Annotated in this window: 52 protein-coding genes and 1 pseudogene; 28 read left to right on the top strand and 25 right to left on the bottom strand. The window is 64.3% G+C overall.

The features are described 5' to 3' along the window. Positions 1-110: 30S ribosomal protein S21 (rpsU, locus tag VGN68_RS14845; protein WP_327477556.1), on the bottom strand; the 110-nt coding region annotated here is incomplete at its 3' end. A gap of 275 nt (positions 111-385) precedes the next feature. Here rpsU and VGN68_RS14840 point away from each other — a divergent pair. From VGN68_RS14840 to VGN68_RS14825, 4 genes are all read left to right on the top strand, one after another. Continuing rightward, the gene (locus tag VGN68_RS14840) at positions 386-1150 is read left to right on the top strand and encodes a class II aldolase/adducin family protein (RefSeq protein WP_327477554.1); all 765 of its coding nucleotides are present in this window, start codon (positions 386-388) and stop codon (positions 1148-1150) included. A gap of 27 nt (positions 1151-1177) precedes the next feature. Continuing rightward, positions 1178-1723, top strand: a complete 546-nt coding sequence (locus tag VGN68_RS14835; RefSeq protein ID WP_293700901.1) for a (2Fe-2S)-binding protein — start codon at positions 1178-1180, stop codon at positions 1721-1723. 135 nt (positions 1724-1858) lie between these two features. Further along, positions 1859-2842: an RcnB family protein gene (locus VGN68_RS14830; RefSeq protein WP_327477553.1), complete on the top strand. Its 984-nt coding sequence runs from the start codon at positions 1859-1861 to the stop codon at positions 2840-2842. A 117-nt stretch (positions 2843-2959) separates the two neighbouring features. Continuing rightward, positions 2960-4231, top strand: coding sequence for a metal-dependent hydrolase family protein (locus tag VGN68_RS14825; protein WP_327477552.1), 1272 nt, complete (start codon positions 2960-2962; stop codon positions 4229-4231). Between the two features lie 96 nt (positions 4232-4327). Here VGN68_RS14825 and VGN68_RS14820 read toward each other — a convergent pair whose 3' ends face one another. Further along, positions 4328-6907 (bottom strand): EAL domain-containing protein, encoded by a 2580-nt coding sequence (locus tag VGN68_RS14820; RefSeq protein ID WP_327477551.1) that lies wholly within the window; start codon positions 6905-6907, stop codon positions 4328-4330. A 354-nt stretch (positions 6908-7261) separates the two neighbouring features. On the opposite strand from VGN68_RS14820, the gene VGN68_RS14815 reads away from it, so the two are divergent. Further along, positions 7262-8146, top strand: a complete 885-nt coding sequence (locus tag VGN68_RS14815; protein ID WP_327477550.1) for a fatty acid desaturase family protein — start codon at positions 7262-7264, stop codon at positions 8144-8146. A gap of 6 nt (positions 8147-8152) precedes the next feature. Here the strand turns inward: VGN68_RS14815 and VGN68_RS14810 are convergent, their stop codons facing one another. The 4 genes from VGN68_RS14810 to VGN68_RS14795 all read right to left on the bottom strand — a co-directional run bounded on the left by VGN68_RS14810 (position 8153) and on the right by VGN68_RS14795 (position 11879). Continuing rightward, positions 8153-8632, bottom strand: coding sequence for an asparaginase domain-containing protein (locus VGN68_RS14810; protein WP_327477549.1), 480 nt, complete (start codon positions 8630-8632; stop codon positions 8153-8155). Continuing rightward, positions 8629-9114, bottom strand: coding sequence for a DUF3291 domain-containing protein (locus VGN68_RS14805; RefSeq protein WP_327477548.1), 486 nt, complete (start codon positions 9112-9114; stop codon positions 8629-8631). The genes VGN68_RS14810 and VGN68_RS14805 overlap by 4 nt, the downstream gene beginning before the upstream one ends. A gap of 109 nt (positions 9115-9223) precedes the next feature. Next, the gene (locus VGN68_RS14800; RefSeq protein WP_414713048.1) at positions 9224-10804 is read right to left on the bottom strand and encodes a lysine--tRNA ligase; all 1581 of its coding nucleotides are present in this window, start codon (positions 10802-10804) and stop codon (positions 9224-9226) included. Positions 10805-10892: 88 nt separating this feature from the next. Continuing rightward, positions 10893-11879 carry an NAD(P)-dependent alcohol dehydrogenase gene (locus VGN68_RS14795; protein ID WP_327477547.1) on the bottom strand — a complete coding sequence of 329 codons (987 nt, stop codon included), beginning with the start codon at positions 11877-11879 and terminating at the stop codon, positions 10893-10895. Positions 11880-12021: 142 nt separating this feature from the next. On the opposite strand from VGN68_RS14795, the gene VGN68_RS14790 reads away from it, so the two are divergent. The 5 genes from VGN68_RS14790 (at position 12022) to VGN68_RS14770 (ending at position 16861) form a co-directional block, all read left to right on the top strand. After that, the gene (locus VGN68_RS14790; protein ID WP_327477546.1) at positions 12022-12390 is read left to right on the top strand and encodes a PilZ domain-containing protein; all 369 of its coding nucleotides are present in this window, start codon (positions 12022-12024) and stop codon (positions 12388-12390) included. Positions 12391-12461: 71 nt separating this feature from the next. Next, a complete protein-coding gene (locus tag VGN68_RS14785) occupies positions 12462-12659 on the top strand; it encodes a GIY-YIG nuclease family protein (protein ID WP_327477545.1) in 198 nt (65 codons plus the stop codon). Between the two features lie 173 nt (positions 12660-12832). Then, complete coding sequence (locus VGN68_RS14780) at positions 12833-15565, top strand: ATP-dependent DNA helicase (RefSeq protein ID WP_327477544.1); 2733 nt, start codon at positions 12833-12835, stop codon at positions 15563-15565. A 58-nt stretch (positions 15566-15623) separates the two neighbouring features. Beyond that, a complete protein-coding gene (locus tag VGN68_RS14775) occupies positions 15624-16175 on the top strand; it encodes a SixA phosphatase family protein (protein ID WP_327477543.1) in 552 nt (183 codons plus the stop codon). Positions 16176-16243: 68 nt separating this feature from the next. After that, on the top strand, positions 16244-16861 hold the full coding sequence (locus VGN68_RS14770; RefSeq protein WP_327477542.1) for a hypothetical protein: 618 nt from the start codon (positions 16244-16246) through the stop codon (positions 16859-16861). Positions 16862-17128: 267 nt separating this feature from the next. Here VGN68_RS14770 and VGN68_RS14765 read toward each other — a convergent pair whose 3' ends face one another. From VGN68_RS14765 to rpmF, 5 genes are all read right to left on the bottom strand, one after another. Then, complete coding sequence (locus VGN68_RS14765; RefSeq protein WP_327477541.1) at positions 17129-17533, bottom strand: MerR family transcriptional regulator; 405 nt, start codon at positions 17531-17533, stop codon at positions 17129-17131. A 14-nt stretch (positions 17534-17547) separates the two neighbouring features. Then, the gene (locus VGN68_RS14760) at positions 17548-17841 is read right to left on the bottom strand and encodes an integration host factor subunit alpha (RefSeq protein WP_188682454.1); all 294 of its coding nucleotides are present in this window, start codon (positions 17839-17841) and stop codon (positions 17548-17550) included. A gap of 198 nt (positions 17842-18039) precedes the next feature. Beyond that, complete coding sequence (locus VGN68_RS14755) at positions 18040-19005, bottom strand: beta-ketoacyl-ACP synthase III (protein WP_327477540.1); 966 nt, start codon at positions 19003-19005, stop codon at positions 18040-18042. After that, positions 19002-20036 carry a phosphate acyltransferase PlsX gene (gene plsX, locus VGN68_RS14750; protein WP_327477539.1) on the bottom strand — a complete coding sequence of 345 codons (1035 nt, stop codon included), beginning with the start codon at positions 20034-20036 and terminating at the stop codon, positions 19002-19004. The genes VGN68_RS14755 and plsX overlap by 4 nt, the downstream gene beginning before the upstream one ends. A 22-nt stretch (positions 20037-20058) precedes the next feature. Continuing rightward, entirely contained in the window at positions 20059-20238 is a 180-nt protein-coding gene (rpmF, locus tag VGN68_RS14745) for a 50S ribosomal protein L32 (protein WP_088439508.1), read from the bottom strand. A gap of 325 nt (positions 20239-20563) precedes the next feature. On the opposite strand from rpmF, the gene VGN68_RS14740 reads away from it, so the two are divergent. After that, positions 20564-21004, top strand: a complete 441-nt coding sequence (locus VGN68_RS14740; RefSeq protein WP_327477538.1) for an MAPEG family protein — start codon at positions 20564-20566, stop codon at positions 21002-21004. Positions 21005-21129: 125 nt separating this feature from the next. Here VGN68_RS14740 and VGN68_RS14735 read toward each other — a convergent pair whose 3' ends face one another. Then, a complete protein-coding gene (locus tag VGN68_RS14735; RefSeq protein WP_327477537.1) occupies positions 21130-21798 on the bottom strand; it encodes an MBL fold metallo-hydrolase in 669 nt (222 codons plus the stop codon). Between the two features lie 84 nt (positions 21799-21882). Here VGN68_RS14735 and VGN68_RS14730 point away from each other — a divergent pair, with 84 nt between their 5' ends. Further along, positions 21883-22188, top strand: coding sequence for a YdeI/OmpD-associated family protein (locus tag VGN68_RS14730; protein ID WP_327477536.1), 306 nt, complete (start codon positions 21883-21885; stop codon positions 22186-22188). 6 nt (positions 22189-22194) lie between these two features. On the opposite strand, the gene VGN68_RS14725 is transcribed toward VGN68_RS14730, so the two are convergent. The 3 genes from VGN68_RS14725 to VGN68_RS14715 are packed head-to-tail and all read right to left on the bottom strand — an operon-like array spanning position 22195 to position 24153. Next, positions 22195-22770: a retropepsin-like aspartic protease gene (locus VGN68_RS14725; protein ID WP_327477535.1), complete on the bottom strand. Its 576-nt coding sequence runs from the start codon at positions 22768-22770 to the stop codon at positions 22195-22197. A gap of 35 nt (positions 22771-22805) precedes the next feature. Continuing rightward, the gene (locus tag VGN68_RS14720; RefSeq protein WP_327477534.1) at positions 22806-23393 is read right to left on the bottom strand and encodes a hypothetical protein; all 588 of its coding nucleotides are present in this window, start codon (positions 23391-23393) and stop codon (positions 22806-22808) included. Positions 23394-23424: 31 nt separating this feature from the next. Then, positions 23425-24153, bottom strand: coding sequence for a folate-binding protein (locus tag VGN68_RS14715; RefSeq protein ID WP_327477533.1), 729 nt, complete (start codon positions 24151-24153; stop codon positions 23425-23427). A gap of 59 nt (positions 24154-24212) precedes the next feature. Here VGN68_RS14715 and pyrC point away from each other — a divergent pair, with 59 nt between their 5' ends. Further along, a complete protein-coding gene (gene pyrC, locus VGN68_RS14710; RefSeq protein ID WP_327477532.1) occupies positions 24213-25235 on the top strand; it encodes a dihydroorotase in 1023 nt (340 codons plus the stop codon). 142 nt (positions 25236-25377) lie between these two features. Here the strand turns inward: pyrC and rarD are convergent, their stop codons facing one another. Further along, on the bottom strand, positions 25378-26295 hold the full coding sequence (gene rarD / locus VGN68_RS14705) for an EamA family transporter RarD (RefSeq protein WP_327477531.1): 918 nt from the start codon (positions 26293-26295) through the stop codon (positions 25378-25380). Between the two features lie 28 nt (positions 26296-26323). Next, positions 26324-26545 carry a hypothetical protein gene (locus tag VGN68_RS14700; protein ID WP_293704331.1) on the bottom strand — a complete coding sequence of 74 codons (222 nt, stop codon included), beginning with the start codon at positions 26543-26545 and terminating at the stop codon, positions 26324-26326. 181 nt (positions 26546-26726) lie between these two features. Here VGN68_RS14700 and VGN68_RS14695 point away from each other — a divergent pair, with 181 nt between their 5' ends. The 4 genes from VGN68_RS14695 (at position 26727) to VGN68_RS14680 (ending at position 29131) form a co-directional block, all read left to right on the top strand. Beyond that, positions 26727-27122, top strand: a complete 396-nt coding sequence (locus VGN68_RS14695; protein ID WP_327477530.1) for a glycine zipper 2TM domain-containing protein — start codon at positions 26727-26729, stop codon at positions 27120-27122. Positions 27123-27303: 181 nt separating this feature from the next. Further along, a complete protein-coding gene (locus VGN68_RS14690) occupies positions 27304-27852 on the top strand; it encodes a GNAT family N-acetyltransferase (RefSeq protein ID WP_327477529.1) in 549 nt (182 codons plus the stop codon). Further along, positions 27852-28292 carry a DUF1330 domain-containing protein gene (locus VGN68_RS14685; protein WP_327477528.1) on the top strand — a complete coding sequence of 147 codons (441 nt, stop codon included), beginning with the start codon at positions 27852-27854 and terminating at the stop codon, positions 28290-28292. Before VGN68_RS14690 ends, VGN68_RS14685 begins: the two co-directional genes overlap by 1 nt. Before the next feature lie 86 nt (positions 28293-28378). Beyond that, a complete protein-coding gene (locus VGN68_RS14680; RefSeq protein WP_327477527.1) occupies positions 28379-29131 on the top strand; it encodes a hypothetical protein in 753 nt (250 codons plus the stop codon). 74 nt (positions 29132-29205) lie between these two features. Here the strand turns inward: VGN68_RS14680 and VGN68_RS14675 are convergent, their stop codons facing one another. After that, positions 29206-29388, bottom strand: coding sequence for a CsbD family protein (locus tag VGN68_RS14675; RefSeq protein ID WP_293700930.1), 183 nt, complete (start codon positions 29386-29388; stop codon positions 29206-29208). Between the two features lie 142 nt (positions 29389-29530). Between VGN68_RS14675 and VGN68_RS14670 the strand changes: the two genes are divergently transcribed. Beyond that, positions 29531-29980 carry a hypothetical protein gene (locus tag VGN68_RS14670; protein ID WP_327477526.1) on the top strand — a complete coding sequence of 150 codons (450 nt, stop codon included), beginning with the start codon at positions 29531-29533 and terminating at the stop codon, positions 29978-29980. A 7-nt stretch (positions 29981-29987) separates the two neighbouring features. On the opposite strand, the gene VGN68_RS14665 is transcribed toward VGN68_RS14670, so the two are convergent. From VGN68_RS14665 to thiS, 3 genes are read right to left on the bottom strand one after another with little or no spacing between them, the layout of a single operon-like run. Further along, positions 29988-30839, bottom strand: coding sequence for an amidohydrolase family protein (locus VGN68_RS14665; RefSeq protein WP_327477525.1), 852 nt, complete (start codon positions 30837-30839; stop codon positions 29988-29990). 4 nt (positions 30840-30843) lie between these two features. Continuing rightward, complete coding sequence (locus VGN68_RS14660) at positions 30844-31614, bottom strand: thiazole synthase (protein WP_088440596.1); 771 nt, start codon at positions 31612-31614, stop codon at positions 30844-30846. Further along, a complete protein-coding gene (thiS, locus tag VGN68_RS14655; RefSeq protein ID WP_327477524.1) occupies positions 31611-31820 on the bottom strand; it encodes a sulfur carrier protein ThiS in 210 nt (69 codons plus the stop codon). The genes VGN68_RS14660 and thiS overlap by 4 nt, the downstream gene beginning before the upstream one ends. 75 nt (positions 31821-31895) lie before the next feature. On the opposite strand from thiS, the gene VGN68_RS14650 reads away from it, so the two are divergent. The 4 genes from VGN68_RS14650 to VGN68_RS14635 all read left to right on the top strand — a co-directional run bounded on the left by VGN68_RS14650 (position 31896) and on the right by VGN68_RS14635 (position 35781). Beyond that, entirely contained in the window at positions 31896-32336 is a 441-nt protein-coding gene (locus VGN68_RS14650; protein WP_327477523.1) for a type II 3-dehydroquinate dehydratase, read from the top strand. Between the two features lie 70 nt (positions 32337-32406). Next, complete coding sequence (accB, locus tag VGN68_RS14645; protein ID WP_327477522.1) at positions 32407-32895, top strand: acetyl-CoA carboxylase biotin carboxyl carrier protein; 489 nt, start codon at positions 32407-32409, stop codon at positions 32893-32895. Between the two features lie 7 nt (positions 32896-32902). Further along, positions 32903-34264 carry an acetyl-CoA carboxylase biotin carboxylase subunit gene (accC, locus tag VGN68_RS14640; RefSeq protein ID WP_327477521.1) on the top strand — a complete coding sequence of 454 codons (1362 nt, stop codon included), beginning with the start codon at positions 32903-32905 and terminating at the stop codon, positions 34262-34264. A gap of 158 nt (positions 34265-34422) precedes the next feature. After that, positions 34423-35781 carry a L,D-transpeptidase family protein gene (locus VGN68_RS14635; RefSeq protein WP_327477520.1) on the top strand — a complete coding sequence of 453 codons (1359 nt, stop codon included), beginning with the start codon at positions 34423-34425 and terminating at the stop codon, positions 35779-35781. Between the two features lie 110 nt (positions 35782-35891). On the opposite strand, the gene VGN68_RS14630 is transcribed toward VGN68_RS14635, so the two are convergent. Beyond that, complete coding sequence (locus VGN68_RS14630) at positions 35892-36623, bottom strand: murein L,D-transpeptidase catalytic domain family protein (RefSeq protein ID WP_327477519.1); 732 nt, start codon at positions 36621-36623, stop codon at positions 35892-35894. 244 nt (positions 36624-36867) lie between these two features. Here VGN68_RS14630 and VGN68_RS14625 point away from each other — a divergent pair, with 244 nt between their 5' ends. From VGN68_RS14625 to VGN68_RS14615, 3 genes are read left to right on the top strand one after another with little or no spacing between them, the layout of a single operon-like run. Further along, positions 36868-39075: a TonB-dependent siderophore receptor gene (locus VGN68_RS14625; RefSeq protein WP_327477518.1), complete on the top strand. Its 2208-nt coding sequence runs from the start codon at positions 36868-36870 to the stop codon at positions 39073-39075. Positions 39076-39126: 51 nt separating this feature from the next. Next, a complete protein-coding gene (locus tag VGN68_RS14620) occupies positions 39127-39807 on the top strand; it encodes a Fe2+-dependent dioxygenase (RefSeq protein WP_327477517.1) in 681 nt (226 codons plus the stop codon). A 33-nt stretch (positions 39808-39840) separates the two neighbouring features. Beyond that, on the top strand, positions 39841-40185 hold the full coding sequence (locus VGN68_RS14615) for an ArsC/Spx/MgsR family protein (protein ID WP_327477516.1): 345 nt from the start codon (positions 39841-39843) through the stop codon (positions 40183-40185). A 111-nt stretch (positions 40186-40296) separates the two neighbouring features. Here the strand turns inward: VGN68_RS14615 and VGN68_RS14610 are convergent, their stop codons facing one another. Then, entirely contained in the window at positions 40297-40521 is a 225-nt protein-coding gene (locus tag VGN68_RS14610) for a hypothetical protein (protein WP_327477515.1), read from the bottom strand. A 167-nt stretch (positions 40522-40688) separates the two neighbouring features. Beyond that, positions 40689-41798, bottom strand: coding sequence for a DNA replication/repair protein RecF (recF, locus tag VGN68_RS14605; protein ID WP_327477514.1), 1110 nt, complete (start codon positions 41796-41798; stop codon positions 40689-40691). A gap of 342 nt (positions 41799-42140) precedes the next feature. Here recF and VGN68_RS14600 point away from each other — a divergent pair, with 342 nt between their 5' ends. The 3 genes from VGN68_RS14600 to VGN68_RS14590 all read left to right on the top strand — a co-directional run bounded on the left by VGN68_RS14600 (position 42141) and on the right by VGN68_RS14590 (position 43174). Continuing rightward, a complete protein-coding gene (locus VGN68_RS14600) occupies positions 42141-42269 on the top strand; it encodes a hypothetical protein (protein ID WP_327477513.1) in 129 nt (42 codons plus the stop codon). A 60-nt stretch (positions 42270-42329) separates the two neighbouring features. Next, entirely contained in the window at positions 42330-42659 is a 330-nt protein-coding gene (locus VGN68_RS14595; protein WP_327477512.1) for a PspC domain-containing protein, read from the top strand. 185 nt (positions 42660-42844) lie between these two features. Continuing rightward, positions 42845-43174, top strand: a complete 330-nt coding sequence (locus VGN68_RS14590; RefSeq protein WP_327477511.1) for a hypothetical protein — start codon at positions 42845-42847, stop codon at positions 43172-43174. A gap of 158 nt (positions 43175-43332) precedes the next feature. On the opposite strand, the pseudogene VGN68_RS14585 reads toward VGN68_RS14590, so the two are convergent. After that, positions 43333-43825, bottom strand: a pseudogene (locus VGN68_RS14585) (DNA-directed RNA polymerase subunit beta'); the annotation flags it as partial.

The following is a 43825-nucleotide window of genomic DNA, read 5'->3' as shown; positions in this document are numbered from 1 at the left end:
TCGTAATGACGGCGCAGCTTCATTTCGCGATACACGCCCTCACGCTGCAGCTTCTTCTTGAGCGCGCGAAGGGCCTGGTCGACATTATTGTCGCGAACGATGATCTGCATGTGCCGTGTCGTCTCCGGTTCGTCCAACGATCAAAGTGGCCCGATGTCCGGTCCGCCAAAAATCGCCGATATAAGGGCAATAAAAGAAGCGCCGCGAACCCGCGACGTTCCGATGGCTGGGCCGATAAGAGGATTCGCGGCGAAATGCAAGCCCCTGCGCGGCAAAAAACCCCTGCCCCGCTGACGAGCGATAGGGCCTCCTTGCGGGATTGTGCCGCCCCCTTGCCTTATGGCATAGGTAGCAGGACGAAACTAACAAGACAAAGGGACAGGCCATGGCGACCCAGCTGAAGCGCAACAGCAAATATAGCGAAGCCGAGTGGACGGCGCGGCAGGAGCTGGCCGCCTGTTACCGGATTTTCGCGATGATGGGCTGGGACGAGATGATCTTCAATCACATCACGGTGAAGGTGCCGGATGAGGAAGGGTCGTTCCTGATCAACCCCTATGGCATGCATTTCGGCGAGGTGAATGCGTCGAGCCTGGTCAAGATCGACATCGACGGCAACAAGGTGGACGAGGATAATCCCTGGCATGTGAACAAGGCGGGTTTTGTCCAGCACAGCCTGTTCCACCGCGTACTGCCGGACGCCCACGCGATCATTCATACGCATACGACCGCCACCGTGGCGGTCTGCTCACTTGAAGGCGGACTGCAACCGGTCAACTTCTATGCCTGCAATTTTCAGGGCCAGCTCGCCTATCATGACTTTGAAGGCGTCACCGTCCGCGAAGAAGAGGGCGAGCGGCTGGTCAAGAACCTGGGTGACAAGCGCATCCTGATGCTGAAAAATCATGGTCCCGTCGTGATGGGCAAGAGCCTGCCCGAAGCGTTCATCAAATACTGGTCGCTGCAACGCGCGTGCGAGCATCAGATGGCGACGCTCAGCATGGGAACACCGATCAAGGTCAGTCCCGAGGTGATCGCCGTCCACCAGCGCGACCTGTATATGGCGTCACCCCCCGGCGGCGCCGGTCGCATGGAATTCGATGCGATGGTCCGCAAGATCGACAAAATCGATTCAAGCTGGCGTGACTAATCACGCGTCGGCGCTAAACGAGCCCGCATGACACGATTCTCGGTCAACGACCGTCCGGTCGAATATCGGATGGAACCCGACACGCCCCTGCTCTGGGCGCTGCGTGACGCGTCGAACCTGACCGGCACCAAATATGGTTGCGGCACCGGCGAATGTGGCGCCTGCACCGTGGACATCGACGGCGAGGCGATCCCCAGTTGCATGGTGACGATCGCCGAGTGCGAGGGCCGGTTTGTCACGACGATCGAAGGTCTGTCGCGCGACCGCAGCCATCCGGTGCAGCAGGCGTGGGTCGCCGAACAAGTGCCGCAATGCGGTTTCTGCCAGTCGGGGATGATCATGGCCGCCGCCGCGCTGCTGCGGACCAACAGCAACCCCAGCGATGCCGAGATCGACGCCGCGATCACCAACATCTGCCGCTGTGGCACTTATCCGCGCATTCGCACCGCGATCCGCCGTGCCGGCCGCGTGCTGCGCGGCGAGGATCGGATTGCCGCGGCGCCGCCCCCCGGCATCCGCCCAGAGGATGCCGCGCGCGCCGTCCCCGCGCTGCGCCTGCCCCCCGGCACCTGAGCCCGTTTCGTTCATTTAGCTGAACCGCAGGCAACAGCGCGGTTCAGCCGCCGATCATCTTGCCGCCGGTAACACACAATTCATCATCCCGGCTGGCCTCTCCAGCAATCGGGACATGAGTTGGAGAATGGCGAGATGAAAAAGATGTTCGGAGGGTTGCTGATCGCAGCGACGATCCTGACCCCCATTGCCCCGGCCGCCGCGCAGGCGTCAGGTGAGCGCATGCAATTGGCGCAGCGCGGCGACGGCAATCGCGGCGACCGCGGACCGCGCGGTCCCGAAGTACGCCGCGGCAATAGCGGCGGCGAAGCGCGCGTCCAGCGTCAGCAGGCGCAGCCACGCGCCGAGCGTGTGCAACGCAGCGAGGTGCGCCAGCAGCGCAGCGAAGCGCGTCAACAACAGCGCGCCAATGATCCCCAGCGCCAGGCGCAACGCCAGCAGCGGGGGGATGATGCGCAACGCCAGGCCCAACGCCAGCAGTGGCAGCAACAGCGCGCGGACGGACAGCGCGAGGTTCGCCAGGGCGGCGCCTATGATCGGAACAACGACGGGCGCCTCGACCGCCGCTGGGACCGCAACCGCAACGGCCAAGTCGATCAGCGTTATGATCGCAACGACAACAATCGCGTCGATCGCCGTTACGACCGTAATCGCGACGGCGACCTTGATCGCCGCTGGGATCGCAACAACAACAACCGCATTGACCAGCGCGACGGACGCTATGACCGCAATCGCGACGGTCAGATCGATCGGCGCTACGACCGCAACAATAACGACCGCGTCGATCGCCGCTACACCGACCGCCGGGGCAATTGGAACCGGTCATGGCGCGACGACCGCCGCTACAACTGGCGCGACTATCGCCAGCAGTACAGCAGCCGCTATCGCCTGCCGGCCTATTATTCGCCGTACCGCAACCATCGCTACACGCGGTTCAGCATCGGTTTCAGCCTGGGGTCGCTGTTTTACAGCAGCCGCTACTGGATCAACGATCCGTGGCAGTATCGCCTGCCCCCGGCCTATGACGGCTATCGCTGGATCCGCTATTATAACGACGCGATCCTCGTCGATACCTACAGCGGCCAGGTTGTGGACGTCATCCATGATTTCTTCTGGTAAGTCCTTTCGATTACCCGAAGACAAACTTGAGGGGTCGGCTTGTCCGGCCCCTCTTTTTATGGGCTTGCCTCCCTCTGCACGGAGCGCCACGGTGGCGCATCAGTCAGGGGAAACAGGATGCGCAAAATCGGACTCGCCGCCGCCGCGACGCTGGCGCTGCTCGGCACAACCGCGAACGCCAAAACCACGGTCATCTATGCCGGCCGCGTGATCACCGACGCCGACAAGCCCGCCCAGGGGCCATCGACCGTCGTTATCACCGACGATCGCATCACCTCGATCACCGCGGGCCGTAACGCCGCTCCTGCCGACGCCGAAATCGTCGATCTGGGTGACAAGACCCTGCTCCCCGGCCTCATCGACCTCCACGTCCATCTGACTGGCGACCCTGGAGGCGATTTCCGCAGCGCGGCGGTCGATCCCGACGAGTGGGGCGTCGTCGTTGGAACGAAAAATGCCGGTATCACGCTGCGTGCCGGGTTCACCACGGTGAGGGAGGCGGGATCGGCGCAATATACCGCCTTTTCGTTGCGCCGTGGCACGGCGGCGGGGTTCATCAGTGGGCCGCGGATCATAGCCGCCGGGCCGGCACTATCGATCATCGGCGGGCATGGCGATGTCACGGGCTTTCGCGAAGACGTCCATGACGTGCTCGACGAAGGTTACACCTGCACCGGCGCGCTCGAATGCGCCGAAAAAGTACGCAAGGCATCGCGCGCCGGGGCCGATATCATCAAGATCACGGCGACCGGCGGCGTGCTGTCGCAGCAGGGCCGCGGGCTGGAGGGGCATTTCACCAGCCCCGAACTGCAAAGCATCGCCGACACCGCCCACTCACTGGGGCTGAAGGTGATGGCGCACGCGCACGGCGCGCGCGGCATCGAAGCCGCCGCGGCGGCGGGGATCGACACGATCGACCATGGCACTTTTGCCGACGATGCCGCGTTGAAAGTGATGAAGGCCAAGGGCACCTACCTGGTCCCAACACTGATGGCATTCGAGGGCATCCGCGAGCGGCTCGGCAAGGGCATCTACACCTCGACGGTCGAGGAAAAGGTCCGCATGACGCTGGGCAGCGTCGGCAAGGCGGTGACTCGCGCCAAGGCGCTGGGCGTGCCGGTCGCTTTTGGTACCGACGCCGGGGTGTTCGACCATGGCCGCAATGGCGGCGAGTTTGCCTTGCTGGTCAAGGCCGGCCTGACCCCGCGCGAAGCACTTGCCAGCGCGACAACGGTCGCGGCCAAGGCGCTGGCGATGGAAAGCGAGATCGGCCGCCTTGCTCCCGGCATGTCGGCGGACATGATCGCGGTTTCGGGCGATCCGCTGGCCGATGTGAGCGTGCTGGAAAAGGTCGATTGGGTCATGGTGCGCGGGGAGGTGGCGGATTGATTGTTTAAGTTCGTCATCCCGGCGAAGGCCGGGATCTCGCCGTTGCGCTGTTCCGAGACGGTGAGATCCCGGCTTTCGCCGGGATGACGGAAGCGTTTAAGCAGCCCGCCGTACCAGCCCTCTAGCGGGCGACACCGTCTTCGGTCCCAGCAACGCATCCATATCAACCGCCTTGGCAAATTTCACCCCGACGCGATTGCCCGCCGACCAGCGCGCCTCGGCGCTGAGCATCTGATCACTGCCGAACTCCAGCGTCAGCGGCGTTCCCGGCGGGACGTTCCACAGCCCTTCAACCAGCGCCCCGCGCGGCGACATATTGCGCACGATGGCGTCATATTGGTACCCGCCGCTTGCCACCTGAATCCTACGGAAAATCGTCAGCCGCGGCTCACGCGCGCTTTTGAACCCGCGCGCCTCGACCCGCCCGCCACCGTCGCGCAGCAGCGCCTGTACCGCGGCCAACTCCATCGGACGTCCATAAATGAATCCTTGGACATGGCTGCATCCCAGCCCGCGGATCAGCGCGAGATCGTCATGCGTCTCGACCCCTTCGGCGGTCGTTTCCATGTTAAGCGCGCTCGCCAGCCCGACGATCGACGAGATGATCGCGGCGTTCATGCTGCTGGGATCGGCAGCGCCGAGGACAAAGCTCTGGTCGATCTTGATCTTGTCGAACGGCGCCTTCTTCAAATAGCCGAGCGCTGAATAGCCGGTGCCGAAATCGTCGAGCGCCAGCCGTACCCCGGTGCGCTTCAATTTCTGGAACATCGCCAGATTTTCGGGGCTCTCGTCGAGGAACACCCCCTCGGTAATCTCCAGCTCCAACTGTTCAGGGCGGATGCCCGCCGCCGACACGGCGCTCAGGATCGTCGCGGGCAGTTTTTCGTTGGCGAACTGGCGCGGTGAGACATTGACCGCGACGCGGTAATCGGCGCCAAGCTGCGCGATCGTCGCGCAGGCGGTGCGGATGATCCATTCACCGATCGGCACGATCAGGTTCGATTCCTCTGCAATCGGAATGAATTTTGACGGGCTGATCAACCCTGCGGTTGCGTGGTGCCAGCGGATCAGCGCCTCGAACCCGGTGATCCTTTCGCTGCGCACATCGACGATCGGTTGATAGAGCAATCGCAACTCGTCCTTCGCCAGCTCATCACGCAGCGCGTCTTCGATCGCTTTGCGCTCGCTCGCCTGGTTGTGCATCGCATCGGCATAGAAACGATAGACGCCGCGGCCAGCGTCCTTGGCCGCATAGAGCGCGAGATCGGCGTTGCGGACCAACGCCGATGCCGACACCCCCGGCCCGTCCGACACGGCAATGCCGATCGACGATCCGACGCGGACCTGCTCGCCCTCGATCGAAAAGGGTTTTGCCAGACTCAGGATGATGGCATTGGCAATTCCCGCCAGCTTTTCGGGCTGGTTCAGTTGCGGCACCACAATCTGGAACTCGTCACCGCCCAATCGTCCAACCTGTCCCTTGTCGCCGACGATCTGGGTCAGCCGCCCCGCGACCTGTTGGAGCAACTGGTCCCCGACCGGATGCCCCAGCGTGTCGTTGACCGCCTTGAATCGATCGAGATCCATCAGGAGCAGCGCACATGGCTGCGGTTGGCCGATATGATTTTTGAGCGCCCGTTCGAGCAAGTCGGTAATGTGCGATCGGTTGGCGAGCCCAGTGAGTGTGTCATACCGCGCCAGCTGGTTGATTTCGCGATCCGACCGTTTTTTGTCGGTCAGGTCGGTGCCGCTGCCGCGGAATCCCTGAAAATTGCCGAGCTCATTGCTGATCGGGTGGCCCGAAATCGACCACCAGCGTTCCTCGCCCACCACCGCGGCCCGCACCGTCAACTCCTTGAACGGCGTGCGCGACGACAGGCTGAAGCCCAAGGTACGCTCTTCATTTTCGTCATTGCCGATGCGTTTGCGGATGATGTCGGTAAACGGCCTGCCAAGCAGGTCGGACGCCGGACGGCCCAGCCGCGCCGCCACCGTTGGCGAGATATAGACAAGTTGGCCATGCCGGTCGGTTTCCCAGAACCAGCCGCGCCCGGCGCGTTCGAAATCGCGCATCAGGTTGAGCGCGCGCTGCTGATCGCTGACTAACCGCCGCTCCGCCCGCGTCGCGCGGCGCTGGTAACGAATATCCTCGCGCATCATCACAATCAGCAGGCCCAGAAACACAAAACCGGCGATCGCAAAGGGCCAGGACGCGATGCCAATCGCGCCGCCAAATGCGGTTGCCCCGGCAAAGGCGAAGAACGCGGGACGCACAATCGCCGCGGCCGACGCCGCGACCAGCAGCGATCCGATCTGGATTGCGGTAAAGGCGTCGAAATGGGAGCTGCCATCGGGAACCGCGATCGCGGCGAACATCGCCGCGGCGTTGAGCAGGGTGCCAAGCGCAATCAATATCATGCACAGCATCGCGACGGGGCGCAGCCGTCGGCTCGGCACCGCGCGCGGTCGTCGCATCGACTGGCCGATAACACTCAACATGACATCGCACGGCAACCCGGCCGCCATCACCAACCATTGCGACGGATGATCCAGAAAACCGGCGATCCCCGGCACAAAGGCAAAGGTCAGAAACGCCAGCACACGACCGATCAGCACATAATGCCAGAGCTGTGCCACGCGCATCAGGCTGGTGAGAAACGCGGGCGAATCGAACAACAATTCATCCGTCGATTGTTCGCCGCCCGTCGGCCGGATAATGCTGCGCCGAACGCCCAATTTTCCGCTTGTCCTGCTCGTCTGGTCCACCCGGTTCAGTGGCCAAATAGAGGTTGCCAAATCCTTACCGCGGCGCGGGCGTTAACCCCGTTCTTGTGCCATTATGGACGCTATTCCGTTTCGCATCGCAACTTGATATAGCAGGTTACGCCCGCCGTCCGTCTCCTCCCGCCCGACCGCTTTTTCGACCGCAGCCAATGGGCGGCGATCACCACCGCGTCGCGCTGGCGCGGCATCTGGCTCGTCGCCCATGCGTGGATCGTCAGCATCGCGCTGGTAGGTGCTGCCGCTTGGTTGCAGAACCCGCTGGCGTGGCTGGTCGCTGTGATCTTTGTCGGCGGGCGCCAGCTCGGCCTCGCGATCCTGATGCACGACGCGGCGCACGGCTTGCTGCATCCGGTGCGCAAGACCAATAATTTCCTCGGCCAGTGGCTGACCGGGGCCGCGGTTGGTTCGGACCTGATCGCCTATCGCACCTATCATCTGCAGCATCACAAATTCACCCAGCAGGCCGAAGACCCCGACCTGGCACTGTCGAAGCCCTTTCCCACCACCCGTGCAAGCCTGGGCCGCAAGATACTGCGCGATCTGACCGGGCAGACCTTTTTCAAACAGCGCATGGCGCAATTCGGCTTCGCGCTTGTCGGGCTGAAAGCGATGCTGCGCGGCGAAACCGCCGAAAAGGGCCGCGCCAGCACCACGGCGGGGACGCCGTTCAACAAACAATCCGACGACGGCATGACGTCCCCGACCGCCGATGTTGCAGGCGCAATGGCGGTGGCGCGCGCGGTCGGGCGGTTCCTGCTGGTGCAGGCGGCGCTGCTCGCCGCCTCGCTCGCGCTCTATGGCTGGACGCCATACCTGCTCTGGCTCGCCGGGCTGGCCACAACGTTCCAGTTGTACTTGCGCATCCGCAACATCGCCGAACATGCCTGCACCACGACGGGCAGCGACGATCCGTTCACCCATGCCCGCACCACGCACGCCGGCTGGCTCGCCCGGGCGACGGTTGCGCCATATTGGGTGAATTATCATGCCGAACATCATCTGTTCATGGGGGTGCCCTGTTACCGGCTGGCGGAAGTCCATGCGATGCTGGGCCGCGCCGGACGCCACGAATCGATGACGATCGCACCGGGTTACGCCGCGGTGCTGCGGCAAGTGACGTTGAAGGGCTGAGCCGCGCTACTGCGCGACGAAACGCGCGCCGGCGCGGTCCTTCTCGGTCGTCGCCGGATCAAAGATCATTCCGTTCATCGCGATATAGACCCCCGGCGGCAAGATCTGCGCCGCCGCCAGCGCAAAGCCGACGTTGAATTCGGCGTCGCTCGCCCGCACCGACGCGGGTTGCATCGCGCCGGTCATCACGATCGTCTTGCCCGCGATTCCGGCCAGCGCACGGCCGGTGACGACCATCGTGTCGGTACCGTGCGTGACCAGGATGTGCGCCGCTTCGCTGCCCTCGACTGCGGCGCGGATCGCGTCGCGGTCGGCATCGTCCAGTTCCAGGCTGTCCTTGCGCATCAGCTGCGTCACCCGGTGCGGAACATGGACATTATTTTCGCGGAGCAAATCCGGGATCGCCGCGGGCCCGATCTGAAATTCGCTCAAGGCGTCGAAATAGACTTTGTCGATCGTCCCGCCGGTGGTGAAAATTTCGATCATGCGCATTCGTCCTGCACCGGTTGCGCCGGTGTGCCATCGGGTGCAGCAAAAGGCTGTTTGAAGGAGAAAGCGGTTGCCGTCGGGCCGTTAGCGGCAAGACTGTCGATCCGCGCGATGCCCTCGGCCACCGTCGGCCGATGCCCGGCCGGAACCCACCACAGCGCCTGGAACACTTCAATGTGATCGAACCACTCCTTGCGCCGCCGCATGATCGCCAGATGTTCGGGTGCGCGATAAACGAACGCAGCGAGCGCATCGACGTCGCGCCATACCGACATATTGGCGATGATGTGCGGATCGTCGGTCACCGGCACGTCGGTGGCGTCATTGCCCTCACCCACCAGCCGCCAGACAAAACCCTCGCTCGCCTCGGCAATCGCGTTCACCGCGTCGAGCGCGTCCATGAAATCGCGGTTGGCGACATGGTCGGCGGGCAAGCGAAACCGCGCGATATTGATCTGCGCCAGTTCATACTCCGCCATGTCATCCTCCCAACAATTCCCGTTCGCATCGAGCGAAGTAGAGATGCCCATCGGTTGTACAGTCTTCAGCGTGTCTCGACTTCGCTCGACACAAACGGATCGAAAAAGCTTACGCCAGTGCCTCGGCGATCAACCGCCGCGTGTTGTCGATCCCGAACAACGCAATAAAGCTGCCCATCCGCGGCCCGGCGCTCGACCCGAGCAGGGTTTCGTACAGCGCCTTGAACCAATCGCGCAGATTTTCAAAGCCATAGGTCTCGTTCTTGCCGATCTCGTACACAATGTTCTGGATGTCGTCGGCGCGCGCGTCGGCGGGCAGCGCTGCGAGCTTCGCGTCGAGTTCGCGCAGCGCAGCACCTTCGCTGCCTTGCGGCTTGCGGCGGTTCAGCGTGGGAGCAACATAATCGCGGTTATACGCCATCGCATTGTCGATCAGCCGGTCGAGCTCGGGATAGCTCGCGGCGTCGGCGCCATCGACATATTGACCAAGATAGCGCCAGATCTGGTCCTTAGACGCATCCGCCCCCATCACCCCGACGAGGTTGAGCAACAGCCCGAAGGTCACCGGTAATTCGGTCGTCGGCACCTCCTGCCCGCGCGCGACATGGACATGATGCACCGGATTGCCGAGCTTCTTGTCGGCATCCTGCGCCGGGTAATTGCCGCGCATCTGCAGATATTCGTCGACCGCCTTCGGGATCACGCCGATATGCAACTGCTTCGCCGCCTTGGGCTCGCGATAGGCGAAGAAGGCCAGGCTCTCCTCGCTGCCATAATCGAGCCATTGCTCAAGGCTGAGACCATTGCCCTTAGACTTAGAGATCTTCTCGCCCTTTTCGTCGAGGAACATCTCGTAAATCAGCCCCTCGGGCTTGCGTCCGCCGAGCGCCTTGGCGATCTTGCCCGACTGCACGCCGCTGTCGGTCAGGTCCTTGCCGTACATCTCGTAATCGACGCCCAATGCGACCCAGCGCATCGCCCAGTCGACCTTCCACTGCAGCTTGGCGCCGCCACCCAGGATGGAATGCGTGATCGTCTCGCCCTGATCCTCGAACGACACCAGCCCGGCATCGGCGTCGACGACGGTCACCGGCACCTGCAATACGACACCCGAGGTCGGGCTGACCGGCAGGATCGGCGAATAGGTCGCGGCGCGCTCGGCGCGCAGCGTCGGCAGCATGATGTCGAGAATGTCCTGATTGTGGCGCAGGACGTTCTTTAGGGCGTCGTCGAACGCGCCCGACTTGTACCGCTCGGTCGAGCTGACGAATTCATATTCAAAGCCAAACCGATCCAGAAACTCGCGCAGCATCGCATTGTTATGATGCGCGAAACTTTCAAACTTCTCGAACGGATCGGGGACGTCGGTCAGTGGCTTGCCGAGATGTTCGGTGAGCATTGCGTGGTTCGGCACATTGTCCGGAACCTTGCGGAGGCCATCCATGTCATCGCTGAAAGCGACGAGCCTGGTCGGTGCGCCCGTCATTTCCTCATAAGCGCGGCGGACCATCGTCGTGCGCAGCACTTCGTTGAAAGTGCCGATATGCGGCAGCCCCGACGGGCCATAACCCGTCTCGAACAACACCGGCGCGCCGTCCGGCTTGCCATCCGGATAGCGTTTGACCAGCTTACGCGCTTCCTCAAAGGGCCAGGCCTTGGACGCGAGGGCGGCAGCACGAAATTCGGTCACAACAATCTTCCGGTACACGGGTGATAGGGGCTTCGCCCTTTCCCGCTTTTGCGCGTTTTTGCAAGCGCGCGATGTCCCGCAACCGGCGCTAGCTCTGCGCTGTCGGGTCAATCAGGATCGCCACCGATCCCCGTTTGCGCCCGGTATCGACATAGGCGTGCGCGGCGGCAATGTCGTCAAAGGCGTAAGTGCAATCGACCACCGGCCGCAGCACGCCGCTTTCGACCAAGGTGGCCAATTGCCCGACATGCTCGGGCCGCTCGGTGGCCGGACCGGCGACGACGCGCCGCCCCTGTCGCCCCGGCGCCCCGATGGTCGCCAGCATGTCGGGCAATCCCGCCGCAATCGCGACAAAACAGCCACGCGGCCGCAGCAGCGGCAGCGCCTGACGCGTCACCATGCTGCCCGTCGTTTCGAAAATGACGTCATAGGCGCCCGGCTGGCCGCGGAAATCGGTAGTGCTGTGGTCGATCACCGCCCCCGCCCCCAGCCCCCGCACCAGATCGGCGTTGCGTCCGCTGCACACCGCGGTCACGACTGCACCGCGGTGGCGCGCCAGTTGGACCAGCGCCGATCCGACCGCGCCCGATGCCCCGACCACCAACACCCGATCGCCCGCGGACACTGCCGCGACATCCAGGAAATGGAGCGCGGTGCTGCCCCCGAAGCACAATGTTGCCGCATCGACAAAGCTGAGGCTGTCGGGCTTGCGCGCCATCGCGCCGGTTTCGGCAACGCAGCGATATTCGGCATGGCACCCCATTTTTCCGCCCGGAAATGCCATTACTGCATCGCCGGGGCGGTAGCGGGTAACGTCGACGCCCACGGCATCGACAATCCCGGCGATCTCGGTTCCCAAAATCGGCTGGCGCGGACCCCGAAAGCCCAAAAACGGCCGTGCGATCAATCCCAGGCCGGTTGGAAAGCGCGCCGCGCGCATCCGGCTGTCGCCCGACGTTACCGACGTGGCGATCACCCGGACCCGGACCTCATCCGCAGCCGGATGAGGCATCGGCACGTTCCGAAATTCCAGCACCTCGGGACCACCGTAGCGCGGGCAGACAACGGCTCTCATCGGCGAATCCTGATTTGGAGAGTGGGGAGGCGCCCTTGTCCATATTTCGGCGCGGCGCACCAGCCGCCGCCATGTACCGGGGCATCGCGGCGGCCATGTATCGTTACCGGAAAATTTACCATCCGGGGTCTAGCATCGCGCCATGGACCATATCCGCATCCCGCAGCCCCGTAGCCAGCCCCGTACCGCCGTCGCGCTCGACGTCACGGTGAACGGCGTCCTCAACCTTGTTGACGGCCAGATCACCGATTTGTCCGAAGGCGGGGCGCGGATCGACGGGGCCAGCATGCCGGCGCGCTCGCGCTGCGAAATTCATTATGGCGGCGAGATTGTTTATGCGGTGGTGATGTGGTCGGAAATCGACCGCATGGGCGTCCGTTTCCCTTATGAACTCACCCACGGCCCGCTCTACAAAGCCCTGACCCGCGCCCGGAACGCGGTCAACATCGACCCGGCGCAAATCTTCCTGAGCAACCGCGCGCCGCTATTCGGGCGCCGCGGGTTGAGCTGAACCAAAACGGACATAAAATCCGTTCGCCCTGAGCTTGTCGAAGGGCTGTTCTTTCTTTTACGCCGATCAGCATGAGCTTCTGGGCGTATATCCTGCACTGCCGCGGCGGCGTTTTCTATACCGGCCACACCGACAATCTGCCGCGCCGCATCGCCGAGCACGAAACGGGCGTCATCGTCGGCTTTACGTCTGACAAATTGCCCGTCCCCTTGTCTGGAGCCAAGAGTTCTCGACGCGGATGGAAGCCTTGGAAGCCGAACGCCGAATAAAGGGCTGGAGCCGCGCCAAGAAGATGGCCCTGATCCGCGGCGATTGGGACAGGATTTCGGAGCTGGCAAAAGGCAAGAACGGTCCTTCGACAAGCTCAGGACGAACGGATAAAAGGTAGCTTCAGGTCGCCATTCGCCTTGCCGCGTTCGCCTTTTGTCCCTACCCTTCATCCATGCCCCCCGCGCCGCCCCCCTTGCCCGCGATCCATGCCAGCCATGTCGGCATTTGGATCGCCGATGCGCAGGGGCGCGTGCAGCGGGTCGGGCGCGGTGAGGCGATTGCGGCGGTCGCGGCGACTCCTCACCTGCTGCTCAATGCGACGCTGACCGGCGATCGGCTCGGCTATCCCGAGCTGTCGGGGCTCGACCTGCTCGAACTCTTCGCCTTCCTTTATCCCGCGCGCTTTGCCGTGCCGACCCCGGCGGGAATCGCCGCGACGATCGGCATCACCCCGCCGAAAGCCGAGGAAGACATCGCTGCATTTCTGCCGCAGGCGACCGCGGCGATGCTCGTGGGGATCGACGACCCGGCCTGGCCCGAACGCGGAGGTGCCTGGCACGGATTGCAAGCCCTCGCCCGCCAGCGCTGGCCATGGGCGCCGCTGGTTCAGCCGCGGCTGACCGTTCCGGATGCCAACGAACGCTGGCTGTTCGCGCGCCTGCCCGAATGGGAGGAGGCCCCGCCGCGCCCCGCGCCGCGCCAGGTTCGCATCAACCCCGACGACGTCACCGCGCGGCTCGACCGCCTGACCGGCGATGGCGCGGAGCGGCGGCCGGGGCAGCAGGATTATGCGCGCGCCACCGCCGCGATCTTCGAACCGCGCGAGCGCAAGGACGCACCGCAGATGCTGGTCGCCGAGGCGGGAACGGGGATCGGCAAAACGCTTGGCTATCTCGCCCCCGCCAAGCAGTGGATCGACCAGTCGGCAGGCAGCGTCTGCATCTCGACCTTTACCAAGGCGCTGCAACGGCAATTGTCGCGCGAGACCGAGCGGCTGTATCCCGACGCCGCGACCCACCGCGAAAAGGTTGTGGTGCGCAAGGGCCGCGAAAACTACCTGTGCCTGCTCAATCTGGAGGACGCCTTGCAAGGCGGCTTTTCGGGCCGCGCCGCGATCCTGGCGCAGCTTGTCGCCCGCTGGGCCGCCTATACCCGCGACGGTGATATGGTCGGCGGCGACCTCCCCGGCTGGCTGCCCGCGCTGTTCCGCCGCAACGGCACCACCGCGCTGACCGACCGGCGCGGCGAGTGCATCTATGCGGGCTGTCCGCATTTCCGCAAATGCTTCATCGAACGCTCGGCACGCGCTGCGACGCAGGCCGACATCGTTATCGCCAACCATGCGCTGACGATGGTGCAGGCGGCACGCCCGCGCGACGGCGGCGCGCCTGCGACGCGACTGATCTTCGACGAAGGCCATCATCTGTGGGATGCCGCCGATTCGATGTTCGCCGCGGCGCTGACGGGCCAAGAAGCCGTCGAGATCCGGCGCTGGGTGCTGGGGCCAGAGGGCAAGTCGCGCGGGCGGCGGCGCGGGCTGGCGGCGCGGCTGGCCGATGTCGCCAGCTATGACGAGGCGGGCGAGCGCGCGATTCAGGCGGCGATTACTGCCGCCGCCGAACTGCCCGGCGACGGCTGGCTCGGGCGCCTGTCCGAGAATGATCCGTGGGGGGCGATCGAGCGGCTGCTCGCCGCGGTGCGCGGACAGGTTTACGCACGCGCCGTCGACACGCGCACCGCCGATGCGGGCTATGGCCTCGAAACCGAGCTGGCCCATCCCGACGCGGCGCTGGTCGCTGCCGCTGCGGCCGCCAGCGACGCGATCGAGGCGCTCCTCCGCCCGCTGCTGGCGCTCGGCAAACGGCTCGACGCGCTGGTCGATGATCCGCCCGACTGGCTCGACGGACAGGCGCGCGCCCGCGTCGATGGCGCGCGCCACAGTCTCGGCACGCGGGTTGATACGCTCGGCGGCTGGCTGTCGCTGCTCGGGCGCGTCGGCGGTCCGGCCAATCCCGATTTTGTCGATTGGCTGGCGATCGACCGTTACGACGGGCGCGAATTCGACACCGGGCTGCACCGCCATTGGCTCGACCCCGCAAGGCCGATCGCCGACATCGTCTATCGGCCGGCGCAGGGCGTGTTGGTGACCTCGGCGACGCTGCGCAGCGGGCATGGCGCACAAGGCTGGACCGAGGCCGACATCCGCACCGGTGCGCGCCACATGGACGGCGGGGTCCAGCATTTCGCGGTCCCCAGCCCGTTCGACTATGCGCGCCAGTCGGAGGTGCTGATCGTCACCGACATCGCGCGCGGCGACCTGCCCGCGCTTGCCGGGGCGTACAGCCGGTTGATCGAGGCGTCGGGTGGCGGCGCGCTGGGCCTGTTCAGCGCGATCCGGCGGCTGCGCATCGTCCACGCCCGGATCGCCGACCGCCTCGCGCGCGCGGGCCTCCCGCTCTATGCCCAGCATGTCGATCCGCTTGACACCGGGACGCTCGTCGACATCTTCCGCGCCGACCCGCACGCCTCGCTGCTCGGCACCGATGCGCTGCGCGACGGGGTCGATGTCCCCGGCGAATCGCTGCGACAGGTGATCATGGAGGGCGTGCCTTGGCCGCGACCGACGATTCTCCACGCGGCGCGGCGCGCGGCGCAGGGCGGCAGCGCCTATGACGATATGGTCATCCGCGGCCGCATCGGGCAGGCGTTTGGCCGCCTGATCCGCCGCGCCGATGATTTCGGCCAGTTCGTCATGCTCTCGCCCAGCTTTCCTTCGCGGCTGCTCAGCGCCTTTCCCGAAGGCACCCCGATCCGCCGCCTGCCGCTCGACGAAGCGGTCAATCATGTCGCGGCAGCGAATGTCGAAAGGCGAAAAACCGCCTTTCCAGCCTTTTCACGGTCATAAGTTTGCGGCACAAGGCGGCTCGAACGACGGCATAAGCGCGAACGCGCGGGGGAAGATTTTGAAGACTTTGACGATCCTGCGCCACGCCAAATCGGGTTGGGATGTCCAGGTCGAGCGCGATTTCGACCGCCCGATCAACAAGCGCGGCCAGCGCGGCGCCGAAATCATCGGGCAATGGCTCAAGCGCCAGAAGCTGACGATCGACCGCATCATCGCCTCGCCCGCGGTGCGCGTGACCGAAACCCTCGACATCTTCCAGCCCGCCGCGGACCTCGACACGCTTGAGCCGCATTGGGACCGCCGCATCTATCTGGCTTCGGCCGCGACGCTGATCGACGTGATCCGCGACACCGGCCGCGATGCCGAACATCTGCTGATTTCGGGTCATAATCCGGGGCTGGAGGATCTAATCCTGATGCTTGTGCCCGACACGAGCGGCGACGAGCTGCGCGGCGAGGTCGAGGAAAAGCTGCCGACGTCGGCGCTGGCCCGGCTCGAACTCGACATCGCCGACTGGCACGACCTCGACACCGGCATGGCCCGCTTCGCCGCCTTCATCCGCCCCCGCGACCTGGACCCGACGCTGGCACCTGCGATGGATCATGATTAGGCCGACGCTTTGGGAGACGAATGACGTGCTTCGCAACCCTACTGCGAGCTTGGATTGGAGGGACGCGTATGCGGGGAATTCGACTGACGGCAGTGGTCGCCTTTGTAACAATGGGAGTCAGCGTCCCTGCCGCCGCGCAATTTGCTGCTCCCAATCCTGATGTGTTCGCAGGCGCTGAAGATCAGCAGCGGGCACGGCTGCTCGATCAACCTTGCACCGATGCCGATGAGGGGCACGGATGCTATCGCTACGATGGCCGATTAATACGGGAAGCCCCCTGTACATATCACATTGAAACTGGAGTGATCGCGTCGAAACCTACCGATCAATGCTATAAGATGGAGGCTCCCCGTAATTATCGAGGCGTTTGGGTGGACGAGTTCGAGGGCCAAGCGTTCATACCCGAGGGTACGAAAGCACCCGAGTGGCCACGCGACGATCTAAAGTCACCCGAATGGGACAAGGAAGCGGATCGGGCCATTGCTGCCCGGATCTGGCTTGATGTCGAACGTGTCGACCTGAATGAAGAGAGGCGGCGAAGCGGGCGTAAGTTTTTCATCGAGTTCATCGGCCGCAAAACGATGTATCGCGGCAACTATGGCCATTTTGGCATGTCAGGTCACGAGATCATCGTCGATCGCGTGATTTCCCTTCGGGAATGTCCCGAAACAGGGGCTTGCAGTTGAAAGCTGCCTGACAGCCCCAACCCAAACGCTCCTCTCCGCTCAAAAAGAAAACGCTTTCCTACATTATTCCGCTGTGCCAGCCTTTGTCTCAGCTCTTTCAAGATGTGCGTTGGAAGCGTTCGCTGTCCGGCATACCGGTTCGGCCAGGTACAGATCGCCATCCGTCCGCCGAGCGCGACAAATCTGGGGCTGCAATAGGCTGAACTTTCCTGAACTTTGGAATGTTCAAGAAGCTCATGCACCAACCGCATCGCGGAACTCGTCGCTCTAACCGAGCGCGGCCGCCAATCGCTGGCGCAGCGCGACGAGCGCCGCGACCGGTACACTATGCGCCTGTCCGATGGCGCCATTCCCGGTAGCGGGCTGAGCGCGGGTTTCAATTGCGGGTGCCTCAACGCCCTTCGCCCCCATCTCCGACAACGCCTTGCGCGCGCCCTCGACCGTGAACCCCTGCACATGCAGCAGATGATGGATCCGCTCGGCCAGCGCGACATCCTCGGCGCGGTAATAGCGGCGGCGACCTGAGCGCTGGAGCGGCTTCAGTTGCGGAAAGCGCGTTTCCCAATAGCGCAGGACGTGCGTCGGCACCCCGATCCGATCGGCCAGCTCGCCGATCGCGAGCATGGCGCCGGACGCCTTGCCGTTCTCATCCGGCACGTCAAACTCCACCATGGCCGACGCCGGGATTATTTACCGGCAACGCGCGCACGCATCGTCTGGCTGGCGCGAAAGGTCATCACGCGGCGCGGCAGGATCGGCACTTCGATGCCGGTCTTGGGATTGCGCCCGACCCGCTGCGCCTTGTCGCGCAGGACAAAAGTGCCGAAGCCCGAAATTTTGACATTCTGCCCGCCTGCCAGCGCGTCGGACATATGGTCGAGAATCGATTCGACGATCGTCGCCGATTCGTTGCGCGACAAACCGATCTGCTGGTTGATCCGCGTTGCGATATCGGCTCGCGTAAGCGTCCCTGCGGTCATGATGGTCCCTCCCCTCAAAAAGCAAATATGGTCGAACCGGTCCCGGACAGCCCCCACCGTCACGAGTCCCGTGCCCCTATGTAACAAAAGCGAATTAATCCGCCAAACTGAAACGGATGGAGCGAAGAGTTAATGCGGTGAAGCCTGTGTGGCCGCTAGCGGGCCAAGCCCACCCCCTAAAGGAGAAGAGCTATGATCCTAAAACCGCAGGACCGCCGCGCCCCAGGTAAAGCCGCCGCCCATCGCCTCGAGCACCACCAGATCGCCGCGCTTGATGCGCCCGTCGCGCACCGCGAGGTCGAGCGCGAGCGGCACCGACGCCGCCGAGGTGTTGGCATGTTGATCGACGGTCAGCACGACGCGCTCGGCGGGCAGGCCCAGCTTTTTGGCGGTCGCGTCGATGATCCGCTTGTTCGCCTGATGCGGCACGACCCAGTCGATCTGGTCGGGCGACAAGCCGACATCGGCCATCACTTCGCCGAGCACCGACGCCAGATTGGTGACGGCATGACGAAACACTTCGCGGCCCTGCATACGGACATGGCCGACAGTGCCCGTGGTCGACGGGCCGCCGTCGACATAGAGCATGCCCGCATATTTGCCCTCGGCGTGCAGCCGGGTCGCGAGAATGCCCTGATCGTCGTCGACGTCCTTTGCCGACAGCACCACTGCCCCCGCGCCGTCGCCGAACAACACGCAGGTCGTGCGATCTTCCCAGTCGAGGATGCGGCTGAAGGTTTCCGATCCGATCACCAGCGCATGCTTGGCGGCACCGGTGCGCAGCATCGCGTCGGCGACCGACACCGCATAGAGAAAGCCCGAGCAGACCGCGGCGACGTCAAAGGCGATGCAATCGGGGGCGCCGATCAGCGCCTGCACCTTGGTCGCGCTGGCCGGGAATGTATTGTCGGGGGTCGCGGTGGCGAGGATGATTAGTCCGATGTCCGACGGTTCGAGCCCGGCCGCCGCCATTGCCTGTTGCGCCGCCGCGGCGCCCAGCGTCGCGGTCGTCTCGTCGGGCTCGGCAATATGGCGAAAGCGGATGCCGGTGCGCTCGACGATCCATTCGTCGCTGGTGTCGACGCGTTCCGCCAGTTCGGCGTTCGACACGCGGTTGCGCGGCAGCGCCGACCCCGTGCCCGCCAGAATCGCGCGCAAGGTCATGCGGCGTTGCCGCTGCGGAAATTCGCCAGATCGTCCGTCACCTGGCGCGTAATGTCCTTTTCGATCAGCTCGGCGCACAGGTGGACGCAATTGGCGACCCCCTTCGCATCAGCGCTGCCATGGCTTTTGAGGACGACGCCGTTGAGGCCTAGGAACACCGCGCCATTATGGTTGTTGGGGTCGAGATGATGGCGGAGCAGCTCGGTCGCGGGCCGCGAGATCAGAAAGCCGATCTTCGAGCGCGTCGAGCTGGTAAAGGCGCGGCGCAGCAGATCGGTCACGAAACGCGCCGTCCCCTCGATCGTCTTGAGCGCGATATTGCCCGAGAATCCGTCATGGACGATCACATCGACATCGCCGCGCGACAATTTGTCGCCCTCGATGAAGCCGGTGAACTCCATCGGCAGCCCCTTCGCGTCGCGCAGCATCGCCGCAGCATCGCGAATCTCGTCAGTGCCCTTCAGCTCTTCGGTGCCGATGTTGAGCAGCGCGACGCGCGGGCGCGGGAGCCCCATCGCGGTGCGCGCATAGGCCGCGCCCATCACCGCAAATTGGGTGAGGTTGGTTGCGTCGCATTCGGTGTTGGCACCCAGGTCAAGCATGACGACATCGTTGTCGCCCAGCGTCGGCAGCAGCGCCGCGAGCGCAGGCCGGTCGATCCCCGGCATCGTGCGCAGCGCCAGCTTGGCCATCGCCATCAGCGCGCCGGTGTTGCCCGCCGACACGGCGCCGCCCGCGTCGCCGCGCTTCACCGCGTCGATCGCCAGCCCCATCGAGGTGCTTTTCGCCTTACGGATCGCCTGGCTCGGCTTGTCCTCGCCCGTCACCACGCCGTCGGTGTGGATGATGTCCGACGCCGCGCGCAGATTGGGGTGGTTTTCGAGCGCCGCCTTGATCTGCACCTCGTCGCCGACGAGGATGAAGCGCAGGCCGTCATGCTTGTGGCGCGCCATGGCGGCGCCGGCGAGCATCATGCGCACGCCGACGTCACCGCCCATCGCATCAATCGCGATTCGCGGTGTCAGTGCCATGTATTTGCGCTCCGGCTAGGGGTCAGGCGCCGACCGACACCACTTCGCGGCCATTATAATGGCCACAGGCGCTGCACAGATTGTGCGGGCGCTTCAGTTCGCCGCAATTGGGGCATTCCTGAAAGGCTTCAACCTTCAGGCTGTCGTGGCTGCGACGCATACCGCGCTTCGAGGGCGAGGTTTTTCGCTTGGGAACGGCCATTTTATTTCCTGCATTCTCAATAGTGTGTCACGAATCGGCTACCCGGATTTGTCATCGCCGTTACCGGAAATGACTGGCCCGCCCGCCGTGCGAAACGCTGTTCCTGCCGCGTATTGGCCTGAAAATCGTCCGCCGAAGGGTGCCTCAACGCCAGAAGGTGTCGGGTGCCGGATCGGGCGGGGCTATAGCGTTTTTGCCCGCAAAGGCAAGCCCTGTGGATGACAATGCGCAGGCAAGAAGCGTTGCCCTTGCCGATCGTCCAGCGCGATGCCACACAACGGCGAGCGCCGGGCGACAACAGCCGCGGCCGAAATGGGGGACGCATATGATAATCTTGCCGATCAGCCTGACGATTGCTGCCGGAGCGGCGCTGCTCAACCTCTGGCTGTCGATCCGCGTCGGCCGGGTGCGGACCAAGGAAAAGGTTTTCATCGGCGATGGCGGCAACGAACTGGTGACGCGGCGGATGCGGGCCCACAGCAATTTTGTCGAAAACACCGCCTTTGTGCTGATCCTGCTCGCGCTTGTCGAGCTCGGCTTGGGGTCGTCGATGTGGCTGTGGGGCGTCGGCGCGCTGTATCTGGTCGGGCGCATCCTGCACGCGGTCGGCATGGACGGCATGATGTGGGGGCGCATGGCCGGGACAATCATCACCATGCTGACGCAGCTTGGTCTGGCGCTCGGGGCGCTGGCGATCGTCTATCTGACACCGGTGAGTGTCACGACGACAGAGATCCAGGAAACGACGGTGGTGGCACCGAAATGATCCTCATCCCTCCCGCTTGCGGGAGGGGCAGCGAGACTTGCGAGCTTGCTCGTTAGTCGCAGCGGGGTGGGCCATTGCGACGTCGCTGCCCACCCCCAGCCCCTCCCGCAAGCGGGAGGGGAGACTTAGGCCGCCCCCAACGCCATATCGCCCACAAACGGGTTCGTCCGCCGCTCGTGCGCAAAATTGCTGTGCGCGCCATGTCCGGGCAGAAAGGTCGTATCGCCGCCGAGTGGCCACAATTTCTGCGTAATCGAATCGAGCAACTGCTGGTGATTGCCGCGCGGAAAGTCGGTGCGGCCGATCGACCCTTGAAAAATCACGTCGCCAACAATCGCTAGTTTCGACGGCGCATGGTGGAACACGACATGCCCCGGCGTGTGACCGGGACAATGGATGACGTCTATAATCAGATTGCCGACGGTGACCGTGTCGCCGTCGACCAGCCAGCGATCGGGCTCGAACACCTCGCCGACCATCCCGAACCGCGCGCCATCCTCGGCAAACTGCTCGATCCAGAAGCGGTCGTCCTCATGTGGTCCCTCGATTGGCACGCCCAGCTCCTTCGCCAGCATCCCCGCTTGCCCGCAATGGTCCATATGGCCGTGGGTCACCAAGATCTTCTCGACCTCGACCCCGGTCTGGCGCACCGCATCCTTCAGCTTGGGCAGGTCGCCACCGGGATCGACAAAGGCCGCCTTGTTGGTTTCAGTGCACCACAAAAGGGTACAATTCTGCTGAAAGGCGGTGACCGGCACGATCGCCGCGCGCATCGGGGGGTTGGGAGCGTTCATGCCGGTGATGTGGGGAAATCGAACCGAAATGGCAAGCGGCGGCAGATTTGACCCGCCGACCCGGCCCGTTTATTCCTTCGCGCCATGACAGACGCCTTTCTCCATGGCACCGTGCACGTCGCAGGCGACGATATGCAGGCGGCTCTGATGTCCGATGCGGCGGCGTTGGCGCTGTGGCAAAGCTTGACCCCCCTCGGCCGCAACGAGTTCATCTGCTGGGTCGACGACGCCAAGCAAGCGAAAACGCGCGAGCGCCGGATCGAGCGGACGCGCGAGGAATTGCACGAGGGGAAAAAGCGCCCCTGTTGCTGGGCGGGGTGCATCCACCGCACCGACAAGCCGCCGAGCCGCTGGCAGCAGGCGGTTCTGATCGACAAGAAAGCGAAGTAGCGCGCCTCAGCGCAGCGTCATCGTGTCGCCTTCGACATTCACCGCGGCGAGCCGCGACAAATAGCTTTGCCCGAGCAACGATACGCCCATGTCGGCGTCGACCACCGCGGCTTCGACGCGCCGGACTTCCAGCCCGTCGATGTCGACGCTGTCGAGCATCACGGTGCGCATCGGGACGTCGCCGCCGGCAGTGCGCGCCGTGCCCGTGATCGGCAGGCGGTCAACGTCGATGCCGATCGCTTCGGCATCGCGGCGGGTCAGCGCGACAATCGACGCGCCGCTGTCGACCATCACGCGAATGTTGGTGCCGTCGATGTCGGCATCGGCGTAAAAATGCGAATCGCCTGCGCGGCTGAGCAAAGCCTCGCCCGACGAGACCGACGCGCCGGACTGCGCGGCGGCCTCAGCCGCCGCCGCCGACTGGTCCTGGCGCAGCTTGTGCGTTGTCCAATTGTCGTGATTGCCCGCAATCGCGGCGGTCGTTTCGACAGCATCGTCGGCCGCCGAACGGCTGGCGACTCCCGCCATGCCGATCGAAACCGCCGCAATGATTGCCGCCAGACCAAGAAAACGCCCCAACATGGTGCCGCTTGTCGCAGCTTAGGGTTGGGGATTGGTTAAGCGGCGGGCTGTTCGATGAACGCCCGCCAAGTCGGCGTATCGCCGCGAATGCTGTAGGCGATCCGCGCGCAGGCATAGGGACGACCCGCCCGATTGTCCGCATCGGCGGCCGTCGTGGGCCATTGGCCGGTGGCACCATCCGCCGACCAGCATACCAGCGCCTCAGCCTCCTGCCCGGCTTCAATCGCGGCGCGCTCGGCGGCGTTCATCGACGCGGGTGCACTCCAGCCCAATATCGCGCGATGGGTAGAGCCCTTTGCGACCAAAGCGAGGCGGAACGGACTGTTGCTGCCCCGCAGCAATTCCGCCACCCGCGCGCGATCCCCGGCAGACAGCCATTGTCCGCCCAGCAGCGGCGCCCAGCGCGCCTCATCGCCCGACCGTAACGCCGCCGCCAGATCGTCGGCGGCTGCGGCAAAGCGCGGCGTCCATGCCGAGTCGGCAGCAAGCGGGACGAGCCGCGCCGGCGGTGCAGGCGCTTCGGTCTCGACCGCCAGCAGCGAAGCGGGCGCGCCTGCCTCTATGGCAAGGGCGGGCGTGGCAATGGCGGCGACCAGCGCCGAAGAAATCAGGAGAGCGCGCATGGCCGGACCATAGCAGACATCGCCGCGCCTGTCAGGCGTCCGACGGCACCAGTGCACTGCGCATCCAAGGCGGTGCATGAACAGCGTCGGTGCTCTCGACCCGGCGATGCTCGACCGACCAGCCAAGCTGGGGATAGGCGATCACCTGGCGCTTTTCATCGGCCTCGGCGATCGGCACGACGACCAGCCGCCGATTGACCTTTTGCCGCCAGTTCATGCGCGCCGTATTCTCCTGCCCCACGTAACAGCCCTTGGTAAAGCTGACCCCGTTGAGTTCGGCAGCATTGCATTCGAGCCACAGGGTCGTGCCATCACCCAGCTCGGCGCGCCCTTCGGTGACCCCGAGCGCCAGCCGGTGCGCGCGCCAGGCGTCATCCGCGCCCACATCGCCTTCCGCCGGAGCCAGCCAGCGCCAGCCAAGTTCGGGCAGCCGTGGATCGACCACCCCGACATCTCCCCCCGGTGCCCAATGGACGCACAGATCGGGCTCGCGCTCGATCGTAATCGCGCGGCGGAGGCGGTATAGCGTCAACCGTTTGGCCAGATCGCCCGCGGAATCGCGCTCGCAATCGATCAGGATGTCGTCGCCATCCGCCCAGAGCAGAAAATCGAACAACGCCTTGCCCTGCGCGCTGAGCAGGGCCGCCCACACCGGCAGGTCGCCCGCAGTGTCGTTGGTGACCAGACCTTGCAGAAAGCCGCGGACATCGTCCCCCGACAGACGGATGAGCGCGCGGTTGATCAGGGTGGTATTGGCCATGGCGATAATCTAGGGACGCGGCAGCCAAAACCAAGCACCCATTTCTTCGCGAGACCCGCATGACCTACCGCCTGACGATCCGCCGCCCCGACGACTGGCACGTGCATCTGCGCGACGGGGCGATGCTGACCCATGTCGCGCGCTACACCGCGCGCCAGTTTGCCCGCGCGATCGTCATGCCCAATTTGTCACCACCGGTGACCACCGCCGAGGAAGGCCGCGCTTACCGCGACCGGATTAACGCCGCGGTACCCGCCGAACTCGATTTCACCCCGCTGATCGTTGCCTATCTGACCGACGCCACCGACGCCGACGAGATTGCACGCGGCCATGCCGAGGGTGTCTTTACCGCCGCCAAGCTCTATCCCGCCCACGCCACCACCGGCAGCGCGCATGGCGTGACCGACGTCGCAAAGATCATGGGTGTGCTCGAACGGATGCAGGACATCGGCATGCCGCTGCTGATCCATGGCGAAGTTACCGATCATGACGTCGATATCTTTGACCGCGAGGCGGTGTTCATCGAGCGCACCCTGGAACCGCTCGTCCGCGCCCTGCCCGACCTCAAGATCGTGTTCGAACATATCACGACGGCGGAGGCGGCGCAGTTCGTCGCGGGCGCGCCCGCCAATGTCGCGGCGACAATCACCCCGCAGCACTTGCATATCAACCGCAATGCGATGCTGGTCGGCGGCATCCGCCCCCACGCCTACTGCCTGCCCGTCGCCAAGCGCGAGCATCACCGGCTGGCAGTGCGCGCGGCCGCGACGTCGGGCTCACCCAAATTCTTCCTCGGCACCGACAGCGCGCCACACGCCGTTCACACCAAAGAAGCGTCGTGCGGCTGCGCGGGCATCTTCAACGCCCCGTTCGCGCTGGAAAGTTACATCACCGCGTTCGATCAGGATGGCGCGCTCGACCATTTCGAAGGCTTTGCCAGCGAACATGGGCCGCGCTTTTACGGCCTGCCACTCAATGATGGCACGGTCACGCTGGAGCGGGGCGAAACAGTGGTTCCCGAGACGATCGGCGATGTCGTTCCGTTCCATGCCGGTGAGACTCTGGGTTGGCGCATCGTCTAACGATCCTCCCTGTGGCGCAGCAATGGGGAGGTGGCAGCGCGTAGCGCTGACGGAGTGGCCATGGCGCGACGTCGCTGCCCCTCCACCATCGCCTGCGGCGACGGTCCCCCTCCCCATCGCTGCGCGACAGGGAGGATCAAACTCAGGCCACCGCGACCATCCGCTCGGCGCGCATCTTGCGCCACATATCAAAGCTGAACACCGCAATGCTGATCCAGATCAGCAGGAAGCAAAACAGCTGCGCCGGCTTGAGCGGCTCGCCAAACACGAACAGCCCGAGCAGGAAAACGATGCTGGGCGCCAGATACTGGACAAACCCCAGCGCCGCATAGCTCATCCGCCGCGCCGCGGTCGCGAACAGCAACAGCGGCACCGCGGTCACCACCCCTGCCGCTGCGAGCAGCCAGCTGATTTCGACATCCGACCCAAAGCCGCGCCCATCGCCGATCCACAAATAATAACCCGCCGCGGCCGCCGACAGCGGCAACAGCAAAGTCGTTTCGATCGCCAGCCCCGGCAGCGACCCAACCGGCACGACCTTACGGATCAGCCCATAAGTGCCGAAACTGAGCGCCAGCGTCAGGCTGATCCACAAGGTGTCGAGCGCGCCCGCGAGCAGGATCGCAACGCCGATCGCCGCGATGACTACCGCCGCCCCCTGCAACCGCGACAATCGCTCGCCCAGAAAGATCATGCCCAGCAGCACATTGACCAGCGGGTTGAGATAATAGCCCAGGCTCGCCGCGAGCACATGGTCGGTAAATACCGCATGGATATAGACCAGCCAGTTGAGCGCGATCAGCAGCGAACTGGCGAGCAACAGCCGCAGCACGCGCCAATCCTTCAGCGCCGCCAGATATTCGCCGATCTGGCGCCGGAACGCCATGATCACGAAGCAAAGTGGCAGCGACCAGACGATGCGCTGCGCCAGCACTTCGACCGACGGCACCGTCTCCAGCAGCTTGAAAAACAGCGGAACAAAACCCCAGATTGCATAAGCACCCAGCGCATAGGGCAAGCCGCGCTGCGGGCTCGCCGCGGGGGCGGTGGGCTGGTTCATAAACGGAGCTCTGCCTTTCGGCCGCAGATCAGATAATGCCGCCGCCCAGCATCAGGCGAATGACGCCTATGACGATCACAACGATGTTCAAATTGCGCCCGCTGGTACTGCTCGACATCGCGCCGAGCGCCAACCCGACGACAGCAAAGGGAACGATGACCCAATTGGCCCATCCGAGTAGAGGGATGAAAGCAAAAACGGCCAAAACCAGGGCAATGGCGCCGATGACGAGCGAGGCGATGTTTAGCATCTGGCCGTTGTCGCACGCCGCCCCCGCCGCCGCAAGAGCCTTTCGGTTCATCGTCGATAACACTCGCTTCGTCTTGTTGCCCCGCGTTCATGCAACGGGTTCCGGGGCTGGCTCGTTTTCCTTGTCGAAGCGCCCAGTATCGTCGTCCGGTACAAGGCGCGAAACCAGGAAAGGATTTACGATGCGCAATTTGAACAAAGGCCTCATGGGCGCGTTGGCCGCCGCCAGCGTCGCGCTGACCGCCCCGGCCTATGCCGGCATCAGCGCCCCGACGAAGGCCGAAGGCTTTCACCAGTTGGAGTTGGACCAGTCGAGCAGTTTCTACGACCGCGACAAGCGCCGCTATCGCGATCAGCGCGTCCATGCCAACACCCGCGTTTGGCGTGACCGCAACGGCCGGTATCGCTGCAAGAAGGACAATGGCACGACCGGCCTGCTCATCGGCGGCGCCGTTGGTGGCTTGGCCGGCAACGAAATCGCCGGCCGCGGCGACAAGCTGCTTGGCACCGTGATCGGCGCTGGCGCTGGCGCCCTGCTTGGCCGCGAGATTGACCGCGACAAATATCGCTGCCGCTAAGCGATAGAGCTACCGTCTCGATTGCGGGTCCGAGACCCCTCCGCCCGCAAACGTAGATGGAAGAGGGCGTCGACCTGGTCGTCGGCGCCCTCGACCGCGTGCGCGATCCCCGCACGCTTGCCCCTTGCCCGGCCCGGCCGCTTGCCGCAAAAGCCTCTCCTGCTTCCGGGAGAGGATCATCATGTTAAACGGCCCGCTGCTCGTTACTGAGCGTCTCATCCTGCGCCCGCCCGCGACCGAGGATTTCGACGCCTTCGCCGAAATGTGCGCCGAGCCCGACACCATGCAATTTATTGGCGGCACCTGCCCGCGCGCCGCGGCGTGGCGTATCTGGTGTACGCTGGCCGGGGCGTGGCACATCCGCGGCTTTTCGATGTTCTCGGTCATCGAGCGCGAAAGCGGCGAATGGGTGGGCCGCCTTGGCCCGTGGGAGCCCGACGGCTGGCCGGCCCCGGAAATCGGCTATGGTGTCCGTGCCAAATTTGCCGGCAAGGGCTATGCCTTTGAAGGCTGCGTCGCCGCTTGCGATTTTGCCGTCGAATTTCTGAAATGGCCCGAACTGATGCACAGCATCGATCCCGCCAACACGCGCTCGCAAGCCTTGGCGGCCCGGCTGGGCGCGACGAACAGCGGCCCCACCCGCCTGCCCGCACCGTTCGAGGATGCGCCCGTCGACGCCTGGACGCAGAGCGCCGATGCCTGGCGGGTGAAGCGCAAGGAGTTCCTCTGATGGCCGACCAGCATATCGACCCCGAACGCGTGCAATTCGACGCGTTCAAGGCGCTGCCGCGCGACACAGTGATCCACATGCTCAACCTCGTCCGCTTCAAGGCCGCAGCGACCTATCCTGCTGATCATCCGCTGGCCGCGGACGCGCTGACGGGCGCCGAAGCCTATGCCCATTATGGCGCCGACAGCGGCCCGGTGTTCCACCGCGTCGGCGGCCGCATCGTCTGGCGCGGCACGATGGAAGCGATGGTGATCGGCCCCGATGCCGAGCATTGGGACGCGATGTTCATCGCCGAATATCCGACCAGCGCCGCCTTCATGGAAATGGTGACCGACCCGGTCTATCGGCAGGCCGTGATCCACCGCCAGGCGGCGGTCGAAACCTCGCGGCTGATCCGCTGCAACCCAAAAGCGTCTCGCTCCGGCACAGGTTTCGGCTAACAAACTGTTACCCGTTAACGCATTTTCTTTGCGCCTTTTTAACCAGGATCGGGCAATCCGGGTCAAAGATTAAGGGAGTGTTAGCGATGATGTTGCGCGGAAAATGGCTGGTTACCGGCCTGCTGATGGCGGCGGCACCGCTCGCCGGGTGCCGGGACAATCCCGAAGCAAAGTCCGAACTCGCCCCGCTCGACGACGGGCTGACCAATGCCGACCCCGCGGTCAAGGGCGCGCTTGAAGACAAGATCATGGTCGACCCCAAGCTCGCGGGACAGGCGAACCAGAATGCCGTCGGTCCGGGCAATCGCCCCGTCGATGGCGGCGTTCCCGGCGTCGCGGGCGGCAAGGCCGCGACGGTCGCCGAAGCCGCTGCTGCGCTCAAGGCGGGCAAGCTGCTTGCCGCGCCCAGGGCGCTTCCGATGGAAGCGGATTGTGATGGCTGCGAAGCCAAACCGCGCCCCGTCACGATCGGCGCGCTCGCGCGCGACCAACAAAAGGGCGGCGGCTGCGACGCCAAGCTGACCTATGGCAACGCCTGGGCCGATCGCCTGCCCGCGGCATTCAAGGTCTATCCGCGCGCCACGCTGCGCGAAGCCGCGGGCGTTGCAGGCGGCAAGTGCAACATCCGCGTCGTCAATTTCCAGACCGCCGCGTCGATCCAGGGCGTGTTCGATTATTATCACACGATGGCGATCCGCGCTGGCTACACCAGCGACCACCGCGTCAACGGCAACGAACATATGCTGGGCGGCACCAAGGGCGACCTCGCCTATGTCATCATGGCGCGCCGCGACGGCGGCATGACCGACGTCGATCTGGTCGCCTCGGGCGGAAAGTAGGCCATCTTGCGATCGCGCAACAAAAAGGCCCCGGTTTCCCGGGGCCTTTTCTTTTAGCAAAAAGGACGGTCGCGTCAGACTTTGTCGCCGAGCGCGCCCTTGACCTTGCCCTTCAAATTCTGGGCTTCGCCTTTGCGCTCCTGCGCAATGCCTTCGCCGGTCAGGCGATCGTTGTCGGTCGCCTTGCCGATCGCCTGCTTGGTGTTGCCGATCGCTTCGTTGGCGAGGCCCTTTGCCTTGTCGGTGAGTTCACCCATGGAAAATCTCCTTGCTCTTGGCCGAGGCAATAGCACCTCTTGCCTGACCAACGAGCCGCCGCGCCAGATGTTCCCGGCGCCCGGCAAATCGCTGCGAAAAAAGGGTAATTGACCTGCCCCGCAAATGAGATTGCATGGCGCCATGATATTTTCGCGCCCTGCCCTGATCGCCGCGACCGCACTGCTGCTTGCCCCCGCGACTCTCGCCCAGCCCGCCCCGAACAGGGTCGCCGCGCAACCCCAACTGCGCGGTCTGACAGCCGAAGAAGCGGCGGCGCTGATCGCAAAAGTCGCCGATGCGCAAGCGAAGTTAAAGAGCGGTGAGCCGGTCGTTTTCGAGTTGCTATCCGGCGCGCCCGCATTTTATCCGATGACGCGCACGGCTCCCCGCGACGCATTTCTCCGCCTGCCGCTCGCCAAGACGTTCAGCGTCGAGCGCGAAGCGACCGATAACAAGCTGTGGCAGCCCTATCGCTTGATCGTGCTGCCCGATGGCCCCGGCAAATTGCTGTGGGATCTCGAAGTGGTGCTGGGCATCAATGGCCAGATCGAACGCATCGAAATGCTCTACCGCCCGCCCGCGCCCTTCTGATTTGAGCCTAAGGCTTCAATCCCATCAGATCGCGCGCATTCTCATAACGAATTTTCGCCTTTTCGGCGGGGGTGATGTCGAGCCTGTCCAGCGCATCGAGTGTCTGTTTCAGCGAGAATTGCGGGTGGTCCGACCCGATTAATATGCGATCGATCCCGACATTGCGCATCGTCCAGATAAACTCTTCCTCGATCGGCGCGTCGGCGACGAGCGTCACCGTCGCCGAAATGTCGAAATAGATATTGTTACCGAACAACCCTTCCGCCGTGCGCGCCATTTTCAGGATGTTCCAGAAGCGGAAGTTCAACCCGCCCATATGCGCAAACACGAACTTCGTCTTTGGCGCCCCTAGCGCGAGGTTGAACAGCTTTTCGCTGTCGCCGCCGGGGACGATATTCGCATTGTCGATGACGACCGCGATGCCAAGATCGCCGGCGCGCCGGACCAGCGCCAGCACACGTGGGTCAGCGGGATCGAACTTCTGCGTATGCGGTTGGATCTTCAGCAGCTTCACACCAAGTCCGGCAACACGCTGCAACTCGTCCAGCGCCGCGGCGCCGTCGTAGGGATGGGCCGTCGCGATCGGCACCATGGTCGGGTGCTTCGCCGCCAGCGCAAGCAGCGCATCGTTGCGGGCGCGGATGTCGTCGGGGTTGCCTGCGAGCGCTTGGTTCGGCCCGCCGAACCACATGCCACCGAAAGCCGCAACCGTCAGTCCAGCGGCCTTCACCTGCGCCTCATAGTCCGCGATCGACTTTTCGCCATTCCACAGATGGACATGGCTATCGATCGGCGCCTGCGCGGTCGCGATATGGGGAACGGCCAGCAGGACGGCGGCCAGCAACGGCGCGATTTTCATGGCGCTAGATCAGCCCGGCCAGCGGGCTCGACGGGTCGGCATATTTGCGCAGCCCCATGCGGCCCGACAGATAGGCATCGCGCCCCGCCTCGACCGCCAGCTTCATTGCGCGCGCCATGCGGATCGGATCCTTCGCCTCGGCGATCGCGGTGTTCATCAGCACGCCGTCGCAGCCGAGTTCCATTGCCACCGCGGCATCGCTCGCCGTGCCCACACCCGCGTCGACCAGCACCGGCACCGAGGCGCCCTCGACGATCAAGCGGATCGTGACGCGGTTCTGGATTCCCAGCCCCGACCCGATCGGCGCGCCCAGCGGCATCACCGCAACGGCGCCTGCATCCTCCAACTGCTTTGCGGCGATCGGATCATCGACGCAATAGACCATGGGCAGGAAACCTTCCTTGGCCAGCACCTCGGTCGCTTCCAGCGTCTCGCGCATATTGGGGTACAGCGTCTTCGCCTCACCCAGCACCTCCAGCTTCACCAGATCCCAGCCCCCCGCCTCGCGCGCCAGCCGCAGCGTGCGGATCGCATCGTCGGCGTTGAAGCAGCCCGCGGTGTTGGGCAGGTATGTGATCTTCTTGGGATCGATGTAATCGGTGAGCATCGGCGCGGTCGGGTCCGACACATTGACGCGGCGCACCGCGACGGTGACGATCTCCGCCCCCGACGCCGCGACCGCCGCCGCATTTTGCTCAAAATCCTTATATTTGCCGGTCCCGACAATCAGCCGCGACGTGAATGTCCGTCCGGCAACGCTCCAAGTGTCGGTCAACAACCGCCTCCCACAAAATGGACAATTTCGAGCGCATCGCCCTCGGCGAGCGCCACTGCCGCCAGCGTCGAGCGCGGCACGATTTCGCGATTGCGCTCGACCGCCACCTTTTTGACGTCGAGACCCAGCGAGGCGACGAGGTCGGCAATGCTGCCTTCACGGACCTGCCGCGCTTCGCCGTTGAGCATGATCGAAATCACCGCCATTCCCGCCTTGCTTTGCCTTTTGCCGAGCAGCCCATATAGGGGGAGCGTCCCCTGCCGCAACCGAAAGCCCCCGAATTGACCGACAAGCCGACCGTTTTTGTCCTCTCCGGCCCCAACCTGAATCTGCTCGGCACGCGCGAGCCGGAGATTTATGGGCATGACACGCTCAACGACATCCACGCGCGGCTGGAAGCGCAGGCCGCCGAGCTTGGTCTGCGTCTCGAATGCCGCCAGACCAATCACGAGGGCGTGCTGATCGACTGGCTGCACGAGGCCTATGTCGCGGGCGCCAAGGCGGTGCTGCTCAACGCGGGCGGCTACACCCACACCTCGATCGCGCTCCACGACGCGATCAAGTCGATCAAGGTGCCGGTGATCGAGGTCCATCTGTCGGACCCGATGCAGCGCGAGCCGTTCCGCCACATCAGCTATGTCGGCATGGCGGCGGTGGCGCATTTTGCAGGCCATGGCGCGAACAGCTATACGCTGGCGCTGGACGCCGCCGCGCGTCTCTGACAAGAGGGCGCATCAAAAACGGGGTCTGAGCGTCCTGATCAATGGACGCCGCAACAACAGGAAAATTCTCATGGGTGACCATAAAGACGATGGCATCAATATCGATCCGGCCTATGTGCGCGCGCTCGCCGAGCTGCTCGACGACACCAGCCTTACCGAAATCGAAGTCGAGGACGGCGATCGCAAGGTCCGCGTCGCGCGCAAGGCTGCTGTCGCGGCAGCGCCCGTGGCCTATGCCCCCGCCCCCGCCCCCGCCCCCGCACCGGCGCCAGCCGCCGCCGCTCCGGCGGCCCCCGTCGCGGCTGCCCCCGCCGCGGCAAGTTTCGCCGATGCGGTGAAATCTCCAATGGTCGGCACCGTTTATCTGTCGCCCGAACCCGGCGCACCGAATTTCGCGACCATCGGCTCGGCCGTGAAAGAAGGCGATACCGTCCTGATCATCGAGGCGATGAAGGTGATGAACCCGATCGTCGCCCCCGCATCGGGCGCGCTGACGGGTGTGCATGTCGAAAACAGCCAGCCGGTCGAGTTCGACCAGCCGCTGTTCACCATCGCCTGAGCTTCCCATGCCGATTGAAAAACTTCTGATCGCCAACCGCGGCGAGATCGCGCTGCGTATTCACCGTGCGTGCCATGAAATGGGCATCAAGACCGTCGCGGTCCATTCCACCGCCGACGCCGATGCGATGCACGTCCGCCTCGCCGACGAAGCGGTCTGCATCGGCCCGCCCGCGGCGAAGGACAGCTATCTCAACATCCCCGCGATCATCTCGGCCGCCGAGATCACCGGGGCTGACGCGATCCATCCGGGCTATGGTTTCCTCTCGGAAAACGAGCGCTTCGCCGAAATTATCGAAGCGCATGACATGATCTTCGTCGGGCCGAAGCCGGAACATATCCGTACCATGGGCGACAAGGTCGAAGCGAAGCGCACCGCGGTCGCGCTGGGTCTGCCGGTCGTTCCGGGTTCGCCCGGCGCGGTCACCTATGGCGACGAATGCCGCAAGATGGCGGAAGACATCGGCTATCCGGTGCTGATCAAGGCCGCATCGGGCGGCGGCGGCCGCGGCATGAAGGTCGTTCCAGACGCGGACAGCCTCGAAAGCCTGATGGGTCAGGCCTCATCCGAAGCCGCCGCGGCATTTGGCGATCCCACCGTCTATATGGAAAAATATCTCGGCAACCCGCGCCACATCGAATTTCAGGTGTTCGGCGATGGCCGCGGTACGGCAATCCACCTCGGCGAGCGCGACTGCTCGCTTCAGCGCCGCCACCAGAAGGTGCTCGAAGAAGCCCCCTCGCCGATTATCTCGGCCGAAGAGCGCGCGCGCATGGGCAAGGTGTGCGCCGACGCGATGGCCGCGATGCAATATCGCGGCGCGGGGACGATCGAATTCCTGTGGGAAAATGGCGAGTTCTTTTTCATCGAAATGAACACGCGCATCCAGGTTGAGCATCCGGTGACCGAAATGATCACCGGCTTTGACCTGGTCCGCGAACAGATTCGCGTCGCGGGCGGCCGCGACCTGTCGGTCAAACAGGAAGACTTGGAGTTTCGCGGCCATGCGATGGAATGCCGCATCAACGCCGAAGACCCGCGCACTTTCATGCCCTCGCCCGGCAAGGTCACCAATTATCACGCGGCCGGCGGCATGCATGTGCGCGTCGATAGCGGGCTGTACGCCGGCTATTCGATCCCGCCCTATTACGACAGCATGATCGGCAAGCTGATCGTTTATGGCCGCACGCGCGAAAGCTGCATGATGCGGATGCGCCGCGCGCTGGAGGAAATGGTGATTTCGGGGGTCAAGACAAACATCCCGCTGCACCAGGCGCTGCTCGCCGATCCCGATGTGATCAACGGCGATTACACGATCAAATGGCTGGAAGACTGGCTCGCGCGGCAGGATGCGGAGGCGAAAGCCTGATTCAACATCGTCGCCCCGGCGGAGGCCGGGGTCTCACCGGCTGTTTCTGACGCACCGCCGATATCCCGGCCTCCGCCGGGATTTCGGGAAAATAGGTGCGCCCAGCTGTGCGCCACCTCACTTTAACTCCCCGGCATTATTGGCTATGGGCTTTAACCATGGTCAAAAACTCCCCCATCTCCGCGCGCCACGCCGCAACCTTTCTCCTTCCGCTGAGCCTGCTCGCGACGCCTGCCCTTGCGCAAACCGCGGTGAAGGAGGATTCAGTTATCCTTCAGCCCGACAAGGTCGCCGACGATGCGCCCGTTGTCGCCGCGACGATCGCGATGCCCAGTTGGAGCGAAGAAAACGCCACCGCGCTGCTCAGCAGCATCGAAAAAATCGGCGCCGAGGGACTGTTCGCCAAGGATTATAATCCCGACGCGCTGGCCGCCGCCATCCTGGCAGGCGATCAGGCGCGGCTCGACAAGCTCGCGACCGACACCTTCCTGCTCCTCGCGACGCATCTGCGCGACGGACGCACGCCCAATGCCGCGCGCAAACAATGGTTCATGGTCGATAGCGACGCCGATGCCGAACCCCTGCTGCCGCTGCTCGAGACTGCGCTGAACGCCGGGTCGATCCGCGAAACGCTCGCCGCGCTCAACCCCGTCCACCCGGATTTTGCGGTGCTCAAGGCCGCGCTGGCTAAGGCCAAGGCGCCTGCGGACGCCAATGCGATTCGCGTCAACATGGAACGCTGGCGCTGGATGCCGCGCGCGCTGGGCGACCGCTACGTCGTCAGCAACGTCCCCGAATATATGACCCGCGTCGTCCACGGCGGCACCGTCATTGCGACGCACAAGGCCGTCGTCGGCAAACCATCGACCGCAACGCCGCAGCTGAATCCGATGGCGACCGGAATCATCGTCAACCCGAACTGGACGCTGCCGCGCAGCATCATCAACGAAGGGATTGGCGCCACCATCGCGCGCAACCCCGCAGCCGCCCGCGCGCAGGGCTATACCTGGACGGGCAGCGGCAAAACGCTGTCGGTGGTGCAGAAGCCGGGGCCGAACAATGCGCTTGGCGTGATGAAGATGGAAATGCTCAACGAACACGCCATTTACCTGCACGATACCCCGTCAAAGGCCGCGTTCAACGCCGCCGCCCGCGCCTTCAGCCATGGCTGCATCCGCACCGAACGCGCGCTGCATTTCTCGGGCCTGATGGCGGTGATGTTTGCCGGCCAGAGCCCTGAAGCCTTTGGCGAAGCAATCGCCAGCGGCAAGACGACGCGCTTCGGCTTTGAAAATCCCTTCCCCGTCTATGTCGCCTATTGGACCGTGATTCCTGACGGCAAGGGCGGCACCAAAAAGCTCGCCGATCTTTACGGCCGCGACGCGCCGGTGGTGGCCAGCTTCGCCAAGCCCGGCCGCCCCACCGCCGCAATCATCGCCCCGGTCACGCCGCCGGTGGTGCCGACGGTCGAAACCACCGCCCGCGTCACAACGCCGGGGACTTCGGGGATTTACTGAACGGCGTCCGCTGCGGAACAGAAAGCGAGATTATTGAATCTTCATGCCGAACTTGTTTCGGCATGACGTGATTTGGCGGGCCACTCACCGCCCCACACCGATGTTGCGCCTCAATCCGCTGTGGTCGGAAACGTCCCGTTGACCGAACCCGCACGGCGGATATTGTCAGCGACCGGTGGCAGCTGGAATGGCGCCGGCACCGGCGGCATCTCGCTCAGCCGGTCGGCGAACAGCAGCCGCCCCGGCCCCAGCTTGTAAAGGATCATCGGCAACAGCTCTTCGCCGAACACGAAGCAGCCTTCGCTCCGCCCCAGCTTGCCCTGCGTCGCGATCAGCGACGGGTCGGCGTACCAGGCGCCATGCACCACGATCGCGCGGACGTCGGCATTATTGTTGTCAGGTTCCAGCCCCGCGAGCCGCATCGACGATCCGTTCGCGCCCCAATAATAGTCGCTGGTGCGATACGCACCGCGCGAGGTCGCGAGACTGCCGACACGATTCGAAAAGCTTTTCAGCCAGCCGTCATGCTGCGGGTCCGACCCGCGGCCGTGGGTGACCGGGAACATCTCGATCTTGCCTGCCACCATATCGACCAGCGCAAAGCGCGGACGCGCCGACGGCAGTCCGAAATCGACGATCCCAACCCGATCGGTTTGCGGGATGAAGCGGCTCTGCATCGCGATCTGCTTGCGCGCGACCGCCAGATAATCGACTGGCGGCGCCATCGGGGGTGTTGGCTGGCGAATCCAGTCGGGCAGTTGCGCGCGCACGGGCACGGCGGCGATGGCGCCTGCTCCCGCCAGTCCGGCCAGCATGGCCCTGCGATCAATCAATTTACTCACTTGGCTACCCGACCCCGCATTGGCCGCCTTTGGCGATCCCTCGACGATGCATAAGTCGGGCGTTGGCCGTGAAAGGCAAGCAGGTGGTTCCCGGTCATGCGGGCAAGTGTGGCATAATTGCCATGAACTGCAGGTTAAAGATAAAATCGCTGATTGGCGACGTCCTCGCCCACGAAATCGCACTTGCAAACCATTTGCAATATCACTAGCTCGCGTCCCATTATAAACGCCGAGGGGAGTTTTCGTGACCGCAGCATCTGTCCGCATGGCATTGATCGCCGCTGCCACTGGCGGCTTGGCAGCGATGCCGACACCTGCCTTCGCCGCCGACGAGGCTGCGAGTGCGAACGCGGACGTCGATTCCATCGTTGTCACCGGCTATGTGGCCCAGGGTCTGTCCGATCCGCGCAGCCCGCTGCCGCTGGTCGATACCCCCAACAGTGCCACCGTGGTGACCGATCAGCTGCTGGCCGAACAGGGCCGCCGCACCCTGCGCGATGCGTTGCGCAATATCACCGGCATCAGCTTTCAGGCGGGCGAAGGCAATCCGCCGGGTGGCGGTGACAGCTTCTCGATCCGCGGCTTTGCGGGCCGCGACGATGTTTATGTCGATGGGCTGCGCGACCCCGGCAATTATTTCCGCGACCCGTTCAACGCCGACCGCTTTGAAGTGACCAAAGGCCCAGCATCGGCGATTGCCGGACGTGGTAATATCGGCGGCTCACTCAACATCGTGTCGCGCCAGCCGCTGCTGGAAAACCAGCACGGCGCCGAACTTTCGGTCGGCACCGACCAGTATTTTCGCGGCACGATCGACAGCAACATCGTCCTTGACGAAGCGAACGGCATAGCCCTGCGCATCAACGCGGTGGCGCACCGCAATGACGAGGCTGGCCGCGACCGGGTCGATAGCAAGCGCTGGGGCGTCAACCCGGTGCTGGGCTTTGGTGTCGGCGGCGATACGATGGTGACCGCCGGTTATTTCTTTCTGACCCAGGACGATCTGCCCGATATGGGCATTCCCAACGCGCGCAATCGATCGCTGGCCGGATCGGGGTTCGAGGGCGCGCCGGTCCCACTCAATCGCCGCAATTTTTACGGCTATTCGACCGATTATCGCGATGTCGACACGCACATCGGGACGTTGATCGTCTCGCATCGGTTCAGCGACGCCGCAACGATCAGCAACAAGACACGCTGGGCGCAGACCGATTATGCCCAGTCGGCATCGTCGCCGCGCTTTGTCGGCAATGTCACCACCCTCGGCCCGACGACCGAAGGCGTCGGCAATCGCAAATTTCGCGATCAGCGCGACAAACTGTTCGTCAATCAGACCCAGCTCGAATTGACATTCGGCAGTGACACTTTCCGCCACAATGTCGTGGTCGGATTCGAATATGCCGACGAACTGACCCGCAATCGCCGCCAGCTTGATGCCGACGGCCCGCGATACAATCTATTCGACCCGGCGTTCCTCGCCGCGGCGCCGGTCGCCTATAATGGCACCACCGCGCGCATCGATATCGACACCAAAAGCCTCTATCTGTTCGATACCGTCGAACTCGGCGATCAATGGCGCATCGTCGGCGGCATCCGCCACGATTGGGTCGATACGCGGGTGCGCGGCATCGTCGACAGCGGCTTCACCGCGCCCGGCTTTGCCACCGACCTGTCGCGCGGTGACAGCGAATTCAGCGGCAACGCCGCGCTGGTATTCAAACCCAGCGCCAACAGCAGCCTCTATTTCGGCTGGGGCACCGCATTCGAACCGTCGGGCCGCGCCGAAATCGTCCAGCTGGCCGGCGGCAACAACAATGCGCCCGTCACCGCGGCGAACTTCAACGTCAAATCCGAACGCAGCCGTTCGTTCGAATTGGGCGGCAAGCTCGAATTGCCGGGCGGCTTGCTGCTCAGTGCCGCGCTGTTCGAAATCACCAAAACCAATGCCCGCACCCCCGGCGTCGATGCCGGCGATCCGCCGGTCGTCCTCGACGGGCGCCAGCGGATCCGCGGCATTGAACTTCAAGCGGCCGGAACGATCATGCCGGGCTGGGATATTTTTGCCGGTTACACCCACCTCGACGGCGAAGTGCGCGAGTCGAACATTCCGGTGCAGATTGGCCTGCCCCTCGACAACACGCCGCCGCACAGCGCGACGCTGTGGACATCGTTCGACGTCACCCCGGCGTTTCGTATCGGTGGCGGGGTACAATATAATGGCAAACGCCGCTCGGACATTCCGACCAGCCTGACCAGTGGCAATTTTGTCATTACCGTGCCGTCCTACACGGTGTTCGATGCCTTCGCCGAATACCGTTTGACCGCCAATGTAAAGCTGCGGGCGAACGTTTATAACATTGGCAACAGATATTATTTTCAGTCATTGGGCAGCGGTCAGTCGATCCCCGGCCCGGGCCGATCGGGCGTCCTGACCCTCGCGCTCGACTTTTGATGGCGATCCCCGGGGGTTGCGACGCTGCAATCCCCGGGGCATGACGCTGCCATGTATCTGGTCGTCGATAATGTCCTGACCGGCGATCCGCTCGCCCGCGCACAGGCGCTGCTGGCCGATGCACCTTGGTCCGATGGCCGCGTCACCGCCGGTTATCAATCGGCCGCGGTCAAACGCAACGAACAATTGCCCGAACGGCATAGCGTCACGCGCCAGTTGCAAGACATCGTCAACCCGGCGCTCGGCGCTTGCCTGCTGTTCCAGTCGGCCGCGCTGCCGCGGCAGATCTTTCCGCCGCTGTTCAATCGTTATGCGACCGGCCATGATTTCGGCACCCATATCGACAACGCCATCCGCCAGACTCCCGACGGGTTGGCGCTGCGCACCGATTTGTCGGCGACCCTGTTCCTGTCCGATCCCGACAGCTATGATGGCGGCGAGCTGGAGGTCGAGGATGGCAGCGCCGCGCAACGCTTCAAGCTCGCCGCCGGGTCAATGCTGCTCTATCCGGCGACCACCCTGCACCGGGTGACTCCGGTCACGCGCGGTGCACGTCTCGCCTGCTTTTTCTGGGTACAAAGCCTCGTCGCCGACGCCGCGCGCCGCGCCATCCTGTTCGACATCGACCTCGCGATCCAGTCGCTGCGGCCGCGCGTCGGCGATCAGGATCCTGCGCTGGTGGCGCTCACCGGTGCCTATCACAATCTGCTGCGCCAATGGGCACAGCCCTGACACCTGGCGCGCTCAGCCAAGGAAGGATCAACGATGAAAGCAACCATCTGGCACAATCCCGCCTGCGGCACGTCGCGCAAGACGCTGGCGATCCTGCAAGACACCCCTGGGATCGACCTCACGGTCGTCGAATATCTGAAACACCCTTATGCCGCAGACAAGCTGCGACAGCTGTTCGCCGCAGCGGGTCTCGCCGCGCGCGATGCGCTGCGGCTGCGCGGCACCGATGCCGAACAGCGCGGGCTGAAGGACGCGGACGAGGATGTCATCATCGCTGCAATGACCGCCAACCCCGCCTATGTCGAACGCCCGATCGTCGAGACCGACAAGGGCGTCCGGCTGTGCCGCCCGCAGGACCGGGTCCACGAAATTCTGTGAAGCCGCCCATGGTGGCGGTCTGGCCGGCACCGGCGACCTGATGCCGCAAAAAGCAGAGGGGCCGCGGACATTGTCCGCGGCCCCTCGCTATCACGCTAATCGCAGAACCGATTACGGGCTGGTCGGTTCGTCATCGCCGTCGGTCAGCAGCACGATGCCGACGATGATCCCGACGGCTGCGAGCGCCAGGAAGAGCCAGCTGTTTTCGCCTGCCAGCTCGCTCTCGCCTTCGACAGTCGAAACGGCGCGAGCGCTCTGCGCGGCCGAAGCGGCGACCGGCGCTGCGATCAGCGACGTCGCGGCAAGGCTAACCGCGGCTTTCTTGAAAAGATTCATGTTAAACTCCCTGGCTGGATATGCAGTGTGGATCGACCCGGTATCACGCTATTCTATTGTTCCACAGCCAAATTTATAGCGCCCTGAGGCCATATTGCAATGCAGCGCCGCATGGATTACGTCCTGAAAAACCGCCAGATCGGCGCAAACTAGATCGGCACGATGTACTAGCCCGCGGCGATCCGCCCCCCCGCAATGGCGAATCGCGTCACCGGTCCCGGCACGTCGGCGAAAAGCGCCGCCTCGGTCCCCGTCAGCCACGCCTGCCCTCCCTGCCCCGCCAACCGCGCATACAGCGCCGCGCGGCGCATCGGGTCCAAGTGCGCCGCGACCTCGTCGAGCAGCAGCACCGGCCGCCGCCCGCGCGCGCGCGCCACGCAGTCGCTATGCGCCAGCACCAGCGACAGCAGCATCGCCTTTTGCTCCCCCGTCGAACAGCGCGCCGCGGCGCGACCCGTCGCGGCGTGGACCGCGACCAGATCGTCACGGTGCGGCCCCGCCGTGGCGCGCCCCGCCGCCGCGTCAATCCGGCGGCGCCCGGCAAACAGCGCTTGCAGCGCCGTCCCGTCAAAAGGCGTCGTCCGCGCCGCGCCGTCGCTGTCGATCAGCGTCAGCAGCGGGCGGGCAAAGGGCGCGTCGGGCTGCCCGGCCAGTTCGATCGACAGCGCTGCCAGCGTGGTTTGCCGCGCCGCGTCCATCGCCGCGCCATGCTCCCCCAGCTGCGCCTCCAGGCTGGCCAGCCATCGCGGGTCGGCGCTGGACAGGTCGGCCAGCAATTTGCCGCGCGCGCGCAGTGCCGCTTCATATCGGTTGCTGTGCTGCGCATGCCGCGGGTCGAGCGCCAGCACCAGCCGGTCGAGAAAGCGCCGCCGATTGCCCGCGGTCTCGACGAACAGGCGGTCCATCGCCGGGGTCAGCCACAGCACCCCCATCCACTCGCCCAGCGACGCCGCCGCCGCCGGGCTGCCATTAATCCGCACGATCCGCCGCCCCGGGTGTGCGGGCTCAATCCCGGTACCCAGCGACACCGGCGCCAGATCATCGCCCGCCAGCACCTCGGCAAATACGGCGAAACCGCCGCTCGCGCCGTCGCGCACCATGTCGCTCAGTGCGGCGCGGCGCAGCCCGCGCCCCGGCGCCAGCAACGAAATCGCTTCCAATATATTGGTCTTGCCCGCGCCATTGTCGCCATAGAGCGCCACCAGCCCCGCCGCCGCGACCAGCTCCGCCCCGGCATGGTTGCGAAAATCGGTCAGCGAAAGGCGGGTCAGCGTCATCCTGTACGCCGCCTACCGCAGCTTGTCCGGCCGCGCCAGCCCGCTCCCTCTCGCAGGGCCACTCACGCCACCTTCTCGACCGTCATCCCGGCGAAGGCCGGGATCTCGCCATCGCGTCCTGGCGCATCCGGATGATCAGGTGCGGGCCAGACCCAACCGTCTCCGTGATTTTTTCCGCTCAGTGGGAAATCTCACCATTCAGATGGATATTTTGCAGCGAAATTATCGGTCGTCATCGTCAAAACCCCGCTGAACCGCCTATGAATGAAATTGGCACGGTCCCTGCATTACCTTTTGCATCCACCGGATGGTCCGGTTGGAACCGAAAAAAGGGAAATCATCATGGCACATTTCAACGTCGAATCGTTCAAAAGCTACGCAATCGCTGCGGTCGCCTCGCTTTATTGCTCGGTCATGTTCCTCGCGGTTGCTGGTCAAAATGGCGCGCAGGTCGGTTCGCTGGTCATCTGACCAGCGGCCACCTCCGCCTGCTCATAACGCCGGCCCCTGGCCGGGATGGAAAGGAAAGAAATGAAACAGGGTTTTCGCAAGAATCGTCGCGACGGGATGATCTTCGGCGTGTGCGCTGGGATGGCAGACCAGTTCGGCTTCGACGTCTTGTGGACGCGCGTCGGCTTTGTCGCCTTGACGCTGCTGGGCTTCGGCCTGCCACTGCTGCTGTACCTCGCCGTCGCGATCCTCGCGCCCTCAGGAGGCAGCATAAGGGCCGGACGCCTTTCAGGCGCAGCGCACCGGCCCGCACATTCCCAAGCAATCAAGGGCTCACCGGCCACCCCGGTGGGCCCTTTTCCATTTGGGGCGCTCGCGATCGAAAGGCTACGCTTGCCCCTTCACAGCTAGCAAAAACGGGGGGCGGTCAATCCCGCGCGACGCCAATCAGCGCCTCGGCTTCGCATGGCGCAATCGTGCAATGAGCGGCTTCCACCAATGCGGCAAGCACGGGACTTGTTTCCTCGCACGATTTCGGGTTTCTTCTTCGTCGATCGTGTCGATGAGCAGCGACTGCGGTAAACAGGATTGCACGAATGACGGCTCATTGGCGCCTTGAGGCAAAAACCATGCAGCCAAGGCAGGTTGCGCCAATGCTCGCCTCCGATGCGATCCGCTCGGCGGGAGGTTGGGTCGGCGAGGTTCATCCTTTCGGAGATTTTCAGCTCGTTGTTCACTTCGAAATCGCGGCCAGCCGGCGCCTGATGCTGGAGGAGGCATTCGCCGAGGCAGCGATCCTTATCTATTCAAACATATGGGAAGTGCCCGACAACTCGGGGGCGATCAGTGGCGCGATAACGATCGCGCTGATCCAGCCTGAGCATCCGTTATTTGGGCCTCTCGGGCGCCAGCCAGGCCCGCTATAGCATCGATAGCATTGGAACGGGCTCATCGCCCCCGAGCCAGCGACGACACGCAATTGCGACGGCCAGCAATAACTATGAGATAGTCGCGGCCAACGAAAAAGCCCCGCCGGATCGATCCAGCGGGGCTCATTTCTGTCAGCCAAAGGCGGAGGTGAAGCTTACGCTTCGCCCTCACCCTCCGGACGCTCTTCGACCATCACGTCATCGGTCGTGAAGTCTTCGCCCTGCACCTTGCCGAGCGGATCGTCGCCCATCGCGGCTTCCGGGCCTTGCGCCAGTTCGGCGGCATGCTCGGCGGCGGCGCTCGCCGGGGCGATCAGGTCGACCTGGCTTGCGGCGCGCATCGATGCGCGCAGCGCGGCATCCTTGCTCGACGCGGTGACGCGGACGCGGTTCATGGCAGCGCCGGTACCCGCCGGGATCAGGCGGCCGACGATGACGTTTTCCTTCAGCCCGATCAGCGAGTCGACCTTGCCCTGCACCGAAGCTTCGGTGAGCACGCGGGTCGTTTCCTGGAACGATGCCGCCGAAACGAAGCTGCGCGTTTGCAGCGACGCCTTGGTGATGCCCAGCAGGACCGGACGGCCCTCGGCAGGCACGCCATTCTTCGGCAGCTTGGCGTTATATTCCATCATCTCCAGATAATCGAGC

This window comes from Sphingopyxis sp. (genome assembly GCF_035998965.1).
Classification (GTDB): domain Bacteria; phylum Pseudomonadota; class Alphaproteobacteria; order Sphingomonadales; family Sphingomonadaceae; genus Sphingopyxis.
This window is presented reverse-complemented; position numbering and strand designations above follow the sequence as displayed.

What these genes read in the sequence shown, in the direction of transcription:
- VGN68_RS14840 (WP_327477554.1), top strand. Translation starts at nt 386, where the DNA reads ATGGCGACCCAGCTGAAGCGCAACAGCAAATATAGCGAAGCCGAGTGG.
- VGN68_RS14835 (WP_293700901.1), top strand. Translation starts at nt 1,178, where the DNA reads ATGACACGATTCTCGGTCAACGACCGTCCGGTCGAATATCGGATGGAA.
- VGN68_RS14830 (WP_327477553.1), top strand. Translation starts at nt 1,859, where the DNA reads ATGAAAAAGATGTTCGGAGGGTTGCTGATCGCAGCGACGATCCTGACC.
- VGN68_RS14825 (WP_327477552.1), top strand. Translation starts at nt 2,960, where the DNA reads ATGCGCAAAATCGGACTCGCCGCCGCCGCGACGCTGGCGCTGCTCGGC.
- VGN68_RS14810 (WP_327477549.1), bottom strand. Translation starts at nt 8,632, where the DNA reads ATGATCGAAATTTTCACCACCGGCGGGACGATCGACAAAGTCTATTTC.
- VGN68_RS14805 (WP_327477548.1), bottom strand. Translation starts at nt 9,114, where the DNA reads ATGGCGGAGTATGAACTGGCGCAGATCAATATCGCGCGGTTTCGCTTG.
- VGN68_RS14795 (WP_327477547.1), bottom strand. Translation starts at nt 11,879, where the DNA reads ATGAGAGCCGTTGTCTGCCCGCGCTACGGTGGTCCCGAGGTGCTGGAA.
- VGN68_RS14790 (WP_327477546.1), top strand. Translation starts at nt 12,022, where the DNA reads ATGGACCATATCCGCATCCCGCAGCCCCGTAGCCAGCCCCGTACCGCC.
- VGN68_RS14785 (WP_327477545.1), top strand. Translation starts at nt 12,462, where the DNA reads ATGAGCTTCTGGGCGTATATCCTGCACTGCCGCGGCGGCGTTTTCTAT.
- VGN68_RS14780 (WP_327477544.1), top strand. Translation starts at nt 12,833, where the DNA reads ATGCCCCCCGCGCCGCCCCCCTTGCCCGCGATCCATGCCAGCCATGTC.
- VGN68_RS14770 (WP_327477542.1), top strand. Translation starts at nt 16,244, where the DNA reads ATGCGGGGAATTCGACTGACGGCAGTGGTCGCCTTTGTAACAATGGGA.
- VGN68_RS14765 (WP_327477541.1), bottom strand. Translation starts at nt 17,533, where the DNA reads ATGGTGGAGTTTGACGTGCCGGATGAGAACGGCAAGGCGTCCGGCGCC.
- VGN68_RS14760 (WP_188682454.1), bottom strand. Translation starts at nt 17,841, where the DNA reads ATGACCGCAGGGACGCTTACGCGAGCCGATATCGCAACGCGGATCAAC.
- VGN68_RS14755 (WP_327477540.1), bottom strand. Translation starts at nt 19,005, where the DNA reads ATGACCTTGCGCGCGATTCTGGCGGGCACGGGGTCGGCGCTGCCGCGC.
- plsX (WP_327477539.1), bottom strand. Translation starts at nt 20,036, where the DNA reads ATGGCACTGACACCGCGAATCGCGATTGATGCGATGGGCGGTGACGTC.
- rpmF (WP_088439508.1), bottom strand. Translation starts at nt 20,238, where the DNA reads ATGGCCGTTCCCAAGCGAAAAACCTCGCCCTCGAAGCGCGGTATGCGT.
- VGN68_RS14740 (WP_327477538.1), top strand. Translation starts at nt 20,564, where the DNA reads ATGATAATCTTGCCGATCAGCCTGACGATTGCTGCCGGAGCGGCGCTG.
- VGN68_RS14735 (WP_327477537.1), bottom strand. Translation starts at nt 21,798, where the DNA reads ATGAACGCTCCCAACCCCCCGATGCGCGCGGCGATCGTGCCGGTCACC.
- VGN68_RS14730 (WP_327477536.1), top strand. Translation starts at nt 21,883, where the DNA reads ATGACAGACGCCTTTCTCCATGGCACCGTGCACGTCGCAGGCGACGAT.
- VGN68_RS14725 (WP_327477535.1), bottom strand. Translation starts at nt 22,770, where the DNA reads ATGTTGGGGCGTTTTCTTGGTCTGGCGGCAATCATTGCGGCGGTTTCG.
- VGN68_RS14720 (WP_327477534.1), bottom strand. Translation starts at nt 23,393, where the DNA reads ATGCGCGCTCTCCTGATTTCTTCGGCGCTGGTCGCCGCCATTGCCACG.
- VGN68_RS14715 (WP_327477533.1), bottom strand. Translation starts at nt 24,153, where the DNA reads ATGGCCAATACCACCCTGATCAACCGCGCGCTCATCCGTCTGTCGGGG.
- pyrC (WP_327477532.1), top strand. Translation starts at nt 24,213, where the DNA reads ATGACCTACCGCCTGACGATCCGCCGCCCCGACGACTGGCACGTGCAT.
- rarD (WP_327477531.1), bottom strand. Translation starts at nt 26,295, where the DNA reads ATGAACCAGCCCACCGCCCCCGCGGCGAGCCCGCAGCGCGGCTTGCCC.
- VGN68_RS14700 (WP_293704331.1), bottom strand. Translation starts at nt 26,545, where the DNA reads ATGCTAAACATCGCCTCGCTCGTCATCGGCGCCATTGCCCTGGTTTTG.
- VGN68_RS14695 (WP_327477530.1), top strand. Translation starts at nt 26,727, where the DNA reads ATGCGCAATTTGAACAAAGGCCTCATGGGCGCGTTGGCCGCCGCCAGC.
- VGN68_RS14690 (WP_327477529.1), top strand. Translation starts at nt 27,304, where the DNA reads ATGTTAAACGGCCCGCTGCTCGTTACTGAGCGTCTCATCCTGCGCCCG.
- VGN68_RS14685 (WP_327477528.1), top strand. Translation starts at nt 27,852, where the DNA reads ATGGCCGACCAGCATATCGACCCCGAACGCGTGCAATTCGACGCGTTC.
- VGN68_RS14680 (WP_327477527.1), top strand. Translation starts at nt 28,379, where the DNA reads ATGATGTTGCGCGGAAAATGGCTGGTTACCGGCCTGCTGATGGCGGCG.
- VGN68_RS14675 (WP_293700930.1), bottom strand. Translation starts at nt 29,388, where the DNA reads ATGGGTGAACTCACCGACAAGGCAAAGGGCCTCGCCAACGAAGCGATC.
- VGN68_RS14670 (WP_327477526.1), top strand. Translation starts at nt 29,531, where the DNA reads ATGATATTTTCGCGCCCTGCCCTGATCGCCGCGACCGCACTGCTGCTT.
- VGN68_RS14665 (WP_327477525.1), bottom strand. Translation starts at nt 30,839, where the DNA reads ATGAAAATCGCGCCGTTGCTGGCCGCCGTCCTGCTGGCCGTTCCCCAT.
- thiS (WP_327477524.1), bottom strand. Translation starts at nt 31,820, where the DNA reads ATGGCGGTGATTTCGATCATGCTCAACGGCGAAGCGCGGCAGGTCCGT.
- accB (WP_327477522.1), top strand. Translation starts at nt 32,407, where the DNA reads ATGGGTGACCATAAAGACGATGGCATCAATATCGATCCGGCCTATGTG.
- accC (WP_327477521.1), top strand. Translation starts at nt 32,903, where the DNA reads ATGCCGATTGAAAAACTTCTGATCGCCAACCGCGGCGAGATCGCGCTG.
- VGN68_RS14635 (WP_327477520.1), top strand. Translation starts at nt 34,423, where the DNA reads ATGGTCAAAAACTCCCCCATCTCCGCGCGCCACGCCGCAACCTTTCTC.
- VGN68_RS14620 (WP_327477517.1), top strand. Translation starts at nt 39,127, where the DNA reads ATGTATCTGGTCGTCGATAATGTCCTGACCGGCGATCCGCTCGCCCGC.
- VGN68_RS14615 (WP_327477516.1), top strand. Translation starts at nt 39,841, where the DNA reads ATGAAAGCAACCATCTGGCACAATCCCGCCTGCGGCACGTCGCGCAAG.
- VGN68_RS14610 (WP_327477515.1), bottom strand. Translation starts at nt 40,521, where the DNA reads ATGAATCTTTTCAAGAAAGCCGCGGTTAGCCTTGCCGCGACGTCGCTG.
- recF (WP_327477514.1), bottom strand. Translation starts at nt 41,798, where the DNA reads ATGACGCTGACCCGCCTTTCGCTGACCGATTTTCGCAACCATGCCGGG.
- VGN68_RS14600 (WP_327477513.1), top strand. Translation starts at nt 42,141, where the DNA reads ATGGCACATTTCAACGTCGAATCGTTCAAAAGCTACGCAATCGCTGCG.
- VGN68_RS14595 (WP_327477512.1), top strand. Translation starts at nt 42,330, where the DNA reads ATGAAACAGGGTTTTCGCAAGAATCGTCGCGACGGGATGATCTTCGGC.
- VGN68_RS14590 (WP_327477511.1), top strand. Translation starts at nt 42,845, where the DNA reads ATGACGGCTCATTGGCGCCTTGAGGCAAAAACCATGCAGCCAAGGCAG.